This window comes from Pseudoalteromonas sp. OOF1S-7, from assembly GCF_022347765.1.
GTDB lineage: Bacteria > Pseudomonadota > Gammaproteobacteria > Enterobacterales > Alteromonadaceae > Pseudoalteromonas.
Genome location: NZ_JAKRFZ010000022.1, coordinates 1 through 57,671 on the forward strand (window position 1 = coordinate 1; position 57,671 = coordinate 57,671).

Here is a 57,671-nt window from a genome sequence, read left to right on the forward strand (position 1 = left end):
CGTTTTTAGCCAAGTCGATGGATAATGTGCTAACTTGATTCATGATGGATGCTCCTGTTAACTGTAAATATCACTCTCAGTTTGGCGCATTGACGCCGATTTAGGAGCGTCCATCTCAATCACCCATACTTCAACCTTTGCGTATGACAGCAAAGGCCGGCTGACAAAGACAACCGCAGATAACGGTGTGGTGAAAAGCTATACTCTGAACAGCTATGGCCTGATCAGCAAAGAGACGGTCAGCAAGCCGGGCTTACCCACCAAGACACTGGAAACCTACTATGACGGTACTTATCGGTTAGTCACTGGTGAGAAGAACAGTCTTGGCCATCGCAGTACCATTGCCCATGACAGCCTGGGCCGCAAGTCCTATACCCAGACTGCCAATGGTCAGCGCACTTACTATACCTATAATAAGCTAGGTCGCCTGACGGGAGAAACTTCAACTCCGGCCGACAACACAAGTAAAACTGGTACTAAGGCATTGAGCAGCAGCCAGAGTAAATACTGGTGTACCAGCGGTAATGGCTGTGTGAGCGGTGCGAGGTATTACGAGGAAAGTGTGTCTGAGAGCGAACCTACCAGCCGAAAGTACTTTGATAAGTATGGTCGTCTGCTGCGTGAGTCTGGCATGTCCCTGAGCGGCACATTTATCAACGTTGATTACTTGTATGACAGCAAAGGTCGCAAGTATAAAGAGTCTATGCCATATTTCCATGGTGGCACACCGCTTTGGAATGTGTACAAATACGATAAGCAGAATCGGGTTGTACAGGTAACTAAGGCCGATGGCTCCATTTGGAAAACCGAGTACAACGGCGAGAGCGTGACTACGGTTAACCCGTCGAATCGTAAAAATACCCAGCTGACAAATGCGATGGGTCTGCTGGTCAAAGTCACAGATGCAAACCGTAAATCGGCATACTATGAGTATGATGAAAACGGCAAGTCACGCCTGCTGACAGACCCTAAGGGCAATAAGATCCAGGTCAGTTTTGATAAGTACGGTAATAAAACCCGGGTTGTCGACCCTGACAAGGGCACCATCAATTATACTTACAATGCCTATCATCAGGTAACCCGCGAGTCAGACAGCAATGGCAATGTGATCACCTATCAGTACGATGTGCTGGGACGGACAACAGAAGTACAGCGCAAGCGCGGTGGTACGAAGCTTGAGCATCATGTGGTGAATACCTATGACAGTGGTTCGTATGCCAAGGGGATGATTGCGGTGACGACCGACAGGGTCACAGGATTTACCGAGCGCTTCTACTACGACAGTTTTGGTCGCACCCGAGAAAAGCATACGGTGATTGACGGCACGACCTATAAAGAAAGTGCGCGTTATAACAATGCCGGTCAGCTGGATAAAGAGACGGATGCCTCGGGCAAGTCAGTGACCTACCACTACAATGCTCATAAGCACCTAAGTTCTCTTAAAGACTTACAGACTAACAGCACTGTCTGGCAGGCCACGGCGACCGATGCCTTTGGTAATATCACCACGGAGAAACTGGGCAGCCGTATTACCCGCACTAAAGTGTTCGATGATAAAACCGGGTTACTGACCAGTCTGAGGTCAACGGGTAACGGCACGTTACAGAACTGGACTTACAACTGGAGCAACCTGGGCAACCTGAATTATCGTCAGGACCATACAATTGGTAAGAAAGAAACCTTTGGGTATGACAGCCTGAACCGGGTTACCAGCAGCGCGATATCAGGGGGGCCGAGCACCACAATCAGCTATAATGAGCTGGGTAACATCACCTATAAAACAGGTGTGGGCCATTATCATTACCAGTCGAGCCGCCCTCATGCGGTGACCAAAGTCACGGGTGACAGAGCCAATACCTACCAGTACGATGCAGCAGGTAACATGGTGAAGGACAACGCTCGTGAGCTGGTATACAACACCTTCCACAAGCCGGTTTATATCAAAAAAGACAGCTACTGGGTGGAGTTTGCCTACTCGGGCTCAGGTAAGCGTTATAAGCGTACAGAATTTGGTGGTGAAAAAGGCTTGCTGCTGCCTATTCTCAATGGCCGAATCAAAACCTTTATTCCAATCGCACAGGAAACCCGTTATGTGGGCAATGTGGAGTTCATCCGCTATGGTGGTCAAAGCACCTGGGTGAGCAAACGTTACATTGCAGGTAAAGTGCTTATCACCACAGTGAATAACCGGGCGACCACACGCTTTATGCTGGACGACCATCTGGGTTCAACGCATGTGATTGCAGATGCCAGTGGTAAGAAAGAGCAGGTGATGAGCTTTGATGTGTTTGGAGCACGGCGAAACGCGACCAACTGGGTTAGGGACTTCAGTGACCAAAGTAAGTTCACCAGCAAGCTGACGTTACGTGGTTACACGGGTCACGAGCAAATGGATGAAGTGGGCCTGGTGCATATGGGCGGGCGTATTTATGACCCTATCCTGGGGCGATTCTTACAGGCAGATCCTATGGTGCAGGCGCCGGAGAATATTCAGAACCTGAACCGCTACTCGTATGTTGTGAATAACCCGCTGAATAAGACGGACCCCAGTGGTTATATCTTCATGACTATTGCTGTTTGGGCGTTCAATACCTTTGCTACCAAGGCATTTTTAGCAACAACAATTGGAGCAATCATGTCTGCTGCATTTACCGCATACGAGTATTATGGCTATGCCAAGCTTGCTGTCGGTATTATTCAGGCTGCTAATAATGGAGGGACTGCGCTTGCAAACTTTGCGGGTGGATTTGCGAAAAGCTTTGCAAAGGGTCAAGCGGTTACCTGCATGCTAAATATGGCCGCGGGTGGTGGCTGTGTTGGTGGCTTGGAGACTAAAGAACAGGGCAATAGTGAGACAGATGGAAACTCTGGAGAAAAAGTGAATAAGAGTGGCAAGGGTGAAGTAGACAGCCACGGAACAAGGTCACCAACTGATGCGCAAAAAAAGCAAATCATTGGGCGAGCGACTACAGAACAGAAGAATATTCGAGAGTTCATTAGTTCAATGGAGGCTAGATCAGGGGAGTACTATGAATTAGCCAAGCATAACTTTGGGTTTGAGAAAGGGGATATGTTTGGCTCAATAGATGGATTAAAAGGATCTGTTGGAGACTTACTTATTGCTAGAGCACAGGAGCTCGACGATAAATTGTCTGAAATAATAAGTAATCCATCTAAAATAAGGGTGTTTGATGGCTCTTCGGATTTGAATGCAATAGAGTACAACGGCCAGATAGCTGTTAACGCGGATGTATATCTAAAGGCCTTCGTTCCTGACGCCCAAGCGGCAATCACACATGAGTTGATGCATGTCGGAGGTATACACCACAGAGGATGGGGGATGGATGCCGCTTTTTCATCACTTTCTAAAACCAGTGGAGTTGCAAATTTTGGCACAGTTCCTTGGGACAAAAGCGGACTCGCGCTAATTCAGTCAAGTAGGGTTAATTTGTTTAATAATAGCTATACTTTAGACTTTACTCTTAGAAAAATTAAGTTAGGGGAATAACTTGAAATTAATTTGGTTCGTTCTATACCTGTTCTCCGTTGCTTCATTTGCTGTGGAAGAGGGAGGGCATAGGAAATATTTACATGTATATACTTCCTGTGGAGAGACTGACTTTAGTGTTAGATTTGATATTGTGAACGTTAGTGGGCATGAATTTAATATATCTAGTGAGCAATTAGGGGTAGTGGGTAACAGTGGTATTGCGTTTAACCTGAATACCTATAATGAAGAAGGCGTAGCAATCGCAGATATTGATTTGACCGAGCGCAGTGGTTATGTAGCTAATGCTGCGTCTAAAGAGATTAACATATCGCCATATGGAGGGTTTCAATTTGAAGTGGACTTCATAAAGCGCTTTAACATTAGTGAGAAGAAGTCTTACAGGTTACATTATGCCCCTCTTATTCTCCATAAAAACCCCGACCTAGAGTTCTTTATGAGTGCTAACTATATCAATATAGGAAAAGGTGGGTGTAGTAGCATGTAGCCTTATGCTCATTCTCTGCAATCCAACAAGGAAAGTTACAGAGTTACATGGACAGCCACCTAAAGTTGGCGTTCAGGCTGTACGCCGTCTACCTTTAGGTAATGCTCAATGGATTGAGAATGACAAACTATGCCAACTGCAAGGAAGAAGCAGGTCAGATTATCAGCCACTAAGTACTATCACTGTTTATCCCGGTGTGTTTGCCGGGCATTTCTGTGCGGCAAAGACCGCGTTACGGGCAAGTCTTATGAGCATCGGCGAGACTGGGTTGAGGAAAAATTGCTGACCCTTGCGAAGGTGTTTTGCATTGATGTGTGTGGCTATGCAGTTGCTACTGGGTGGAGTTTGCCTATTCGGGTTCGGGTAAGCGTTATAAGCGAACTGAGTTTGGCGGTGAAAAAGGCTTGCTGCTGCCTCTCCTCAATGGAGATATCAGCACCTTTATTCCAATCGCGCAGGAAACCCGTTATGTGGGAAATGTGGAGATGACGGTCAGAGCTCCTGGGTGAGCAAGCGCTATATTGCAGGCAAGGTGTTGATCACCACTGTGAACAACCAGGCGACCACTCGCTTTATGTTGGATGACCATCTGGGTTCAACACATGTGATTGCGGATGCCAGCGGTAAGAAAGAGCAGGTGATGAGCTTTGATGTGTTTGGTGCGCGTCGCAATGCGACCACCTGGGCGAGGGACTTCAGTGACCAAAGTAAGTTCACCAGCAAGCTGACGTTACGTGGTTACACGGGTCACGAGCAAATGGATGAAGTGGGCCTGGTGCATATGGGCGGGCGTATTTATGACCCTATCCTGGGGCGAATCTTACAGGCAGATCCTATGGTGCAGGCGCCGGAGAATATTCAGAATCTGAACCGTTATTCGTATGTGGTAAATAACCCGCTGAATAAGACTGACCCCAGTGGTTATATTTTTGCGACGATAGCGATATGGGCACTGAATGCGGCAATTTAAGGCATACAGGAAAGCAGGTTTTGAGTAATATGTATCTTTTATTATTTTTGGCTGCATCTTTGAATGTACAGGCCACTGACTATCAGCTTGATATAAAGAGAAAAAGTGCTCTCTTTACATCTCAGCAAGGAGAAGAAGTGGTTGAAGTGACTGCCCCAACGATTAAAAAGTGGGGGTTTTGTATAACAAACAAGGTGATTGTTATACATACAAAAAAAGCCCTCATTCACCAAAGAAGTGAGTTGGTTTCTAGAGCAAATGGTAACTGTACAGACAAAGGTGTTATATTGAATTTACGGGAACAGCAGGTCAGTGAAAGCCTCTTGTCTCGTATATTTGAAGTGCACAACTCAATTGCTATCGACAAAAATATAGAGTTAATGCAAGTCACAGAATCGACTACAAGTGGCGATTTCTTATTTATATACAGGACTGTACAATCGCACGTGTATTATGAGGTTGATTTGGAGAAGGCGACTTATTCTACAATTGATTTGCAACACTAGTTTAGATTTGTAGTAGATTTGTAGTAGATTTGTAGTAGATTTGGGGAAACACCTACCTATAGATAAGACTGAATGGATTGAGGATGATTGTTCTGGCTATGTACTCATGCACTTTGCGATGAATGAGTCATACATCATTTTTCTATTAAACAGAGCAGTTCACCTACCCGCTCGAGAACTTTGACGGCCCTTTAATAACCCAGGCAGTAAATAAACCTGCACTGACAAACATAAACAAGCTGTATATGCTCGGTGCAATAGACATCACTTCATTGCCCAACAGGCCTGTTGTTACTAAAAGGGCGAGTGTACCATTTTGCAGGCCAACCTCGAGGGTAATAGTGCGAGTCCGTGTAGCGCAGTGTAAAGTAGTGTGCGCCACCAGAAATCCAGCAATCATTGAAACAAGGTTTAAGATGATGACAGAGGGACCTGCCAAGACCAGGTAGTCAATCAGCTTATCGCCCAGTTTATAACAGATGCTGACAATCACCAGCAGCAAAACAGCGATTGAGAACCCGCTGATATAGGGGCTGGCTGCTTTAGCACATTCAGGCCACCTGGCATTGATAGCCATGCCGACCAGAACTGGTAGAACACCGACCACAATAAGTTGAATCCAGGCTTTTAAAATAGGGAACTCGATTAATGAGCCGTTTTGCCCATAATATCCGATTGCCCATGCGGCTAAGAATGGCAAACTAAATGGGGTGATAAACCCTACCACTGCCGTTAAAGACACTGACAGGCCTACATCTCCTTTGGCGAGATATGTATAGAGGTTGGAAGTTGTGCCTCCCGGGCACAAAGCCAGAATAAATAAGCCAATTGCCAGCTCCCCTGTTAGTCCTGTAACCACAATAACAGCCATTGCGAGCAAGGGGAGCAGAACCAACTGACACACAGCTCCGATGAAAAAGCTTTTTGGTTGTAAGTACACACGCTGAAAGTCTGCGGGTTTTAAGCTTAAGCCAACACCGGTCATGATCAATATCAGTGCAATGGGTAAACCTATTTCGATTGAAGTGGTTGGCATAGGGTTGTCCTTGGTGAGCCAGGTTCAATTTAATCTTAACAGCTGAATCGCCGGTTAGTCACATCCGAATTTTACAGCTAGAGTATGATAGAAGTATGGCTTAAGGAGTGGGGGCTTGGCTAAATTAATTTACAACCCTAGTCAGGTGAATTGTCCCGAAGTGGTGGCAGATCATTGAGTTGCAATCAGGCCTGCCGGTTTTTGATGAATGTAAAGTTTCAAAAAGTTCAGAGCTGTAACTAAACAATATCTCCCCAGCGAGTGAACAATGCGGTTGAACGCACAACGCTTACCTGTGGTCGCACAATTAATGAACGGAGCTGATTGCGCGGCTATCTTATTCTAGTCGTTTTGAAATTGCAAAATAAGGAAAGTAACAATCATGTTTAAGAATTTTATGCATGCCCGCTACGTTAAGGGCTTACTGCACTGTGTCGCTGCCTATTTGGCAATAATATCTGTGCACGTCTGGGCGGGGGAAACGGAAGCGTTTGTTGACAAGCTAAAAACTCATTATGAGAAAACCAGGTCTATTACGGCTTTTTCGCTCAATTATCATTTCTTCAATAAGCAATTCAGATCTCATGACTACTGGGATTATCAGGTGCCAAACAGAGTGATGTCGGTGCGTATGGTTGAAGTCGATCTAGATAAAAAACATTTTTATGACAATGACATACTGTACGGCCCGGGGGGAGAGGTACTCGACCGGGTTCAGTTTCAGAATGATACACACAGTTATTTCTATGAAAAGAATGGTAACTATTTAGGCAAGCGCTACTTTAATGAAGGTTTAGGTAATTTTGACCGATTTATGCATTATCATGCCTTTAACATCGACTTTATCGTGGTAAGGCCCTTACTTGACGAGAGCAATGTTGCAGATAATATTACCCTGCATCAGGACAAGGCTGCGGGAACAACCATTCTGACTCATAAAAATGCGCTAGATCACATTGTCGATTATGAATTTAGCAATAACTCGCTGCAATTGGTAACGGTCAACAATAAAACAAGGCAGGCATTCTATGTTTATGATGATTATCAAACAACGAGAGGCATCACGTTTGCCCGTCAGGTAAAAAAATACTATAACGGAGAAAAAGTACCTGCTTACATTAGTTTCAATGACAAGCTTGAAATTATTGAGGAGGTCGATGCCTCCAAGCTTCAGCTACCACCAGGGTATGGCCCCGAAGTTCAGGCGGGCGATGGTATTCTCGTAGCAAAAGAAATAGCAACCGGACTGTATCTTGTAGCAGACTCGGCGGCCTGGCGGAACAGTGTATTCAAAGTCAATGGTGATGAAATTACTGTGTTTGGTGCAGCAGGATACCCTGAGTTAGCGACTAAAACGATTAACTTGATCCGTGAGCAATTCCCAGAGAAAAAAATCAGCGCAATTCATGTTACACATGCTCAGGAAGCTGATATTGCCGGACTTGGCGTTTTTGCTAAGCAAGGCATAGAAATACTTGCCGATGAATATAGTATCGCGGCCATCAAAGCCTACCCGGATTTTGCAAATGACATTGAAGGCTTCAAGTTTCGAGCGATAAAAGATGAGCAGCTTATTGATGGCGCACGCTTTTATATATTGGAAAGTTTGCATTCTAAGCGGCAGAGCTTTGTTCATTTCGAGTATGAAGGGATCATCTTCCAGGCCGATTTTCTTCACATTGCTTACGATAATACGATTCCTAAAGTGATCCCCAATTACACCCGTGCTTTTATCGATTTTGTTCGCAGTAAGCAACTTAAAGTGAACAGGATTGTCGGGAACTACCAAAACAATAATATTTCGGTTGAGGTGATGAATAAAGCCTATAATTCACTGATGTGACACTCTCAGTCTTCGTTTGATGAATATCGAACGCTGACGAATACGAACTAATGCGAATGGCCGTTTGGCTATTGTCATCCGGCCATGTATTCAGTTACTCAATGAAGCTACTACTTTAGTTACTATGGGACATCCACCAGAAAATACAGGCGCTGGTTTGTCGGGTTCTGGTTTTAGGTGCAAATGGTATCCCAGCTCAGGTAGCGATGATCCATGCAGTATTAAAAGTAGTACTCCAATGAAAACTGAACGAAGTCATCTTTGCGGGCGAAATAGGTAATTTCGCTTGCCGAGTCCGTTTGAAACATCCATCCTTCCAAGCGCCATCGCCAGCTGTTATTAAACCGACTAGACATCTCAAGTCGTCCGCTAACCGTGCTGGTGTCGTCCAGGTCCTGGGCTACACCAAATAGTGCGGTAGTGCCGTCCATATCGTTGAGTGTAACTCGCGCGCCTATGAACACATCATTTTGCCCTTGCGCTAAGCTCGCATCCTGACGTGAGTCATATTGATATTCCACAATTGCATTGACGTCCCACTGCGAATCAAAGATGCCGACAAATGAGTACTCAAATCCACTCGTTAACGCGGTATAATTGTGTGATGCGTGGCGGTGATAACCTTCCAGCTTGAATAGCCAGCTCCCCTGAACGAGTTGCGACTCCAGCCCAATCTGTTCAATGGTTGGGTGAAAGGGAGCCAGTGCAGAATGAGAAGGGGAATATTGTAACTCTGGGTTGCGTTGGATCCCGTTAAAATAGTGCAGACTATAGTCTATTTCGGCGAGCTGACTACTATAGCGAATTGCCAGGTCTTTGCGATTTTTGCCACTGCTTGACTGGTACTCAGTGAGAGCAGGGTCGACCGGCACCTGGGCTCTTAAGCGACCGTCATCCGATGCATACAAGGGCGCCTGAAAATGAGTTAGCAAAAAAACCTGCAATGCCCCTTCATTTGCATAGTAGGTATACTGAAGCATGGGCTGGCCAATTTTCTGTTCAAAGTCCACACTGGCCAACGTATCGGTTTGGTTGATGATATCGATGATATGCTGGGACTCAGTGACCCCCCAAAATACTTGGTTGATACCCACCTTAAACTCGTGGATATCAGCGGTGTAAGTCAGGTTTAACTCCTTAAAGTAAAACTCTGATTTACTGTTATCCAAGGAGTTGACCCTTGCATATGGTTTGATGTTTAACTCAAGATCACCCTGGCTATAATATAACTCTGGCTGAAATGATAGCGTCGCCTCATACTGTTCAGGTTGCTGCTCTCCCTCGCTGACATAATGTCGCTGCTCTAAGTTCAGATTACCCTGTAATTCATAGGCATGTACATCTCCTGTCAGCGCTATCATGGCCAGCAGTCGTTTACTTAAAATAACTTTGCGCTGCATTAGCGAACCTTATGTAACCTTCTGTTAGCAAAGTCTTGAACACGTAAGTCGATGTTGAATTCAAACTTTTCTGTGATCAGCGTGGTTGATTTGCCTGTCTGGTGGTTATCCATCAGCATATGGTGAGACCTCCAGTACTTATCAAGGTAGAGCTGATAGTCGGTCATTGTCAGCGTTTTTAAGGCGCTGCCTTTTCGGTCAAAGAACTCAATTTTAAGAGGGATATAACGTTGTGAATCTATCCATGCAATCCGTTTTTTATAGCCGGAAAACTTATCAACCGGGACTTGCTCAACTTTATACACTTTCCTATCAGCAATGGTGTCCTCTCCCAGGTATGTAAATTGATATTTTCCCACCTCGAAAGAGGCCAGATCTTCAAATGAAAACTCACTGCCGACAAATGGGCCTGACTTATTACGTGAGGCGATCGTCTTTGTACGTTTTAATGCTGGCAGGTACAGCCATTGTTCATCTGCATCATTAATGTGGGAATGGTTGAGAAATACAGTGCCTTTCACATCATTTGGACGGTCAAATACAATCAAAGACTTATCACCATCGTTATCGACCTCAAGTGTTTTAAGGCGCATTTCTCGCGTACTTTTATCACCTGTCTTACTTTGCAGCACCATTTTGAACTCTGAATAGGAGCTATTCCATCCAGAGTTCCTGGCTTTCTGCTCCAGAGCAATCTGCATACCCTTTTCGTTCTGAGCAAAACTGCTCAGGCTTAGCAACGCTAAGCCACTACATAAGAGATGTTTAAACATGTTTTTCCTTACTTTATTTTCCAATTCTTCTGTCTGGTTCAGAGATATTCAAGTTCTGTACCTCATCCGTTTCAGCGTGTTTGTCTCTGGCAAGCAACAACAACAATGAGGGGAGAAACAAAAAGTCGACCAATAGCGCGATACTGATAGTGATTGCGGTCATGAGTCCCATCTCAGCGTTAATTTGCAAGCTGGAGGTCGCCATAATAAGAAAGCCTGCTATCAGTATTACTGTGGTTGTGGTTAAAGCTGTGCCAACAACTTCGAATGAGTATTGGATAGCGTTTTGAGCTGAATAGCCCAGGTTTTTCCTGGCGTGTTGGTAGCGGGTCAAGAAGTGAACGGTATCATCGACGATTATCCCCAGTGTCACACCCAGTACGACGGAAAGTCCCAAGCCCACTTCGGCTGTGTATAATGCCCAAATACCGAACGCGACGGCTGCTGGCGTTAAATTCGGAATAAGACTGATCAGGCCTATTTTGAGTGACCGTAGTGCCAAAATGAGCAGCAATGAAATCAACACCAGGGCAGTTGTGGCGCCTTCCAACATACTTCTTATATTGGTAGCGCCAATATGCGAAAACATCAACGATGGACTCGCAATCGATAGATGGTAGGGACTGTTTAGTGCATTAAAGTGGGTTTGTATCAGCTTTTCTAATGCGATGGTTTCATTTGAGGTCAGGTCCTGAAAAGTGACGGTTACCCGAGTTGCTGATTTATCCACATTCAGCAGGTTATTCATATCTAACCCCAGAGGTAATGACATTTCCAGTAGTAAAATATACTGTGCCACCTGCTCTTTGGAATTCGGTAAAGTGTAATACTTGGGATCGTCTCCATGCATGTTCATATTTAGGCGTTTGATTGTGTGCGTTATGCTGTTGACGTGATCAGTGTCTTCAAGTGTTTTAAGCCAGTGTTGGAACTCATCAATGAATACTAAAAATGCCGGGTCGTTAATGCCTTCAGCCCTGCCGGAGTCAAAGGACAATTCCAAGGTGGTCATGCCCGCTATGTTGGCTTCCATAAAGTCTGCTGCGGTTCTAAAAGGCACAGATGTATCAAAGTAATCGACAAAGTCGTCATCCAGTTGGTTTTTGGGAAGCTGACTAATGGCCAAAGTCATGCTAACTGCACATATGCCGAATATCACTTTATGGTGACGGATCACAAACTGCGAGAAATGGCTCATTAGCGCATAGTTACTTCCGTGAACCGGAACTTTGAAAGGAAATATCGTCATCAAAGCAGGAAGTACGGTGATGGTAAACCAAAAAGCCAGCATGACACCGATGGCAACTAAGTTACCCAAGTCAACAAAAGGAGGAGAGTCCGAGAAGTTCATTGTCAGAAACCCGATTGCGGTGGTAATACTGGTGAGGAATATGGGACGAATATTTGACTTTACACTGCGCTCAATCGCTGTCTGTTTTGAGTCGCCTTGTTGGATCTGTTTGATATATGAAGTAATGACATGGACGCAATCAGAGACTGCCAGCGTTAAAATTGCAATTGGCGCGGTTGTGGTCGGACTACTGAGTTCCCCCCCCAGCCATCCCCATATCCCAATTGTGGTTACCACACTGACGATGATGATCAGCAAAGATATTAAGCTGGCAGAAACCGAGCGGGTAAAGACTGCCAGGAGCACTAACACCAGCAGTAACATTGCAGGTATCCGGGTTGCCGAATCGCTAATAGCAATGTCTTGAAAGCTATTATTCATGGTGACGATACCTGACAACATGAATTCGATATCTGGGTAACGGCTGGCAAACTCCGTCGTCAGGCGCTCTGTCGCCTCTGCAATTTTAGGCACTGCCTCGGTCATATCCTCATCCGGGATAGTAAAAGTAATGTTGACGACAGTAGCAGAGCCGTCCGGTGCCAGAATACTTTTGACCAGCAGTGGCTCATTAAGCGCAACTCGCGCTATGTGCTCAACCCGTTGCGCTGAGAGCGGCGTATCGAGCGGCACCAGATCCTCAATGATGATGGTGTCATGATCTGCATAGCTATGTTGAAAGTTGCTCACAGAATCGACACGCGTACTGTGATCCAGTTGCCATGCCTGCTCTGTCAGCTCCTGAATAACGCTCAGCGTCTGTGGCGAAAAAATAGTACCTGATTTTGGGGCTAAAACGATGGCGACGTTGTCACTCTTTGTATAAGTCTTCTGTAGGTTTAAAAAGTCATTCAGGTAGCGGTTATCCTCACGGAAAAAGACCTTATAGTCATTTTTGAAAGGAATACTCCATGTAAAACCCTGAAAAGCGCCGGCCGTAGCGATGACAATTAACATCAGGGTAAGGCATACCGTGTGCCAGGGGCGTGCTATCGAGTACATGACTAGTTTGTGCATTACTTATATTCCTGTGGAAATGCTCAGCTGAGCAAGAAAAAGGAAGGTTGTGGCGACACTCGCTCCGATGAAGGCACCGACGATTACATCAGATGGATAATGCAGGCCTAATACAACCCTGGACAGGCTTACCAAAATCGTAAAGGGAACGACTAAAAATCCCCAGTAGACGTTACTGGATACCAGCATAATACTGAAACATACGGAGTGCATAGTATGACCAGAGGGGAAGCTATACAGATCAATCGCTGACTCTGTGATTTTTATATCTGGAAATTTAATGAAGGGGCGGTCACGCTGGAACTGCTTCTTTATCCATAAATACAAAACCAGAGTTATTAACCCGGTTAACATCATGGATAATGATATTAACAACCCTGGTTTGCCGGCAATGGCGGGTTGCAATAGGATGAGTGCGTACCAGAAGCGCCCGTTTCCTAATATACTGATGATCCCAAGAAATTTACTGAGTCTAGGTATATGGTTAAGTTTGTTGAATATTTCACAAAAGCGATAATCGAGCTGTTTAAATTTCTCGTATCGACATGATGCTTCATTGGGTTGTTTTTTTTGTTCTGGCTTGTTTAACAAATCCATCTCTCATGTGCTCCACATTATCCTTGCCCGGTGAGCTACAGTGCAAATCTCACAAGTGAAATATACTTATTGGGTACCAAGGTTAATCAAAAGGTGTTTTGATGTAAATACAATTATCTGCAAGATCGCGTTTTTGTTATTTTCTTCTTTTGTAACAGGAGGTTTTGTTCTTTTAATGTGTATTTGGTAATAATTGTGTTGATCTGATTTGACAAATATATAAGTATGTACCCATTGTTTGAAAATAATTTCGTCGAAGGAAGGACTATGTATGCGCTCTTATAACTCTTATATCAATGGAGAGGAGGTTTCTTCTGGTTCATGGGTATATACGATCAAAGCTTCGTCTGTTTTAGCTGATACACTTCAAAGCCTTAAATTGAAACGCAATCTGGAAAAAGGAAGGCGTGATGACGGGGAGTCACATCCAGATGTCGCGGCAAGGTGTGATATTACTTCCGACGAACATCACCAGCTTGCACTTGAATCGGCCAGTACTGCGTTTAAGCAATGGTCTACATTTCCCATCGAAAAAAGACTGGAAGTCGCCACACGATTCCACCAGGCAGTTCAGGATCGCAAGCAAGAGTTTATAGATGTGCTGATAGAGGAAGGTCATCCCAGAAAATTAGCTGAATGGGAAGTGTCAGGGATACTGCAAAGCACGGATGAAAGTGCCGTTACTTTGTGGCGAAAACAGTTATATGAAGAATGCCAAATTGGTCCCAGAGATCTTAAATTGATCAGAAGAGCCGATGGTGTCGTAGCTCTTAGTCCACCTCAAAATGCCGCGGCTTCCAACTCAGTCGGTGGACTTGCCTGCTTAGTTGCTGGTAATGCCCTGGTCGTGAAGGCGCCAAGAAGTTGCTCTTATGGTGTCATGTATGTCTGCCGGGAAATAATCGCGCCCATTTTGGAAGAGGTGGGTGCTCCGCGCGGCACGCTGAACCTGGTTTGCGGTACATCGAGCAGGATCATGGCACGCTGGATGGATAATCCGCTGGTGGATGACATTTTCTTTTTTGGTAGCAGTGAGCGCGGTATCGAAATCGGTAAGGAGGCCGTTCAGAAGGGGAAAAAGCCGATCCTGGAGCTGGCGGGAAATGACATATGCGTCGTCTGGCATGATGCTGATTTAGACTGTGCAGCTGAAGCCCTGACGGAATGCTTTTTCGGTTCAGGGCAAATTTGCATGGTACCAAAATGCGCCCTTATCCATCCTGCCATTGCGGATCGCTTATTGGATAAGTTGTTGACGTTAGTCAGTATGATACAGCCAGGCATGCCAGAAGAAAAAGACGTGTTACTGTCTCCCGTACTCAGAACGGAAGAGTTTTTCCGTTTCCTGGATGACGCCGTGAAACAGGGGGGCGAAGTGATCACAGGGGGTGTCAGAGTCGAGCTAGATGGTGAAGCATCTCCGACAGGCCCCTTCCTTTCCCCTACGCTTGTGAAAATTCAGGGCTTAACCGGAGCTAGGGAGATTGAGTGTGTAAAAAAAGAGACTTTTTTCCCGTTATTGCCGGTTATCGTGATCGAGGCTGAAGACGAGAAAAGTAGCCTGGATCGAGTTATTGAATTTATCAATAGCAATGATTATGGCTTGCGTAATTCATTCTGGACCAGCAATAAAGAAACCATTGAGTTTGTAATCAAGCAGGTCAACAACGGCGGGCTGCTGAAAATTAATGATTCACACATTGGCTTTGCACCATGGCTGGGTACGCATGGCGGTACAGGGCTGACCGGGGGACCGTTCGGTGAGCTGAATTATCCGCTACTGAGGACGACGCACTTGCAGGGCGTAAGTGTTGGTGAAGGGATCCGACCTCGTCAGTCAGTATTTGAGTACGTAACGTCAAAAAAGGAAGTAAAATGAAACTGTTAGGGCAAGAGAGAGAATTGCTTGAGCGATATTTACCAGGTCTGAATGCGCGTCTCGATGAAACACCATTAGAAGTATTAGAGGGAAATGAAAATCCCAGTATCAACTGGTATAAAGAGGCAGGTGGTGCCGGGCTGCTTGTTTCAGAGGATTTTGGAGGAGCGGGAGTCAGTGCTGTCAATATGATTAAATTGACACGGGCTATCGCTTCCAAGGCACCGTCACTGGCTCTTTGCACGACAATGCACCAATTTTCACTTGCGAGCCTGATTGAGCTGTCGCGAAACAGCGATGGTCCAGAGTGGATGTTATTAGACGGTATCGCTCGGGACAAGCTGCTGATGTGTTCTGCTTTTGCCGAGGGAAGAGCCGGACAGAGTATTCTTGAGCCTACAATGAGCGCGGTATGGGACGGAAATAACTGGTTGGTCAGCGGGCGTAAGCAGCCCTGCAGTTTAGCCCGTTCGATGGACCTCATCACTGCCAGTGTCAAATTAGAAAAAGCGGGACAGGAAAGTGTCACCGGGGTGGCGCTGATACCTGCTAAGTCAGCGGGGATTTCGACAGAACCATTTTGGCAGAATAAGATTCTTGCAGGGACTGAGTCTGACGCACTGGTTCTGGATAACGTGGAAGTGCACCCCGAATTGGTCTTTGAACTGGGGCTGGAGTTTAAAGGCAAGCTAGACGACCTGCAAACCTATGGTTTTATTTGGTTTGAATTGTTATTGACTACCAGTTATCTCGGGGCTGCGATGTCCCTGGTCGAAAGAGTGTTCGAAAATGCTCGAGGCGATGCAGCGGCACGTGTGGCGCTGGCAACAGAACTGAAGGGTGTCTCTATGTTGCTGGACTCTGTTGCCCAAGAGCTGGACAGTGGCTCTGATCGTAACGAATGTCTGGCACATGCACTGATTGCACGTTATCAGGTTACAGATGCAATCCACAGAAGCATTGTTAAGTCGGTGGAACTACTCGGAGGGATTGCATTTATTAAATGCCCTGAAATTTCATACTTATCATCTGCTGCACAGGCCATCAGCTTCCACCCACCTTCCCGGGCAAGCGCTATTTCAGGTTTACATAGTTGGTTTGAAGGCAACGTATTAACAATGGAATGATGTCAGATGGACAATACATTAGCACCAGCGGCAAAATCATCCGCTGACTTTGAACAGATTTTGCAGTTATGTAAGCAGCATTTGTCTAAAGGCAGAGCCAAAATATCGGATGTGTTTGGCACTGATCTGGAAGTGAGCTCGAAGGGCGCATGGATCACAACCTCGAATGGGACTCAATATCTCAATGCCGGAGGCTATGGGGTATTTATTCATGGTGCGCGCCACCCACATGTCGAGCAGGCTGTCATCCAGCAGATCCAGACCAATCCTGTTTCTTCACGCATTTTACTTGAACCAACCGCAGCGCTCGCTGCCGAAGCACTGATCCGCATAGCGCCAAAAGGACTACGCCATGTGCACTTTGCAGGCTCAGGTGCAGAGGCCACCGAGGCTGCGATTAAGTTGTGCCGGACTTTAGGCAGGACACGCTTGATAACGACGAAAAATGGCTATCACGGCAAGACAATGGGGGCATTGAGCGTGACTGCAAATGATGTCTACCAAAGCCCGTTCCAACCGTTGTTGGGCGACATCGATTGTGTTGAGTTCGGCGATTTGAACGCAATGGAAGACGCTTTAAAGCAGGGCTCAAAAGCGGCTGTCATCATAGAGCCTATTCAGGGAGAAGGAGGCGTTCGCATACCGCCTTGCGGTTATCTGAAGGCAGTTAAAGCTCTGTGTGTCAAATATGATGCGTTACTAATTCTGGATGAAATTCAAACAGGTATGGGGCGTTTGGGTAGATGGTGGGGAGCTGACTTTGAACAAGTTACTCCGGATATCATGCTGTGTGGCAAAGGGCTGTCTGGTGGCATAGTGCCGGTTTCGGCTATGGTCGCAACCCCGGACGTATTTAAAGCATTTAATCGGGATCCTTTTATCCATACCTCGACCTTTTCTGGTGCGCCTATTGCCATGGCTGCTGTTAAGGCTGCAATAGAAGCAATAGAAAACGATGATTTGACAACCAAAGCAACAGCCCTGGGCAAGCAAATTAAAGAAGGCCTTGAACATACGGTTAGGCACAATTGTGCCCATTTAGTAAAAGAAGTGAGAGGGATTGGTCTGTTGATCGGTGTGGAGCTGCATTCACCGGGTCTGGCAGGCGCCTTAATAGCAGAGCTGATAGAACGACGTTTGATTGTTAATTACTCGCTTAATGCTGGGGCAGTGTTGCGCTTCACTCCTTCTGCGGTAATGAGCCAAAGTGACGTGGTGTTTTTACTAGAAGCATTTGAAAGTGCATGTATTGCATTAGCTGAGCAATACCCAAGTTTAAATTCAGTTGGAGTGATTTAATTATGAGACGTGTTGAGATCCATGCGGTTATCCCTAATACCCAGGCAGATCACGTATTTGATACCTTATCCGATTTCCGCCACTACGCAGAACTTGTCGACACGGTTGTCAGTGTTGAGATGGATAGAGAATCCGCACAAGAGGCCCAAAGTAGCTGGGTCGTCAAGTTTCGCAATGGCCTGCTTAAATGGACCGAACGGGACTGGTTCAAGCGAGAAGAACTTCGGCTGGAGTTTGAGCAAATCGATGGCGACTTTGAGGAGTTTTTGGGAGCCTGGCATATAGAACAACTGGATGGTGATGTGAGAGTTGCCCTGATCGTCGATTTTGATTTTGGGGTGCCTTCTCTGGAAAGCATAGTAAATCCAGTTGCTGCCCGGGTATTAACCGATGTAACCCAGCAAATATTGAAAGGGTTATTTAGTGAGGACGTGCGATTTAATGACGCACCTCAAGAATCAGAAGTAGAACTCAGTGCCTAAGCCTGCATGCTGTAGCAACTAAGTTGTCAAGGAATAGGTTAAATATTTTAGAATCGAAGGAGAATGACATGAGTCACCCAAAAAAGGCTGCTGATAGCTGGGAATATCCAAGAACTAAAGAACAAAGAGATAGTTTGTACGCTAAGCATGCATCAGATGAAACTGTACCTATGGGGAACTTGCTATCCGACATAGCGCCTAAAACCATCTTTAAAGCAATTCAAATCATGCTGGCAAAAGGGTCCATAGAGCAAAAGTTGCTGCCCCTGGCTTTGGACTGCAGTGCGTTTCAGAAAGAGGATTTTACCTATAGTAAGACTCAAATTGAACAAGTGGTAGACAACCTGAAGCAGATCCCTTTTCGTGAAAAGGGCATGAAGTGGATCATTGATTTTAACGGTGAATTGAGAGTGCAATTCTACGGAGAGCGAATCGTTAACATTCCATATGAAAAGATGGTTGAGCGTGTAGATATCAGTCGTGTCGGTGACTGTTTCAGAGATGTTTTGGGCATCAATACTGAAGTCTTTAAGCGTGATGATAAAGGCCGTCCCACATTGCAAATTGAACGGATCGCAGCCCTTGCACAGCCAAACTATTCCGCGTTTTTGGGCAAAGATGAACTTGATGTGTATAAGCTGGAGCTTCAGGAGTATCACGACAAAAAAGTGGTCAACTGGATGAAAACAGTATGCAGCCCGAATGCATCTACTGTGATAGATGACAGTTATTTTGCTTTATCACCCAGTGAAGATGGCAAAGGGACTAAGCTGGAATTTGCGGCTTTGCAAGAGTTTCCGTTGCCAAGGATCATGGTGTTATTTGGGTTGAGCAAGTGGAAGTGGTATCGAGAGTGGTTGACTCGCGGGGCATATCGCCGTTTTTGGAATGATACATCCGGTAACGTACTAAAAATGTATGCCGGTGAGAGTGTTGCAACAGGAAAACCGAGATCGGTAAGCAAAACGAGTCGAGATAAATGTAGCGAGGCACGGTAGTAACATGGAGTTTCCGTATTCTTTTTATATTGCTCTGGATGGAAATGGGCTGAATGGATTAGAGGGCCGCGCAGGGATGTGCGCCTTTCGCTATGATCCTGAATCAAAGAAATATGACTACCTAATTAAGTATTATGACGGCATGGCGGGCGGCCATGCCGTCAGTGTTAGTCCAAATGGGAAAGTTGGTTTTTTAGGTAGTACGGGTCAGCACTTAATGTTTTTTGATACCCAGACACTGGAGGAAATAGGCCGAGTTTCGACCTTGTGGTACGAAAGTACTAATTCATCTATCAAAGGTAGCACCCATGCTGTGTGGATGAATGATGAGGAAGTGATCGTTGCGATCGGCGAGAGCCTGTGGAGCATTAACATCAAGGATCTTGATAAAGCAGAAGTCATTGCAAAGCATGGACTGAAAGTACCGCACGCGCTGAAAAAAACAGCCTCAGGAAATTACCTGGTGTATGGTGGTATGGATCACCCCGAAGAGGGAGAAGCAAAAGAAGTCGGTATATTGGATTTGCAGACTAAAGAGGTGCGAAAAATCGAGCTGCCTGCAACATGCTGGCATGTTGCCTGCCATCCAACGGAAGATAAATTTTATGCCCTGTCTTTTCGTGTTCTTCCACAAGGTGGTGATTGGCATGAATGGGCCATTTCGCTGTTTAAAGAGTATGTTTTTGAGATTGACGCGGTATCAGGAAAAGTGCTCAGACACTGGAGCGCTGGCCAAGACCTTCATGCACATATCAATTCGGATGTTTGTCTGTCAGAGCAAGAGTTGATTTATTGCAACGGAGCAAGCGGTACAATTGTGATGATTGACAGAGACGATTTTAGCTCATTCAGGATGATTGATGAGCGACCCAAGTTTCTTGCTCGTTTGGGCGCAACGCGACAACGCATGCGGACTTTTATCGACAGTATGACCAGAGGCTCCATTTTTACCAACGGCCATTTTCATTTGCGTGCTTTACGTGCTTCAAGGTGGACAATGTTAGACTCAGTTTATGCGTGTCAGTTGTCTTCAGATCAGAAGTACTTGTTCACTGCAAACAGAGGCTTAAATACAATCACGGTTTATAACTATCCCGATAATACCGTAAACTTATCGGTAAAAATGCCTTCAATGCAACAGTATGATGACACGCTGAAATGGTGGGGAGATCCACGCTTAGGTTTCCATCACAGTACATTACGAACAACACTGACGCCTCTGCAACAGAATACAAACGAAAACAAGAATAACGCGCTTCGAGTCTAGATTGGTGCAAGGGAGGTAAACATGTTGGCGCAAGTATTAGTAAATATATCAAAAGCTCCGCAAATCTTTTTTGCGAAAAATACCGTTCGACGTAAAGCGTATTCCTTTGATGTTGACCTGTCTCAATACTCACTCAGCGACTATGAGCAGATAATCGACGTGTTGCGCCAAGTTGAAGCAGAAGTATTAAGCACACCCGGGAATAGAGACAGGATGCACTGGGTGCACTTTAAAGACACAACCTACTTTTATGGTGAACAAGAATTCAAACTTCCTTTTGATGAATTTGTTGAAAAAGTCGACATAGCGCACGCGGGGGATTTTTATCGTGATTCAGTGGGCCTGGTTACACAAATTGTAAAGCGGGATACAAAAGGACGCCCAACTTACCAGGGTGCCCGTATTGTTGCTTTACCTCAACCTAATTACGCCGCATTTATGGGCAAAGGTAACTTAGACGTATACAAGCTTGAAAAGGTCGAATATGGTCAGAATGAGCACCGTGTATGGATGAAAACGGTGCACAGCCCAAATGGCTCTGCCGCGTGTGATGACGGGTATTTGCTGTTTAAACGTACGCCTGAAAATTATGTCAAAGTGGCATTTCTGGCTTGCCAGAGTTTTCCGGTTCCCCCGCTAATGGCTGCACTGTTTTTAGATAGGTGGAAGTGGTTTAAAGACACGCTTACAGAAGCAGCATACAGGGGATTTTGCAACAGAATGATGAAGAATATCATTGCATGCTATGAAGGCAAAAGCTACAAAGTAGGAAAGTAAGGTGTACGTAAGCTTATACCTATCCACATAACTAAGTCGCCAATCTCGGTGATAACAAGGAAAAATCTGTGACCTTTTGTCTCAGGTGTAGATTCTAAATGAGAAATTTTAATATAGTTATCGCGGAGTTAAGCTCTCAGATTGGTATAAATATGCGTATATCGTCGCCTAAATATGCAATATCACAATCAGTTTGAGCACGCTCTATGTATGTGTGTAATTCACCTTGCCAGGAATTTTAAAACCATGTCGCATTGTAAAACGGCCAGTATTTGAATGCTGGCCTTTTATCTTATGAAAACGGGCGTAATACCAATTTTACTTAATACCTGTTCAATTTGAAGGAGTAAATCTGCCGCTAACTACGTTAAAAATTTATAATTTAGAACAACTAAATAGCAAGATTTTTGCCTTGTTATCGACCCTATTTTCTCGCCTCAAAATAGAACACCTAATTAAGCAAATTGGTATAAATCAGAGGTTAGCATCGGAGTTTCACAACTCTAATGTGGTTTGAGTCCGACAAAAGCGTTACAATTCAACCTTAGTTAGTGCAGGCAGAGAATTCCGCGTGACCGTTGACCGTCAACTTATCAGTACCTTACACACCGCATTTAATGGCATCTTTCAACAATCACTGTATGCCGATAAAGTAATCCAATACCATTTACATGATAATCCACAGTGGCGCCGTGAAGATAAAGCCTACTTTGTCACAACACTGTATGATTTGGTGCGTTTTGCGCGCAAGTTGACGTATCTTAGTCAAGCCAGTGACCAGGATTTCTGGCCTGTCTGGCAGGCTTACCACATGCTCAAAGACGACCCAATTCCTGATTGGCCAGAAATGTGTGACTTATCAACGGCAGAGCTACAAACCCGGCTGGCGGCCGCCCCCCTGGCAATTCAGCTCAGCTATCCTGATTGGCTGGATGCATTGGGTGCTTCTCAGCTTGGAGAGCAGTGGCCCGTGGTCGCTGAAGCGTTAAATCGTGCGCCGGGCTATTATCTCAGAGCCAATACCTTGAAAAGCTCAGCGCAGTCACTTGCCAGTAAGTTAGCGAAGGAGCAGATAGCCTGTGAACTCGTCTCCTCATCGTTGCCGGATACCCTTGCGATAGAGGCGGTTGATAAACTGTTTAAATCCAGCGCGTTTCAGGCAGGTGAGTGCGAAATGCAAGACGCTGGCTCTCAGCAAATAGCGCCGTTACTTGACCTGGCACCAGGCATGAAAGTGGTCGACGCCTGCGCCGGTGCTGGCGGCAAAAGTTTGCATATTGCAGCTTTGATGAACAACAAAGGTCGTCTGTTGTCGATGGACATTCATCAGCATAAACTGGACAACCTGAAAAAGCGTGCAAAGCGTGCCGGTTGTCACATGATTGAAACCAGGGTTATTAAAAATAATAAGACTATCAAGCGCCTGAAAGACAAGTTTGACCGAGTCTTGCTCGACGTGCCGTGCTCCGGAACTGGGGTGTTACGGCGTAATCCGGACAGTAAGTGGCATCTGAACGAGCAAAGCATTGATGAGCTCATTGCGCTTCAGACAGACTTATTACAGCGTTACAGCCAAATGTGTCGTCCGGGTGGTAAGCTGGTCTATGCAACCTGCTCAGTGCTGCCGGTTGAAAATCAACAGCAGGTTGCACAGTTTCTGGATGCAAATCCCGACTGGACATTGCAGCAAGAGCTAAGTCTGTTGCCGGGTATCAGTTCAGAATTTGACGGATTTTATGGCGCCGTATTGTGCCGTAACGATTCACCACTAGATTAAAATAGGATAAAACACATGAACCCCATTATTGCCCTGCTTAAAGAGCACAATATTAGTGATGAAAAAATCAATGAGGTTTTTCAGGCACTGACCGAAAATCCCCTGATGGCTATGGCGGTTGTTCAGCAACTTAATATCCCTGCTGACAAACTACAACAGCTGATGGCACTTGTGATGCAGAACCCGGCTCTGATCAAGGAAGCCGTACAGGAACTCGGCCTCGATTACGATAAAGTGGAGCAAGCAAAAGCGCAGCTTAAACAATAAGTAATCTTAACTACACGTGAGCGAGCCGAATACCCAGATCGGCCAGCTCATCGCACGTTTCTTTTCTTATATCTCATCAGACAAATTCACTTCCTTTGACTAAACTAAATGCTATTCGCTTGGTAGCACCCATTTATGATAAGGACACTGAATGCTTTCCAGCAAAACACTCGAACATGATTCACCCATGGTCTTTGTGCTCTTTGCGGCCTTGGCCTGTTTGCTCTATTTTTTCCGACCTGGCTTTATGCCCGCAGTGCAACAAGCTGAAAAGCCGCTACAAGCCCTATTTCCGAAGAACTTGCATCAGTATCTCAGCAACCCCAATGCAACGCCGGTACTGGGGGTCGATGTATCTCATTATCAGGGTGCTGTAGACTGGCAGCAAGTTGCGAATACCGGAGTGCAGTTTGTTTACATCAAGGCTACGGATGGCATTACTTATCGCGATCCTGCATTTTACTCTCACCTGAAGGGCGCGCAGGCGGCCGGTTTGCAAGTGGGAGCTTATCATTTCTTTGAGCCAGATGACGATCCCACTAAGCAGGTCGAAAACTTTGTGACGACCGTACAGGGAGTCGGGCTGACGCTAATGCCTATGCTGGATGTGGAGATCACCAGTAACCGCTCCCCCGAGCAGATCAGCAACGGGGTTGCAAAATTCATCGCAACTTTGCAACAGCGCACTGGATGCCAGACGATTCTTTACAGCTATGGCGACTTTTGGCAAAAAAACTTATCGTCCCAATTTGCCAATCAACCTTTTTGGCTGGCTGATTACGCTGACAGCCCCAGTGTGCCAGAGCAGGCGAAGGCCTGGTGGTTGTGGCAATACTCAGATTCCGCACAACTTGCAGGGGTGAATACCCAAGTTGATGTTGATGTGGTGATAGCCGGTGAATCGGGGCTTAATGCTATGAAGTGCACAGCAGAGGGAGCAAAATCATGAACTTTGCAAAAAAGCTCTGGCAGCATGAACACACGGTCATGCGGGCATTGTTGTTGCTTATTGTGGTGACGTTTTTAACTTTGGTGGTGATCCACTACCACGACTGGCAGCATCGCCCGGATGCGTTGTATCTGAGTAATCAGGCGTATCTGCATCACGTTGAGGTTCAGGCGCTGGACGATTTATTCTATCTGGCCGAGATCAATGGCCTGCTTAAAGTGGTTGAAAGCAGTCAGGTGGGCGTGTCTTTCATTGCTGAATTTAAAGTCGATGTTGGCAATATGATCGCGACGGTCACGCATTATTTGCAGCAAGGGATTAATCTTAACCTTGCGTCACTGGTTGCCGTGGAGATCCTGTCCTTACTCAGTGAAGCCGCTCACGTCATCGTTATGCCGTTATTGGTGGTCACTTTGAGCGGTGCGACAATCTGGCTGTGTGCTGAGCTGTTTGGCTTGCCTGTGGTGTTGTGTGCGGTCTTAAAGCGGGTGTGTGAAGGTCTGTTACTCACTTTTGTGTTGCTGCACTTGATGTTGCCTTATGCCATTCATATTAGCGGCGCTATCAGTCATTCTGTCAGCGGCAGCTATAAAACCACGGGTCGCACCGCATTATTGCAATATCACCAGGACGTCACGCACGGACAAAATAAAGCGTCGCTAAAAGATAAAGCTGAGTCGAGCATTCATGAATTGGAAAAAGTATCGCCTAAGCATGTCAGATATCAGCAAAATGCGTTGTCACACTACCTGGTGAGTACACTGGCGGTGAACCTGTTTGACCTGATCCTAATGCCATTGCTGCTTATCTGGGGGTTTTATCGTATTGTGAAAGGGCTGTACCTGCATGCACAGGAAACCTATCGGATGGTAAAAAGTGGTGAGGCAGAAACGATAAAAGGGCCATAAAGGCCCTTTGGTGAAGTATCGTTCAAGTTAGTTTGGTTACTCTAACCCCTTAAAGCAACCAACCAATTGTTTTGCAACTGAGGCATATCTCATTAAGTTTCTAAGCTAGCGAGAGGAAAAACCCTGCAATTGCTGCGCTCATTAGGTTAGCCATAGACCCTGCTAAAACCGCCCTGAGCCCTAAGCGTGCGATATCCTTTCGTCGACTTGGCGCCATACCGCCCAGTCCGCCTAGTAAGATGGCTATCGATGACAAGTTAGCAAATCCACATAACGCGAATGTGACAATCGCTTGTGTGTGCTCACTTAACGTGTCGCGATAATTCATAAAATCCAGGTAAGCAACAAACTCGTTTACAACCAATTTCTGGCCGATAAAGCTGCCTGCCTGAGTGGCTTCTGCCCAAGGTACACCTAACATCCAGGCAACCGGAGCAAATACATAGCCCAAAATCTCTTGTAGTGTCAGTGTCGGATAGTCAAATAACCCACCGATACCGCCAAGTAACCCGTTTAATAGTGCAATCAGTGCCACAAAAGCCAGTAACATAGCACCGACATTCAGTGCCAGATGCATACCGCTTGACGCGCCAGCTGCCGCCGCGTCGATCACATTTACCGGCTTGTCGTCGCCACTGTCTACCTCAGCGAGGTTCTCTTTTGGCTTCTCGGTTTCCGGCACTATCATTTTGGCCATCAGGAAACCACCCGGTGCTGCCATAAAGCTGGCTGCGATCAGATATTTTAATTCAACACCAATGGCGACATAGCCAGCCATGACTGAACCTGCCACCGTTGCCAGACCACCGACCATCACAGCAAAGAGTTCTGACTGGGTCATCTTAGGGATAAAAGGTTTTACAATTAAAGGTGCTTCAGTTTGTCCCACAAAAATGTTTGCCGTTGCCGACAAAGACTCAGGTCTGGACGTTTTCAGCAGTTTTTGTAGACCACCCCCTAAGATTTTGATGATCCACTCCATGATACCAATGTGATATAACACACCGACCAGAGCTGAGAAAAACACGATTACAGGTAATACCTGGATCGCAAAAATAAACCCTATGTTGTCTGCACCCGCTAATGGGCCAAACAGGAAACTGATCCCGTCATTGGCATATCCAATGACAGATGAAACCGCTTTCGACATGGCCGCCAGCGCGTTTTTACCGGCTTCTACAAAAAGTACAAAGCCACCTATGAGTATTTGCATGATAAATGCGATACCCACGGTTCGATAATTAATGGCACTACGCTTGGTGGAAGCCGCGTAGGCGATGGCCAGTAGCATTAACATGCCGACTAAGCTCATTATTGTTGTCATGCCAGATTGTTCCCGTATTATTCTTGCAGTAAATATTTTATTTTACTTTTAATAATATCAATCGCAACGCGATTCATACCGCCACGGGTAACGACCAAGTCGGCATTGTGCTTTGAAGGCTCAATAAACTGGTAAAACATAGGTCTTACCGTTGCCTGATATTGCTCAACCACCGAAGAGATACTTCTACCGCGAGTTTCTATGTCTCGTTGCATTCTTCGCAGCAGACAGATATCAAGCGGTGTATCAATAAATACCTTGATATCAAATTCTTCGATTAATGCTGGATCGCTTAACAGTAAGATCCCTTCAACAACTAAAATCTTTGCCGGGTTTACCGTGCGTGTCTCACTACTGCGTGTATGTTGAGCATAGTCGTAAGTCGGTACTTGTACAGACTTACCTTGACGCAGTTGCGTCAGGTGCTCTTTCATTAGCGCATGTTCAAACGCATCCGGATGGTCATAGTTCGTTTGAGTTCTGTGTTCAAACGGCAAATGCGATTGATCTTTGTAATAAGCGTCTTCTTCTATAACGGCAATGGCACCCGATTCAAGCTCGTTTACTAATTCGTTATAAATAGTTTGACTAAAAAGAGACTTACCGGACGCAGATGCGCCGGCGATGGCTATAATTGTTCGTGTCACTAAAGTTCACACCCAGCAGCTGTTAATGTTGGAAGATCACAATAGCAAAAAAGACACGATTAATCTCTTTTGCCTCGCTTAAGGAGCAAATTTAATTGTTTTGGTTATAACAAAACAGGACTTATGTCCGCTGGTCCAATTAGCGGCAGGATTTAATTAATATAGGTACAAATTGTTTTTTGTTATGCTTTTATGACAGCGGACTTATGTCCTGTACGTTAATTTTGGCTACAAATAAAGTAACACCCTCTGACGAGTTACCACGACAAAAAAACAAAATCGTTGTGCGTCAGAATAAACAAATGAGAGGTAAATTATGGCAAGAGCAATCATATTAATGGCAGACAGCTTGGGCATTGGTGCAGCGCCCGATGCCGAAAAGTTTGGAGATGCTGGTGCTAATACCTTCGCTCATTTGTTAGCAGCTTATAAGCAAGAAAAAGGCGAAGCCTTATCTTTACCTAATTTAAGTAAGTTAGGTTTAGTTGCCGCATGTGAAGCCGCAGGCAAAGAAACGTGTGAAGTTGCCGAGCGCAGCGAACCACAAGCAGCCTGGGGCTATGCAAAAGAGTTATCCAGTGGTAAAGATACACCGTCTGGACACTGGGAAATGGCAGGCGTACCTGTGTTATTTGATTGGGGTTATTTCCCCAACACACAGCCGTGTTTCCCACAAGAATTTATTGATGAGTTGTGCAAGCGTGCAGAGCTCCCCGGTATTTTAGGTAACTGCTATGCGTCGGGTACAACCATCTTAGAGCAACTGGGTGAAGAGCACGTCAAAACTGGCATGCCTATTTGCTACACCTCAGTTGACAGTGTGTTTCAAATAGCCGCACATGAGCAGTCATTCGGCCTTGACAAGCTTTATCAAGTATGTGAAATCGCACGGGCACTGCTTGATGAAATGAATATAGGACGAGTGATTGCGCGGCCATTTATAGGCACTTCGAGTGCCGACTTTATTCGTACTGGTAATCGTCGCGATTACTCAGTGTTGCCACCGTCGCCAACGGTATTAGACAAGCTGGTAAACGATGGTGGTGAGGTGATCAGTATCGGTAAGATCGCAGATATTTATGCGCATCAAGGTATTACGCAAAAGCACAAAGCGCCTGGACTGATGAATCTGCTGGAAAAAACCAGCGAAGTCATTGACAGTGCGCCTGACCATAGCTTGATCTTCACTAACCTGGTGGATTTTGACGAAAAATTTGGTCACCGCCGCAATGCGGTTGGATATGCAGAAGCGTTGGCGCAATTTGATGCCTATTTGCCGACGATACTCGATCAGTTAAAAGACGATGATCTGCTGCTTATTACGGCCGATCACGGTTGTGATCCGACCGCACCGGGCACAGACCACACCCGCGAATACGTGCCAGTATTGGCGTATCGTAACGGAATGAACAATACTCCGTTAGGTGAAAGAAACAGCTTCGCAGATATGGGTCAGACACTGGCTCAATGGTTTAACTTATCTGCTTGTGATTATGGTGATGGCTTTGCAGCCCAACTCGCTAAGGCTTGATTTAAAGGAAACATGTTATGAGTACTCCGCATATTAATGCTAACCCAGGTGATTTTGCAGAAACGGTGCTAATGCCAGGGGACCCACTGCGTGCCAAGTACATTGCTGAAAACTTTTTGCAAGACGCACGTCAGGTAACGGACGTACGCAACATGTTTGGTTTTACCGGCACTTATAACGGTAAGCCAGTTAGTATTATGGGCTCAGGCATGGGTATTCCATCTATGTCTATTTATGCTCGCGAGCTGATTGTCAGCTTTGGTGTTAAGAATTTAATTCGAATCGGTACTTGTGGTGGTATCAATCAGGATACCAAAATTCGTGATGTGATCTTCGCGCAAGGTGCCAGTACAGATTCAAACGTCAACCGCGCTCGTGTGCGTGGCTATGATTTTGCCGCGCTGGCCGACTTTGGTCTGCTTGAAAACGGTGTTAACGCAGCTCGTCGTCTGGGTATTGAAGCAAAAGTAGGCAACGTGTACACCACAGATACCTTCTATCAGGCCGACAGCAGCTTTTACCCTGAACTGGACAAGCTGGGTGTACTGGCTGTTGATATGGAAACGGCTGGTCTGTATGGCGTTGCCGCTGAATACGGCGCAAAGGCGATGGCTCTGTTCACTGTGAGTGACCACGTGATCACCGGTGAAGCAACGCCCCCGGAAGAGCGTCAAAGCACGTTCAATGAAATGGTTAAGATCGCACTAGAATCAATTTAACGAATTCGGTCCTTTAACAGGGCCTCCCTGTTCCTTGGTAACGTAATCGCAGAGTTTTGGAGACACGCCTAAAACAACGCGAATCACACCCAAAAAGCCGCACTTAGTGCGGCTTTTTTTTAACCTGCGATTTGTTGGCTTGCTGAGCATAGCCACACATTTCAGGAGTTGCTCTTCAAGTGCTTCCGAACGTTTATTGACTATTTTATACCAATTTCACTAAATACCTGTTCAATCTGAAGGAGCAAATATGACGCTAACGGCGTTAAAAATTTCTCATTTATAACCTTTACCTAAGGTATGAGTTCGCAAATTTTTGCCTGGTTAGCGAGCATATTTTCTTGCCTCAAAATAGAACACTTAATTAAGCAAATTGGTATTAGTTGTTCCGATATAAGTGCTCTGATCTTTAAGCTTCGTTGGTTTTATATCGCCAACTCGCGATATACTCAGGGTGATTGTTTTTATATTAGGTTCAGAGATGATGGCTTTTTCGATGATGTTACTGACCTGGGCGTTGGCTGTTTCAACACAGAATACATGTACTTTGCCTGTTGAGTTATTCAAAACACAGGCAACCAACCAGCCGCATCAAGCCATACAAACCTATTTAAACCATAAACAAAGTCTCCGACGAACGCTCTGCGCAGACACCACTCTGGTATATCGCTACTTACTGATGGCTGCAACCCGAGAACAAAACTGGCCGCTGGTTGAGGAGGCAGCCATGGCGCTCCAATCGACTCATCTGGCTTCTGATGTGGAAGGAAAAGAGCTCAATATTATCAATAATATCGGAGTGGCCTATCGCAAGGCCGGCCAACCTCAGGATGCCCTGGCACATTATCGCTGCGCCTTAACCTATGCGAGAACACACGATACCAGAGCGCTCATTAAGATTAATATTGCGATAGTACACCGTAATATCGAACAGCCTGCAATTGGTTTTCGTTTACTTGAAGGCATAGACGAGGGGTATTTACCGAGTGTTATACTGGCAGGCTTGCATGTAGCCAAAGGTAACACGGCTTTGCAGCTCAAACGCTATGATGAAGCACTGCGCGCTTATCAGCAGGCTCGCAATCATTATCTGAAAATAGAAGACAGGCGTAATGCCCAGGCTGTGGTTGCTAATATGCTGGTTGTGGCGTTGGCGACGAATGACTTGGGGAATTATGATCGGCTACGCCCTCAGAGCACACTTGATCTCGGTTTGCTCACTGACCACGGACAGCGTTTTGTAAATTGGCTGGACACCTTCCGGTCATATAATGCTGCTAATAATCTGAGTCAGACACAGCAGCAACAACTCCAGGACATACAGGAAATAGCAGCAGATTATCGTGAGTTTGTTGTGTTGTTGTCGGCGCGTTTTGGTCTGAATCAGGATGTGGCGCTACGAACTCGAAATAAAAGCCACCATTCACCTCTGTCGGGTGCGTTGGCTAAACACTGGTGCCCGTCGTTATAACAACAGTGGTTTTTGATGGTTTAGCATAAAAATTTGTTTTTACCTCACTTTATGCCAGATTTAAGGGGCGGGCATAGTAAAATGATCGGGAGCAATTATGGCAAACTGGGTGAATGGTAAAGTGGTCGAAAAGCTGTGGTGGACACCCAGCTTATTTAGTATCAAAGTGGCGGCAGACATCGACCCTTTTTGTGCCGGTCAGTTTACCAAGCTGGCTTTGCCTGTTGAAGATAAGAAAGTGTCTCGCGCATACTCTTTCGTTAATGCGCCTCAGGACCCACTACTCGAATTCTTTCTGATCGAAGTACCGGATGGTCAGTTGTCTTCTCCACTGGCCTCGTTAGACATTGGCGATGATATTCTGGTGGCAGGTAAACCCAGCGGATTCTTTACACTCGATGAAGTACCGGACGCCAGCGTACTGTGGATGCTCAGCACCGGAACCGCGATAGGTCCTTTTTTATCAATGCTAAGTGATGGCAAGCTATGGAAGCGGTTTGATAAAGTGGTTCTGGTGAATGGTGTGCGTCATGCGCAGGACTTATGTTATCAAGACATGCTACTGGATACCGAAAAAATATTTAAGCAGTTTAATTATGTCCCTTTGGTCAGCCGCGAGCGGGCCGAACATACGCTGTCCGGGCGAGTCACAAGTTTGCTGGAAAGCGGTGAACTGAGCCGCCATTGTGGTTTTGACCAATTACCCGCAGACAGTCAGTTTATGTTGTGTGGTAACCCGCAAATGGTGAAAGATACCAGCGCGTTATTGCAGACCATGGGTTTTTCACGGAATCGGCGTGCAAAACCAGGCCACATTACGGTAGAGCAGTATTGGTGAGTTAATGGTAATGTATTGAGAGATTGACACCGTAACAGCGTGAATCTTGCCTGAACCTGTATTCTGATCCGCGAATTTGTTATCTTGCAGGCCAAATTGTCCCATCAAAAGGTAATTTATGAAGTACCTACTTGTTCTGATTGTGCTAATCTACTCTGTTTCCGGGCTGGCAAACCCGGCGCTTGATGAAGAGGCCAGTGAATATCAGCTAGCAAAGACAGAGCAGGAGTTAGCGGCCGAAGCTGTGGTAGACAAGCTTATCATGGCATACAACGCACAGAATATTCGCCAGTTCATAGAGTTATATGCAGAAGACGTTGAGTTTTATATGTATCCACAAACGCTGATGTTTAAGGGCAAAGAAAAACTTATTGAGCGTTATGGACTGATGTTCAAAAAAATGCACTGTCTTAAAGCAACGTCAATAAAGCGAGTGACGCATGGCTCAATCGTTATTGATCATGAAACCTCAGAGATCTGCAGTACAGAGCCGGGTGTCGTTGATAAACGCTCAGAGTTTGTCACTAGCTATCAAATTGAAGAGGGTAAAATTAAAAAAGTGGTGTTTTTCCGCTAATCACAAAAGCGCACTGACTGAGTCGTTCTAGTCAGATGCGCCATTTTGGGACTTGTTATGGCTGGTGTTACTACCAGTGCTCTACCAGCTCTTTAAAGCTTGGGTTAGTTTCCAGCACCTGAAATGACGGTTCGTGTGTTAGTTCGTTTTTCAGGTTGGGTGAGTAAGCCAGGGCCATTTTAATGTCGGCTATGGCATCTGCTTGTTGTTCCAGCATGGCATAAGCACAAGCGCGTTGCCAGTAGGCGTAGCCGTAGTCGCTGTCGATTTCTAGTGCCTGGTTACACAGGTTAATGGCCGGACCGGTTTGCTCCAGTTCCAGCAGTGCATCTGCCTTATACACCAGTGCTTCGACGTCATCAGGCTGGCGCTTAAGGATTTCGTCATACATCTCGATTTTACCTTGCATATCACTTTCCAGATTGGCCCGCATCCACAATGAATGGACCTCATTGGTGATGGTGATTTTGCGGTGGTTATTGAGGATTTCTTCTGAGCGCTCTTTGAGCTTTTCCTCCAAGGTGCCGAGTCTTTGTTCATACTCTGCCGTAATATCGCCCACCCGATCATTAACGGTTTCTTCTACCTTATTTTTGATATCGCGTAGTGAGTTCCAACCGGCCAAAACCAGCAGTGAGGCGGTCGCGGTAATAATAAATAACACGTTGTTGATGGTGTCTGTGGTGTAAGTCAGTGCCCGGTCGGCAGCATCCAGTTGTTTGTGAGTGAGCTGTAAGGTGACATCTTCACGTAATTTTTGCTGATCCTGCCGTAAAGACTTTAATTCATCCAGCACATAGCGTTCCATTAGCGGGCGATACATGGGCTCTTTCAGCTGTTGTAATGCTTGTTGCTGCTGCTGTTCAGTCAGGGTTGTTGTAGGTTGTGAAGCGTGTGCGGTAAGGGTACAGCACATCAGTAAAGAGACGAAAAGGAGGATATTTTTTAACATAGCAGTGATCTGTTTGAGAGTTTGGTCTAGCATGTTGCATGAGAGGCTCAGAAATTGCAAAGTCTGCGGATGTAGTTGCGCAGGTTCTGGTCGAGATAGCAGGTATTGAGGTTAAAAATATTGCATGAGGTATTGCACGGTATTTAGGGGAGGTTTTTTAACTTTGCTGGCATCGCTGGTCATGTCTCTCGATTTAGTCGCCGCAAATCTGGAACCGCGTCCCGTGATTGTGCCCTCACCTGAGCCGGACATCCAACTCCAGGTGGTAACTGAAGAATGGGTGCCTTACAACTTCATCAATCAACAGGGGCAGGTCGATGGGCGTGCAACCCAAAAAGTGCGCGAAGTGCTGGACGCTGCTGGTGTCAGCTACGAAATTCTGGTTTTCCCCTGGACCAGGGCGATGAAAATTGCGCAGACTCAGCCCAACACCATGATTTATTCGATTTTTCGAACACCCGAGCGCGAAGCCCATTTTGAATGGGCGTGTCCTTTGTTAAGACCGGTCAAAGAGCATCTCTTTCGGTTAGCCTCCCGAAACGATATAAAGCTTAATTCACTTGACGATGCTAAGCGCTACATTACTGCTTTGGTCAGAGGCAGTGTGACCCATGAATATCTGCTCTCCAAAGGGTTTAAGGGCGGTGTCAACCTGGACTTGTCTGCTGAGCCCAGCTCGTTGGCCAGAAAGCTACTGGCAGGGCGGGTAGATTTTCTGATTACCACAGAGTTTACCATCTATGAGGCGCTGCGTCTGATCGGTAAGCCCTACGAGACAGTTACTTCCGCGCTGGAAGTACGTGACCGTTCGGGACAGAGGGCGTGTATGGCATTTCATCCTGGCACAGAAAGTGAATTCATTGATAAGATTCGTCGGGCTCTGGCGGAGCACAACCGAAGTTATATTGGTCCTTAATTGGTTCTCCATTTACCCATCTTTTTCAACTTTATTGACGACTTCTTGAACAAATTTGACGTCTCTGTCACAGTGACAATGCAACACATTCTGTTTGCTATCAAATAAAAATATAATCAAGGAGTTAGAGTATGAGTATAGCTAGAATTTTAATCCCGCTGTTAGGCTCTCTGATATTGGCCATGGCGTTCAATACCAAGGCAATGACTTTGTCAGAGTTACACCAGATTAAAAAGGGCAAGTTTTTTCTCGCTGGTAACACACCGGATGAACCGGTTGTGAGTTTAGCGCTTAAAAAGCGTGGTGCAGGTGAATACAAAAGTACAAGTTCAAGCGCGCTGCAGTGGCGTAAAACGGCAGATGGACTCCAGGCCACCCTCCAGTCACCCGAGCTAATATGGGAATTTACTGAGCAGGGGACGCCTTTTCGTTCAGAGATCTATCAATGGAGTGTATACCCTAAAGGCAGCGGCGATGAAGTGACCTATGTTCAGCATATTCGTATAGTGCGGCTGGATACTATGGAAGTGGTGGAGACCAGCCAGCAGAGTTTTTCCGGCTTGTTATTATCGGCAAAAGCGATGGATGAATGGCCTACTGATCTGGCTGAAGGGGTCTGGTCGCTGCCGGCTGTTGATCATATATACCAAGGTGCAGACTCAGTATCTGTATTTGGTGATGTTGATGCGCGCTTTTTTGCTAATGGGCGTGGCGAGATAACACATTATGACAACAGCACCAGTCGTTTCAAGTGGCGTTTAAGAGGGAATCGTTTGTCTTTAAAGTATTGGCGCAATGGTGTGAAAAAGAAATTTACATTCAGAATTGTAGAGCCGGTCAACGGAATTGGTCTGCGTGTGATTGCCACTTTGCATGATACCGATAATACTGCGCCATTGGTCCGTACGGGCTTCATGATTAAGCAACAGGATCTGCACTTCAATTACGACAATACGGTAGGTGCTTGGCGCAGCGGCGATATTCGTTACGATTACTATGAAGACCATATCCATATCCCAAACCTGGCCTTCCCTGCGTCCCTTTGGGCTTTTAATCAGAATGGGGAAATAGAGCGACAGAAGATAGTGCACCCAGAGCTGGGCACCGTGACGGTGTGCCCCGATGATACTTGCTATGTTTCTTGTGTTTTCAAGATGAAGTTACTGGCGCGAGATAATGATATCTTGTACATCTCATTTACATCGGATTCTGAGCTGGTACCGGGCGGTCCTCATGTCTTTATGGGTAAAGCCGTCAAACCTTTTCAGCTGAAAAAGCAACATAGTGTATCTGGTTTTAACTATAGCTGGCTGAGCCAAACTAGGTTTACGGTGAAATCAGGGGACGAGTCTGAACTTTACTTCTTTTCATTAATGCCGACAGCTAATGGCGAGTGGGAGTATCTTTATTCAAAAGGCACCCCCAGAAATGTTCAGGGACAATTCTCCGTGGTGGACGGTAAGCTTCATCTTTCTGCCACTGACGGAGCGGTCCAGGTCGTTGAAATAGTGGATGCTAATCGCAAAGCGATATCGGTTTGTCGTTACCCTCTTGGTACCCAGTGTGGTGCTGGTGACGAAGCAACTATGGTATTTCACAACGGGTTAGAGCAAATTAAGTAAATAATGGAACCAGGCTGCCTTGCGCAGGAGCCTGGTTCCATTATTCTGGCCAGTTGTCAGTGGCTCTAAACGGCTGTACTAGGTAGAAGCTGATATAAAGCGATGACAACAACAAGCGAAATACCAATGAGCAGGTAAGGTGAGCTTGTTGAGCGCTCGTTGGACTGAGCAACCAGATGTTTTTCATACAACTTGCGGCCATAGCCTGCATTGCCATCCAAGCGTGTTTGCGAGTAGCGGGGAAAAGCCAGAATACCCATAGTGGCAAACAGGGCGGCATTTACCCAATGTCCTTTCAGTAGTGTCAGTAATGCCAGCGTCAGCAAGGCAATGCCCGAGATCCATCTGATTAAATAAGCCATAGTGCGTCCGATGCAATAATAAAACAGGCTGTACTCTAGAGTTTGAGTTCTAATCTTGCAAGTGAATCGCCCTCAATATAGGTAAATTACAGGTTTAACCTATTTCTCTCACTCATTGAGTGGGTTATATCTCACATTTAGTGAACGTCTGGTATTAGCTGTTTTGCTGCACCAGGCCCAGTTCTACCGCTTTGAGTGTAGCCTGAGTGCGATCTCTAACCTGCAGCTTGCTGAGCAAATTAGAAACATGATTGCGAATAGTGCCTTCGGCCTTAAAGAGCTGGGCCGCAATTTCTTTGTTAGATAGCCCTTGTGCGATGAGCACAAGTATCTGCTTTTCGCGGTCAGTCAGCTCGGCCAGCACCGACTCTGCGTGTTTAAACACAGTGCTCAATGCACTCTGGATCACCAGCTTTCCGCAGTGCACAGCTTCAATAGCAGCTTCCAGCTCCTCCAGTTCAACGTCTTTTAGCAGGCAGCCGTTGGCTCCCAGTTGCAGGGCTTGCTGAAGCTTTGTGGTATCGTCAAATGTGGTAAGGATCAGTACTTTGGGTGCTGTTTGTAACCCGCTGAGTTGCTCCAGCACGCCAATCCCATCGAGCTCGGGCATACGCATATCCAGTAACACAACATCTGTATCAATCAGGCCTGCTGTGTAGTCGTTGATAAAGGCCAGGCCATTTTCAGAGCTGCTGCTACATTCGATATTTCCGCACAATCCCAGCAGTGCCTGCATGCCCTGCCGGACGAGCGCCTGATCATCAACTAAGTGAACTTTTATTTTATGCATTAACTGGTGTTTCCTTAAAACTAACTTGTACAACAAAGCCTTCGGATGAACTTTGCCAGGCAAAGTCACCTTTGAGTTCTCTCACCCGTTCTTGCAGGCCGAGTAAACCATTACCGGGCTCATTTTGCTTAGCAGGCGAGCCATTATCGATAATTTTCATCTTAAAATCCGCCTCGTCATTGGGGCAAAATTCAATGCTAAGGCGAGTGGCGTTACTATGTTTGAGGGTATTGGTGATGCTTTCCTGACAAACCCGCAAGATACAATGCGTATGGCTCAGGCTTTGCAAAACAGGATGCGGATAGAATGCCAGCGAGATTTCGATTCGGGGCACGTGATGGATAAGCTCCGCCAGAACCGCTTCCAGATCAAGAGGCTGCTCAGCACGTTTATCGCTGACCAGTGTGCGGATTTTCTCCAGCGTTTCGCGCGCCAGCGTATAGCTTTGTTGCAGCTGAGACTTGAGCGGCTCCTGCGCAGTTCTTCTGGCAACGTCGAGATTAACAATCAGGCTGGTCAGCTGATGGCCCACATCATCATGTAGTTCTCTGGCTAAGTGAAGTCGCTCTTGTCGTGAAACCGATTGCCCCAGTAAAGACTGGGTAGCCAGCAACTGGCTGTTGGCCAGCTGAGCCTGCTCTTTAGCGGCACGTTCCTGGCGCATCCTATGGCTTACTACGTAAGAAAATAAGTGAAACGAGGCAAACAACCCGGTTTCTACCCAGGGCCATGGCTGGGCCCAGTAGAGAATTTGAGTCAGTGGATAGGCAAGACTTGCAAAGATTATGTAGCAATAGGATTGCACCGGTGACAAATAGAAGGTCAATATGGCAATGAGCATTACACTGTAAATAAGGTAAACCGATGAGGGCAACATAAAGCCTGCGCTCAGGATCAGAACGGCCATAATCGCAAGTAGCCAGTACCTGACGGCATAGCCGTAGCTTTGCTGAGATTCATTGGTTACCAGCAAAATAAGCGGCAGCAGCAGCAAGTGAGGTAACCAGGTCCAGGCCGGAGCCTGAGAGAGCGCAAGGAGGCTTGGAATGGCAACCGCACACCAGGTGACAAGTGCTGTTACAAGCATAGATGGTTGATATTGAAAGTAAGACTGCACAGTAAAGTCATCGTTTGTATTGATATTCTGTACTTATATCAGATCCGAGCAAGAAAGGCAGTATGACGAATGTCATTGTGTTTTAGTGACAATAGTGACATGAAGGGCGAATGGCTTTTCCCTATTCTGAACCAACATCAATTCAGGAGTAAAACGTCATGCAACACATTCATCAATTTTCACTGTTCATCCATATCATAGTGGGTAGTTGTACGCTGCTCTTATTTTGGGCACCTGTTTTGGCTAAAAAAGGGGGAAAGGTGCACAACCTGTCGGGCAAAGCCTACGTTTATTGTATGCAGCTTGTCGCCTTAACAGGCATTTTGTGCTGTGCACTGGTTTTGTTTGATCCCGTTTCCATTTATCAGGAGGCTTTTGAGCAGGCACAAAACCAGGCTGAGTTCATCCAAAACGCGCATGGACGGGCCAGCTTCCTGCTTATGTTGTCTTTCCTGGTCTTGACATCCGTTGTGCATGGTGTTCGAGCGCTCAAAGACAAGGCACCTCGTCAGTCATTAAGGCGGGCTGATATGATGTTCAACTACCTTGCCCTATTGTGTAGTGCACTTTATGTGGCTTATCTGGGCAGTCAAAGTGGCCAGGTGTTATATCTGGTGTTCAGCGTTATCGGTATGCTTGTGGCGATTAAGATGATGCGCTACACGTTTGCACAGGCAGTGCAGCCCAGGCAGTGGGTGATTGAACACCTGAGCGCGATGATCGGCTCAGGCATAGGGGTGTATACTGCATTTAGCGCTGTAGGAGGCCGGTATTTACTCGTTGAGATATTGGGAGAGCAGGCTATTTTAATGGCATGGCTGGCACCTTCAGTGGTGGGCACTCTAGCTCTGGTCGTCGCGAAACGTAAATATCAACAGCGTTACCGGGTGGCAGGCAAAGGCAAGTTAGCAGGCCAGGCTGAGCCGATCTAGATACCTACATTTGCGATTATTCTCTGTAAAAACAACCTGTTAAACTGCTCAGATAAGTGTGCCTGAACGTGCTGGAATAAGTAAACTGTTTAGGTACATTTATTAATCCTGAGATAAAGCGCCTCCAAATGAGTGCGAACCGTCTATGCTTGTATTTACATGGTCAAATTATGACCCAAATGACAACAGTTCGACGGGGCTAACTATGAATAAACTCTCACTGATATGCCTGATGCTGCTTTTCAGCTGTCATAGCGCGTTTGCAATACAGTTAATTGACCAGACCCACTGGACTGCGCTTGAGCGAGATAGCCAGCTTAAGCGCATGCACACCGAGCAATACCTGGAACTCGACTTAGCATCCGTCAGAGCAAAGTTTGTGGCTGCAAACACGCTGGACATGGCGTTGCCACTACCTAATGGTGAGTTTGTCACCTTTCGTCTGGAGCCCAGTCAGGTGATGGCGCCAGAACTGGCAAGAAAATACCCGGACATCATGACCTTTAAGGGAGTGGGGCTGGGAGAGCCCGGGAATTTTGGTACTTTTGATCTGTCACCCAAAGGATTTCACGGGATGTTTGAGCATCAGGGAAAAACAGTTTATATCGACCCGCAATCTGCATCTCATCGCTATCGCAGCTACTATTTTAACTCAACCAAGCAGCATTCACTTTCAGCTGATATCAAACGTCATCCGCCGCTCCGGTTTCCCGGTATTTCAGATGTCATGGTAAATAAACCAGGTGACCTGATGCAAACCAGTCAGATTAGTGAACGGATAGTCTATCGTCTTGCGGTAGCGGCTACCGGAGAGTATACCGCTTATCATGGTGGTACACGGGCTCTGGGTTTGGCAGCCATAGTGACGATGGTTAACCGGGTTAATCAGGTGTATGCCCGGGATCTTGGGGTGACCTTTCAACTTGTTGCTAATAATGATTTGATTGTTTTTCTGGACGCTGACACTGACCCATTTACCAACACTGATCAGGACATAGACGGGGATATTATAACTCAGGCAATAGAAAGCGTAATGAGTGACGCGGACTATGATATTGGCCACCTGGTTGTGACGACCGGAGGCGGGGTCGCCGGGCTTGGGGTAGTATGCACAACCCAGAAAGCAGCAGGTTTGACAGGCAGTCCGGAGCCTGAGACTGATGCGTTTTATATTGACTATGTTGCCCATGAAATTGGTCACCAGCTGGGTGCCGAGCACACCTTCAATGGTTTGGTCGGAGCCTGTCAGGGAAACCGCGCTGGGCTATCTGCCTACGAACCTGCCAGTGGGTCGACCATCATGGGATATACCGGTATTTGTGGTGAACAGGATTTACAGCAAAACTCAGATCCGTTTTTTCATTTACATTCCATAGAGCAAATGGTGGAAGTAACTCGTCAGGGAGTTGGTAACACGTGTGGTACTCGCACTGAATTGAGTAATCAAAGTCCGGTTGTTGAAGCAGGCGATAATTTTACGATCCCTGCACGTACGCCTTTCACTTTAACAGGCAGTGCGACAGATTCTGACTCAGACACACTAAGCTACAGCTGGCAACAGTTCGACCTGGGCACAGCGACCAACAGTGCTAGTCAGGATGCGATTGATGCTGGCACCGGCCCCTTGTTCAGAGTGTTCAACCCAACCATGGGCCCGAGCAGAACCTTTCCCAAATTAGTCGATATTCTGACCAACAGTGTAGCGTATGGGGAGGCCTATCCAACGACGAACAGAACCCTGAACTTTCGGCTGGCAGTACGAGATGGTCAGGGGCATGTCGCCAGTGATACGATGCAAGTGACTGTGATCGACTCAGCGACCGGGTTCACCGTGACACAGCCCGACAGCAGCAGCCAGTGGCTTTCTCAAACCCACACAGTGACCTGGGATACCGCGAACACTCAGAATGCGCCGGTATCTTGCAGCAGAGTGAGTATCAGCCTGTCAACGGATGGTGGAATGAACTTTGGCACGTCGCTGGCGAACGGGGTTGATAATGATGGAGAGCAGGATGTGGTCATCACGTCGGCAATAAGCACTGACTCTGCTCGCATCAGAGTTAACTGTACTGATAATGTCTTTTTTGCAATCAGCTCGGGCAACTTTACGATTAACTTTGATGGCCCGCCAGCCCCCATAAAACCCGTATTTGTTTCTCAACAAGCGCTGTCTGTTGCTGAAGACCAGCGGATACAGATAAAAAAAGAAGACCTTAATTTTGAGCTGGGTCTGGCAGTGGATTCAATTACTTTGTTTCCCGGCGCTAATTATACTCATACAGATCTAACAGTGTCCCCGAGCGAAAATTACAATGGAGAGCTGCAGATATCTGCAATTGCAACTAAAAATAGTCAAAACAGCGATATGTTCACCATCAAGGTGACAGTAACGGCGGTCAATGATGCGCCTGTGGCGCAAAATGACACCTTCGACGTCGACTTTCAGGCTCAGCAAGTGTTGCTAACTGTACTGAGTAACGACACTGATGTAGATAACGATCCACTGAGTATCTCGTCGGTGGACTATCAGGGTAGTGGTACGGTTACCATTGTTCAAAATGGTTTGGTTTATACTCCTGGCAGCGAATTTTCTGGCACAGATACCATCAATTACACCGTGACAGATGGGAACGGCGGCAGTGCAACGGGCCAGGTTACAGTAACGGTAGCGGCTGCACCCGCAGAACCGGAGCCAGAACCCGATCCGCAGCCAGACCCTCAACCTGATCCACAGCCGGATCCACAGACTCCTACACAGTCTTTGGATGACGGCGGTTCAGGCGGTGGCTTATTTGTGATGCTCTGGTTATTGATTACACACCTGTGCATCCGGGCAGGAGTAAAAAAGTATGAAGGGTAAACTCACCGCAGTGGGCACCCTGCTTAGTGTAGGCCTGACTATGGGGTGCCAGGGGATGCATAAGCAACAAGAAGCCAGTGTTGATGACAAGCTTCAGCAAGCACTCGCAGAAGCCTTGGACAAGCAAGACTTTCGTTTGTTCTACACGACGGGCCGACGGCCCGTCGTGCCGGGCTTTGAACAGTTTGCATTCAAGGATCTGGAAGCGCGTTGTGGTGTGAAAGTCATGCCCGGAACGGGGGACACCTTGCGCAGTGAGGCAGATAAAGCCGCACGTAGTGAAGCGTACCAGTACGCCAAAAGTTATAATCTTAAGATATATGATGCGTGCTTAAACAAACTGTGATCGGTAGCAAAACGACAGCGGCTGTTGAAGGACAATGACTAAATGATGGGCCAGTCTGTGTATTAATATCAGACTGCCAATGTGCGCATGCAGGCAACCAGGCTATTCCAGTCTATTGAGTATCTGTTTTATTTCAGTGCGCACATTGTCTATGTCTTTAACGACTAAATCAACGGCCTGGGTGCTGGCATCAATACTTTGCCAGTTTTCTGACCAGGTTGCTTTGAGCGTAGTGGCACTTTTTTGTAGTTCGCCATTGGTCAGATAACTGAAGTCATTGATTAAGCCTACACTTATCCAGCCTTTGCGTGGGCTGCCTTCTACCTTGTTTTGATCATAATGGGCGATGTAAATCAGCTGCTCAAGTTGTGCCAGCTCTTTGAGCATTTCAAAGCAGGCGGTTCGAATATTGTTGTTCTGTTCCGAGACCTCAAGTCGCCAGGCATTGTAAGCAAAGCCGACAAAAGCAAACAGCATACTGGCAATCAGGCTAAGCTGGTACAGACGAATTTTTTCACTGAGCTTCATGATTTTCCTTATCGGGTTGATCTGGTGTGTTCACAGGCAGCGTGTACTGGCTAAGCCAACCTGCATTCAGCGCTTTTTGTAGTAATTGCATCACGGCATGTGTGCCTGTTTCAGTATCCTGATGCAGCCTGGCTGCGGCCTCGCAAACGAAGCTAAAGGGCAGACCGTCACTTATTGCTTTCAGGCACACATAGTCACTATGAGAGAGCGGATGAAACGCGGTGCGCAGATCCATTTCGCGAACAATTAACCAATAACGCGACGCTGGGAGCTCGGGTTGCGGTGGGGTATCTGCCTGCTTGAGTGCCTGCCAACTTTCAACCGCGGCAAACTGACAGCAGAGCAATCGTACACTTGGATGAAGCGTAAACATTACATTGGGCCATAAATTAGCCGGAACCTGTTGCAATGCCTGAATTGTCAGGCGCGTGTCATCCGGCGCATCAAAAGCTTGTAGTAACAGGCGTTCAAATAAAGCCATTTCACTCAGGATCCCATGTGCAGAGAAGGGGGGCTGATGCGCCAGAAATGTGGGCAGGCGGTCGCCAAAGTGTCGTAAGGAAGGATCACAAGAAGGGTACTGAGCAAGATATCCCTCGACCAGCTGATCAAATAAATCATCGCCCAGATAGCGCCCTAACATCTCATGGTCTTGCTCCAGCACTTTGGTCAGGCGAATACGATAGGCATTGTGGTAAATAGCGGCCCTGTCTTTGGCATCCAGACCTGGTTGCGGCGCAATGTGGTTTGTCAGATCTGAAGCTGCGCCATTAAGCATATCGATAAACGCTTGCTGTAGTTTGGCTAAGTCAGCCATTCGACCTCCAGCTCTTTGGTGCAATCGCTCTGGCTTGATGCAGCTCTGCCATCAGGGTTTTAAAAGGAGGAAAGTTATCATCTCTTTCGATCATAGTATTAACGGGCGGTCTGGATTGGGTGTAACGCTGGAACAATTGCCAAACGGCATCACATACAGGTTGATCATGTGTATCGACAATGTGACTGCCGAAGTCGCTGTGTCCGGCCAGGTGGATCTGTGCAACGGCCTGTTGTTCAATTGCGTTGAGGTAATCCATCGCGTCGAACCCGTGGTTTCTGGCACTAACATAAACGTTATTGATATCCAGCAAGAACTGACAGCCCGACTGACGATGCAGTGCACAGAGAAAGTCCCACTCTGTCATCTGTGACTGATGGTAGGTCAGGTAACTGGACACATTTTCGAGGATAACGGGGCGTTCCAGAAAATCCTGAACAATGCGTAATCGCTCACTCAGGTGCGCCAGCGCTTCTTCAGTGTATGGCATCGGCAGCAAATCATGACTGTTAAAGGCTCCCAGTGAAGAGAAACATAAGTGATCAGAAATCCATACTGGGTTCACACGGTGTATGGTGCGTTTGAGTTGCTTAAGATAATCGAAGTTTACCTTGCAAGTGCTGCCAATGGACATAGACACACCATGCATGGCAATGGGGTAGCGCTCTTTGATCTGCTCAAGATAATGCCAAGGCTTGCCACCGTCAACAAAGTAGTTCTCAGAGATAATCTCAAACCAGTCCACGTCTGGCTGAGTTTGGATAATGTCTTCAAAATAACAGGTTCTGAGCCCCAGGCCAAACCCCAAATAAGGAGGTGATGTGTTCAATGTAACTCCGTTTCAAGCTCAAGGTGAGGGCCAGCAAGTCAGGCTCGCCGGGAGCGGTACTTGCTGACTCAGGTGGTGGTTGGTTAGCTGTCGGCTTTACCGCCGATATCCTGACAGGCTTTGGCTGGCATTTTTACAAATCCGGTGCCCTTACAGGAAGCATGACCACCACAGGCGTTATTAGCGGTTTTACAATCATTATGACCACCACAAATATTCACATCGTGGCACTTAACCAGGTCGGATTTAGCAACGGAGCCGACCCACTCATCTTTTACATTACCGCCAACATCTGCGCAGGCTTTGGCTGGCATTGCCACAAACCCGGTACCTTTACAGCTGGCTTGTCCGGCGCACGCGTTGCTTGACGTTTTACAGTCATTGTGGCCACCACAAACATTAACATCATAGCAATGCACCAGATCTGTGCTAGCGGCGTTTGCGCCTGTGCTAGCCGTATTGGATGACGAATTATCGGTTGCATTGCACCCTACCAGACCTGCAACCATGACCGCCATCGCGGCCCCTGTTAGTGCTTTCATATTATCTTCCTCATTGAGTGTGTGCCAGACAGAGTGTGGCGGTTTTCGATCCACAATGACTGCTATGTCACTATGTATAGGTGGTTCAGCAGCATGTTCATGCCCGTACTTATCGGTAGCTATTTGCTACCTGAACATGCTGCTGTAACGACAAGACCTGTATCCAGTGGATTTCATTTCAGTGTAGTCGAAAATTTTTTGTCCGGGCGCTGAGTTAAGCACTCAGGCTACCAACAATTGAGAGGAGTGATTCTTGGCGGGTTATATTTGGCGGAGCAGCCGCCTGAACAAAACCAGCTTACGCAATATTGAAAACTTATGCTTACTACTGATCAGTAACATACCGCTTAGTGCGAGCAGCGTTATACCTTGTGGTGTGCAGGTCAAGTGCTTAACTTGGCGGCAAAAGCGACGTTTGCTGAACTGCGCATGATACAGTTGCTTCAACAGGCTCAGTTGTTGCTGCTGCACCTCCTGGTGTGCAGTACGGTAAATAAAACGTGCCAGCCAGGTCATTGTGTTTCCTTCGATGTTCGTTATTCAAAACATGCCAAGCAGATCGCTGGTGGTTTTATCAAACAGCTGTATTGCAGTCGCTATCAAATAGTAGATCAGTGCCAGATTAAGCGCCATCAATAGCCCCGCAGAGACAAACCAACTCAGGCCAGCCTGCACCATGGCGTAGGCCATCAAACCCTGAAGAGACAACCAGGTTGCTGAGATAAGCAGTGCGGATATCATCAGCAGGATGATGCAGGACAGGATCGTTTTGAAATGGGCACGCAGTTTAGCCTTAAACAATGCTGCACATGCGCGGGCAACGTCTACATAGCTTGCAGTAACTGCTTCGCCTCGCTGCATCAGGGCTGTAAGCTGTGCGCCCATCGTGGCTGTCTGGTGTGTTTCTGTCGAATGGTTTGATGGCGCGCTCATATTACTTACTCCGCAATAGCATAGTCAGAAGAACACCGGCGCCAAATGCAATGCCTGCAGTTTTGACCGGGTTATCTGTGGCGTATTTTTTAACACCTGAAGCATTCCACTTTTTCTCCAGCAGGCGCTTTTGAGCCTGTAAAGCCTCGCTAGACGCTTCGCCTTTGCTTCTTAATTGCTCTTCGGTTTTCGCCGCCGTGTCGTGCAGCGCATCGACAGTGTGATGAAGGGAATCCGCGAGCTGATCTGAAACTGGGTGTGCATGTTCACTGTTTGCCTGACTATTGGCTGCCGATTTGCTGGTACTCATAATAACTCCTTGATTGCGAGAATTAGTACTCCTGTGGTGCAAATGCTTTGCCAAAAACAATGTTTATATAAATCATGGTGTTAACTTTATTTCTGTGATTGGGCAGGGTGTTTTTACCGGCGTGTGAAATTTTTACCCGGTATTATTTACGGGTATGTATTAGCGAGTCTGAGTACGTGCCTGCACGTGTAAGGAGATATCTGAACAGCCATTCGGCAGGGCCCTGAGCATACTTGCGGCGCCACAGTATGGCAAAACACCAGGCTGACAGACAAAACAGCAGGCTGCTCAACAATGCCATCTCTATTGACTGATTGCCCAGCATATTCAGTGCCTCCAGCGTACCCATGCCAATAATGACGTGAGCAATATAAAAAGTGAGCGATAACTTACCTGTATCTTCCAATGAACCTAGTACCGCTGAGTGCGCAAAGTGCTGCGCAAGTTTGATGCAACCCAGTAAGACGAGCACTGAACTGGCGGTGGCACAAACCAGATACTGAGGCAGTGGGGGAATGGGTCCGGTGCTGAGCAAAAACTGAATGTCCTGATCTTGCATTCCAACGCTCACGGCCAGGGTGCGCAGCAGATAGAAGGCACCCTCGACAGATACTAAAGTGATCACTGAAATCTTAAATAGTCTCTTTTGTAATGCACTTTGGTGCAACGGCTGGCGGCCAAGCCACATACCGAACAGTAAAAAAGCAAACCAGGGAAATACAGGGTGAAAGCCGTTATAGAAGATCCGTCTTATCAGGCCATCGAGCGTCCATAAATCCAGATAGGAGAGGGTTTCCCAGTGCCAGCCATTGGAATAATCAATGAGCAACAACAGGGCAGGAAAAGTAGATACAACCAGTGCACAGAGCGTTAGCAGGGTACGATGAGAAGCAAATAGTAACCACGAAGCCAGGATAAAGTAACAGCCATAAAAGTGTAAAATATCCGCTGGCCAGACGGGTAAATAGAGTAATCCCAGGCAAAGCAACAAAATGCCACGCATTGCGACCTTGTTTTGCATCTGTTTTCGGTGTAGCAAATCATGTTTCTGGGCTTTACGAGCAGATAAAGTGAGCCCGACTCCAGCGAGGATCACAAACAGAGCTGCGGCGCGTCCTTCCAGTAGCGCGCTTAGTGATAACAGCAAGGGGCTGCCTGTGTTGGCACCCATCACGAGCTTAAAGTTAACGACCACCATACCAAAAATTGCCAGCGCTCTGGCAAGGTCAATACCATGGATCCGCGCGCTCATCGTTGTTCCTTCTTGTATATTCTGTGAGTCTAAGTTAAGCGGCGCAGTCAGAATATTCCGTTAAGAAATGTATAAAGTTGTAATTGCTGTGGGTACAACTTAGGATGATTGATCCATTTGAGATATGGCTTTGGATCACATTAGCTCTCTTGCTGCCAGCCATCACCAGATAGCGAACCTGTCACCCATATATTTGCAGTAGCTAATAAAGTATCCGTTGACGAGTAAGATCAACCCCCCAACCAGTGCGGCCTCACTGAGTAATCCCAGGAAACAAAATACCAGACCAAAACCATGTAAAACCCGCTCAAGCCTGCTAAGTAATGGTCTGTCTGGTTGACTCTGAAAAGTGCCAAGAAAAAACCAAATCTGCAGCCACAGTGGCAGCGGGCGCGATTGAGTATGTTTGTCGGTCATAAATGACGCCTCCTGTAATGTGTGAATGTCGGTATCCAGTGCAGCAGCAAGGCATTTTAAAGACTCCAGGCTGGGCGTATGGCCCTGCTCGATCCGCTGAATAGTGCGGATATTGAGCCCGGACATCATGGCCAGCTGGGCCTGGGTCAGGTGCTTGCTTAATCTGAGTTGTTTTAGGATCATAGAGTAGCTCGCTGCGTTGTGATGCGCAAAAGTGTTAACCATAAGCCTTTGCACGGACAAGTAAATTGTGCCGACTTTTTTGTGACAAAGTATAATTTTCAACTAGTTAGCCATGCAGGCTCGTTACGTATTGAGTGCATAGTAAGGCGTATATTGTGCTGCAGAAGGCGTGAAGCGCGTGTCAGAGCTAGGCCACAATGGAGGCTAACGCCGGGTCTTTTGGAGGGTTTTTGACCGGTTCCGGCTTCTCATATACTCACAAACTTGACTGCATACGTATTCAATAGACGTTTAATCGGATCTCTCTATATTGTTACCGTGATGTAAACATTACCGTTATGACAACAACAGAGAACACACAATGATTAAACAATCACTCAAAGCGCTGAATACAGCGCTGATCACCGCAGGGTTGGGCGTGTCTGCTCAGACACTGGCGACTCCCACAACCTTTGTTCATTTATTCGAATGGTCCTGGCAGGATATTGCGACCGAGTGTGAAACCTTCCTGGGTCCAAAGGGTTACGCTGCTGTGCAGGTTTCACCACCGAGCGAGCATATCACAGGTGCACCCTGGTGGACCCGCTACCAGCCAGTCAGTTATCAACTGGAAAGTCGTAGCGGAAACCGCGCTCAGTTTATCGATATGGTCTCGCGCTGCAAGGCTACGGGTGTCGATATTTATGTTGATGCGGTGATCAACCACATGGCACACGGCAGCGGTACAGGCGTGGCGGGTAGTACGTTTGGCGACAAGCATTACCCCATCTACAGCCCGCAAGATTTTCACGAAACCTGCGCGATTAACGATGCCGACTATGGTAACAACGCCTGGCGGGTACAAAACTGTGAGCTGGTTGGTCTGGCCGATCTGAATACATCCGCCGCTTATGTGCAGGATACACTGGCTGCTTATCTGAATGATTTGGTTGGCATTGGCGTGGCCGGATTCAGACTGGATGCCAGTAAGCATATGGCGTCGTCTGATATTGCTGCCATCATGAACAAGGTGAATGGTGACCCTCTGGTATTTCAGGAGGTAATTGATCAGGGTGGCCAGGCTGTGCGCGCTGATGAGTACTTTGGCAACGGTCTGGTGACCGAGTTTAAGTACAGCACCAAACTGGGAGACACCTTTAAATCCGGCAAGCTGGCCTGGCTAAACAGTTTTGGCGAAGCCTGGGGCATGATGCCGAGCCACCTGGCTGTGGTATTCGTCGATAACCACGATAATCAGCGCGGTCATGGCGGGGCTGGTAACGTTGTGACCTATAAAGACGGTGCCCTGTATGATCTGGCTAATGTCTTTATGCTGGCTTACCCCTACGGCTATCCAAAGGTGATGTCGAGTTATGACTTTAACCATGACGGCGATGCCGGACCGCCGGGCAGCACAGTGCATCAGGGCAACACATTGAACTGCTTTGCTAATGAGTGGCAGTGTGAGCATCGTCGCAATATGATTGCAGGCGCCATGGAATTTAGAAACAACACCACAGGCCATTGGACCGTGAACAATTGGTGGGACAATGGCAATAACCAGATTGCGTTTTCCCGTGGTGACGAAGGGTTTGTGGCTATTAACCGTGAAGGTTTTAGCCTGAACCAGACGCTGCAAACGGGCCTGACTGCAGGCGTTTACTGTGATGTACTCAGCGGCGGCAAGAATACCGCGGGCGATGCATGTCTTGGTAATCAAATCACGGTTGCTCAAAGTGGATTGGCAAGTATCAACGTCGATGCGATGAGTGCTGTAGCAATTCATCATAACAGCAAACTGGGTGACGCGCCGGATGTGCCTGCGGGTGACTGGCAGAGAACCGTGGTCTTTATCAAAGCTGAAACAGCAGCAGGCCAGGATCTGTTCGTGCGCGGTGGCTTAGATCATACTTTTGCAGCCACCTTAGGCCGTGATTGCGCTCAGGAGCCGCTGCAATGTGCCATGCCTGTTCGTCACAACAACCTAAAAAACCCAACTACACAAGGCTGGAAACAGGGCGACAACTACCTCGACTGGCAGGGGGCTGAATCAGGCCAAAGTGCCGATGCCCAGGGCAGCGCACTGGACTGGACAACCAACCTGTGGCCTGCCCAGTGGGGTACCAAAGCCACGGTAGAAAGCCAGGGTTATGGTGAAACACCGCTGAACCAGTGGGGTACCCATTACTGGATGCTGGATGTAGACATGGATTGTAGCCAGACCCACAACGGCTGGTTCGAGATAAAAGCCTTTGTGAAAAACGGCCAGGGCTGGGAAGGCGATATCAGCCAGATCAACTCCCCCTACAGCAGCAATAACCACTTTGCCCGCTGCGGCCAGATCTCGGTGTTTGAATTTAACCAATCGACAGCAATTTACACCGCGTTCTAACCTTTAAAACCGGGTATTCTGCAGCGGCCATACTCCCTGGTGGCCGTTGCAGTGATACCTTAGCCAGCCTCTGGCTAATCATGTTTTTACTTTGGATGTTGTCTATTCAGATACAGATGAATATCGCTATTCATCATGTCAAACTTCTTGTTTTCTTCGAACTTTTGAGTCTCGCTTATGCCGCTAATCTTTTTAAATTTTTTAAATTTAAAAAGTTAGTCGTTCTACATAACGAGGCCTCAAATCTCGCTATGGACAAGGCTCGCTTTCAACAGAGCCATTTTGGTTGAGCAATGAGAGCAATGGTAGTAATTTTTTTACTTAGTATGCATAAATTTCTTAGTGGTGAATTGGCGAGCAATTGGGGGCAGGGTTTGAGCGGTATTCACGCTAATAAGCTGTTAGGTTTTAAGGAGCGTTCAGTGGAAATTGAATTAAATTGGAGAGCAAATCACGCTATATCGAAATCATGGCACCTTGCTAAATAGGAAAAAAATGGGTCTAATGATACTTATAAATAACGTTGTTCAGGCAGGGAATGAGTCACGTTGTAACGGGTTAAGTCACAAACGGTTCAAAACAAAAGTTACTCATCAAGACCAATTCCCACAGCATCAACCTCGCCAGGCGGATACGGTGTGCAGGTAGCGGCCTGGTTCAACAAGCGATTATGCGTACTGTGTACGCATAAATACTAAAGCGTTAGTTTTCTGCGCACATATCGACGAGAGTAAAAAATGAAAATTAAAATTGTATTGGTACTTATCATTGGAATTATTTTTACAACAGGTTGTATGTCTTCCACTTATGGAAATTCATTTGTTCCGGTACAAACAAACCAAGCTGAAAATCAATATACGTTAAAAATATATACAGGAGGATTCGCTGGTCCTGAATACGCCAAAAAAGATCTAGATATAGAAGCCAAGAAATTCATGTCTATTCATAAGGAGTATGTTGATTACAAAATTATCTCTCAAAAGTTTGAGTTAATACCTTCAGGTGTCACTTTTGTAGTCGAGTTTATAAAAAACTAACAAGCCAAGTCAGTCGGATTTGTAACATTGTCGCGCTTTTTCTGACTTCTTACGGGGTAAAAGGCTGGCCAATGTTACTTAGCGCTGCTGGGTCGTTATACCTCTTAAGTGAAATCACGTTTATGCAAAAAATACTATTTATTTCTTTCGCTTTGATGTTGGTATTTTCACTGCCAGCAAAAGCAGAAGATAAACAATTCATAAAAGGAAACAGTATGAAAGCCGAAGGTTCATTTGAAGTAAAGTTAGATCCAGCAAAAGACGAAGTTGCCCCAGCAGGGCGAATGCTTATCAACAAAACGTATGATGGTGATGTTATCGGTACGGGGGTGGGGCAAATGCTAAGTAAACGAACCGAGAGTGGTGTAGCTGTTTATTCAGCAATAGAAGAGTTTGTTGGTAGCATTGAGGGTAAATCGGGAAGTTTTACGTTAAGTCACTATGGCTTTATGTCAAAAGAAACCCAAGAACTAAAAATTGAAATTGTTCCTGGGTCCGGTGCTGGCGAATTAGCATCAATTTCAGGTTCTCTCCAAATCATCCAAAGTGAAGGTAAGCATTCTTATATCCTCACGTACAGTCTGTAATCCGTATAACAATAAGTTCTATGGGGTATTATAAGGTCTGTTTAATCTTTGTGGATGTCGTTTTACCGGAAAATTAAACTCCACGTATAATGCCACTAAACTTGGCTTCAGCTACCTATTGAAATTTGGAGTATTCGTTGAATAAAAATTATTTGCTAGCAATCAAACAAGCGATGCTTATCCCAGGGTTAGCTTTATATAATATATTTGTTGGATTATTCGCATCTGGATATAGTGTTATATCTCAACATATTAGTGAGCTAGCTTTGGCAGCACCTTTCTTTTCATACACACATCGACTTGCTGATGTATTAATTGGTCTTTCCATGTGTATATTTTCATTAGTTTGTCTGTTGGTTGCTAAAGCTAAATTTACATTTTTGACAATGTTTGCATTTGGCACAACATGGGTTTTTGCAGGTGTGTTTATTTTGACCAGTCCATTGCATGATGTTTATGGATTGACAACAGTGCTAATAGTTGTTCCTGTTATATTTGCATTGGAAATGCAAGAATATTATTCATCAAAGTACTTCAAGAATTTCTGTGTTTTAGTAACATTGATTCATGTTGTTTTCTTTTGGTTCTTTAATTATGGATTTATGCCTATCGAATATAAAGGAGTTACACAGCGAGTTTGGGTCGCGATTACACTGGCATGGTACGGTATAGCAGCATATCAAGTTGTAACGGTAGCTAACAAAGAAATGAACAAGGACTAAAAGCAGGGGGCTGTTTGCTTTGCTCTATTTTAGCCTGTTATTTAGGTGCAGGGTGAGCCTCTCAAGTTGATGCATCAAGCGCACTTATTCACGCATAGCCTAGCGAAATTGCTTCCCTGTTATAACATAATCACGTCGTCTAACCTGTTTACCAGGTCTGACTGTCAGCAGCTCGGCACAGCACGATCTCGGATGGTATTTTCCTGGAGCTTTCGTTGCCAATTTGAGTGCTGAGCATACATCTTTCTACAGATATACTAAGTTTTGGTGTTTAAATGGTTACAACGGTGGTAACACTCCAATTCACTCTGAGGGGGGGGAATAAAGTGAAGACTGTGGTGGTGAATAGTTGTATAATCAACGTATAAACGCGCTGGGTTAATAAAGCTTCTCCTGGTCCTTGCCTTACCAATTTTAGCCAAGCTGTTAGTGTCGCAATACTGAATCTGGCTGCTCAATGTATATGGATAATCATGGAAGACTCAAATACTTTAGATACACTTCTTGAACGAGCAGGAAAATACTATCCTATACATAGTGGAGGTCTGGCTACTCACGTTCCCATGGTTTTGACTGCTTTAAAAGCGCTAGGGGCACCGAAAAGTAAATTGGTGAAAACATTCAATCAAAGTATAGATAACCTTGAAAAGATAGATAACCTGGATAATGTAACAGCTATTGATGTTATGGAGTCAGAACTTGGCAATAGTAAAAGCTACCTAAGATATTTAAAGTACTTTCAAAGCCAATTAGAAAATTGTTCATTACAAGAAGTACTTAATAAAGCTCTACCGAAATTATTGCCCGGTATAGCTGCTTCCGCTTTTCATGGTCTCATTAGATTGGCGTTTGCTATAGAAGCAAACTGCAAAAGTGAAATTGCAGTTGCACTCGCGTATTGGAGTGCAGAGTTTCAATCTTTTGGGTTAGGTGAAGAAACAACTGATGAGAGCTTAGAAGATATATTAATTAGACTATCTCCACTAGGTGAAAATTTTGATTTTTCACCCGGTATTATCGTTGACCGTATGTCTGAAATAGGGGGGCTTTTAAGGTCTAGAAATGAAATTGTTCAACCCAAAATAATCGACTTAGAAACCCTTAGGGCGTTTGTTTTGAAAATCTTTTACTTACAAAATGACTTCACTTTATTGCATACAGTAACAGGGTGTCATGCCTTATCGGTCATTCTACCTTATATAGAAAGTGAAGAGTTAGCGTTAAAAGAGTTATGGAAAGCTATATTGGTGGGTTATTTAAGCACCGGGCTTAAATTTGAGAATGTTGAGATTGAAGCTGGAAGTTGCGACTGTGATTTTTCCCCAATTATTGCCAAAGCCTTGAATGCTGATGATGCTCACATAATTAAGCTAATTTACAGTAGCTATCGAGAATATCAAAAAACGTATAATCCTTTGTATTTTTTCATTGCAAAAAGGGTTTTCCTTTAATGTTAATTTACTGTAATTAAAGGAAGTTTTACTTATCCATCCAGAAAAAAGACAGAAATATTCACCTCTATGAAAATGAAAATAATAAACGGTATCAGGCTAGAAAATCATCTTAAGCGGTAGCGTTCAATTTTCTGTGTCATTTCGATAAGTTAAGATACAAAAAAAGAAATGACTCATGACTACACAACAATTTGATTCTGTACTGAAAGCGCTCCAAGATGGTAAAACTCACTGGTGAAGATGGAGCGCTCACCCCATTGATCAAGCAGCTCACTGAAGCCGCTATGAAGGCGGAGTTAGAAAACCACTTAGCTGAGAGCTCCGCGCCCAATCGTAAGAACGGTAAATCCACTAAAACGGTCAAAGGGCCCACCGGTGCATTCGAACTTGAGACGCATCGTGACCGAGCTGGCGCCTTCGAGCGCAAGATTTTTGCGCTGTTTGCCCTGGGCAACAGTGACCCGGATATCCGCGCTCACATCGCCGATATGTAAGGTATCTCCATTTCCAACGGTACTATCAATGCCGTAACAGACAAGTTACTGCCTGAGCTCCAAGCTTGGCGAGAGCATGACTTGGAAGCCATATACCCCATTGTTTAGCTCAGATAATAGATAGCTTTACTTGTACTAGCTCAGATTTGACCTGACAGTTATCCGTTTTTCAGAAACGTGCCACTTGTACAGATAATTACCTTCAATATCCTGCTCAATTAAGTCGTCAATGAATTGATACTCAGGCTTTGAAAAACCTGACGCTTCATATAGCTCGGATTGCCGTTGTAACTTAGAGGCAAGTTTTGATGCTAATTCAACAATACCCTCTTGAAGTGCTTTTAATTCTTTAAAGTCTTCTCTGGCGTTTACTACATCTTCTTTACAAAAGTCAAAGCTGCACCAAATGTGTTCCAATGCTAGCCAAATATAAGCGTTGTTTGGCGGGTATCTTTCAAACCTATCGGAATAGCCAAAAGCATCTACTAATTCTTGAAAGGGAAGTTTTAGTTAAACTTCTCTTTCAATCATTCGTCCCATAACTGGCCAATATGTCATCCAAATTGGGTTGTCACTTCTATAACTGCCAAGCTCTCTTTGGGTAAAAGCTTTGCAAAATTGTATTGAGTTATCTTTTGGGAGTGCCATATTAATTTTCCTTCAATACTATTTCGTCCAGCATATCCACATTGAAAAAGTTCGTCCGTATCTAAGGGAAATCTATTTAGCATGTTTGAGAACGGTATAAAAAAGCCTCGAAACTTTCGAGGCTTTTGCTTGATTACTTCTTATTTTTCAAATTGTTCCAAATAGTTATTGAGACTTTTTATTTGCTCTGAATCACAAAATATTTTTGCTCTTTCCCCATTGTGTAATTCAATGATGAGGCACTTCCATAAAAAGTGATTTTTTATATTTACGGTTCTTATATCTGATAGCTTTTTATGATATGAGAGCTTCGTAATGCCAATGAAAATTTCTTTATTCTTAAAGCCTACTTTGGACAATGAGCCTGAGAAGTAATTAATTTTTCCTTGCTTGTTATAAGTAAAACAACCAGCACATCTGAACAACTGTTCAAAATTGTTATTAATTCGGTGCTTGGTTACTAGGAGAGCCAAGACACCGAAAAATAAATAATCCGCAACAAACAAAGTGATTATTAAAAAAATTACCATCAAAACCTCTAATCAATCCAAGATTTAACTTCATTCACCACATCAGTAATGATAGTTGTTTTATAAACTTGAGAGTTTGTTCTAGTAACGCCACCTTCTGCGCCCACTCCGATAGCAACTCCTGCTTCCATAATTGCCCCATGCCCCGGAGATTCAGCACCATTAAGAGCTACATTTTTAGATACTTCAACACCATGATGTGAATCTGGTAAAGAAACTGAGCCATTAACTACAGAAGCAGAGCCACTGACAGACGTCCCTGTTCCAGCAAAGTCGTCTATTGTTATATCGTCTGTCGTCCACACTGCATTGAAAAATAGACCTGCTCCTTTGCCGCCTCCTGCGCCGATTTCCTGATTTGTTACAAATGCTAACTCTAAAGTGTCAGGGTCAAATAGTACCATACTACTTAAACTACCTTTCCCGAGAAAGGTCGCACTACCACCTGTATTAATACCTATTGGAGCTTCTCCATTAGGATCAATATATTTATACGGGTTGTTATTTGCGTATACATATCTATTGAATCCGTGCACTGCATTTCCTTCTGCTTTGTGTCCAGAGAAATCAACCGGATCGTTCGAATAGAAGCGACCTACCACTGGATCATAGTATCGTGCCTGCATATAGACCAAAGATAACGCTTCGTCTTCAATGTGGCCAGTATATCCGATGCCAGATTTATTTCCCTGCATGCGTTTACCAAAAGGCTCGTATGTACTCCGATTGACAACGCGCCCGGCAGCATCCGACTCCATTACAGGGGTGCCTAAAATATCTGAATGCATATAGGTTATTCTATTCGCCACGGACACCGTGCCAGCAGATACTGCGATGCCACATTGGTGCGCACCATTACATGCTTTTATTTCAATTTTATTGTCACCCAGGGCTAAACCCGCCAGCGTGTAATTTGCTGAGCTGACTTCAACTATGGTTATCTCGCCGATGTCATTTATAATCTTTATTTGATAGTACTGTACACCTGACACGGAAGACCACGACAAAGGGTATTGACCTTTAATGCCAACCGTATTTAATTGCACCTGATCAGGTGTAGGTAATATTGGAATTACTGTGGTAATACCACCAACGGCAATTGGAATAAAAACCGTTTCTCCCTGACTACCTAAACTGAATGTCGAGTACAGAGAAAAACATAGAATGACTAACTTATATTGAAATACTTTTAATAGTTTCATGTCTTGCCCTTATCGACTTTCTACTTCTGCAACTAACTGATCACCCAAGTAGATACTCTCGGTCCTATCCCCGTTTTCGGACAAACGATAGAGCAGCATCCCCCCTTTGCTATACACGCTATAGCTTGCTGTACCCTGTGTTTCTTTTCTCACACGGCGTCCGTTACCGTCGTATAGAAAACGGGCGCCATTTGCGGATGTTAGTTGGTTAGCTCGATTGAATAACAAGGAATATTGACCATTGTTAACAACATTGCCTCTACTGTCGTATTGAAATCCATAGTTATTGGCACCACTCACGGAGGACAGTCTGTTTGTGCTGTCATAGCGATATGACAGAGTGTTGGTGCCCGCCGAGTTACGTGTTATGTTGCCCAGACCATCGTATTGATAAGCACTATTGCCCCAGGGGCCTTGTCCTGAAAGCAAACGGTCAGCTCCGTCGTAACGTAAAGCAGTGATATCGTTATCTGGGTTGACTCCATCTAAGAGCTGGCTCAGGTTATCATTGCGGTCATAAGCCGGATTCAGACTCAACAGTGTGACCGACGCACGGTCAGTAAGTGAATCTGTGCGACCTATTGAGTCTTGCG

At 45.9% G+C, this 57,671-nt stretch carries 54 protein-coding genes and 2 pseudogenes (1 of these 56 running past the window's edge); 33 read left to right on the top strand and 23 right to left on the bottom strand.

The window, feature by feature from the left end; genetic code table 11:
• Positions 1-190 precede the first annotated feature (190 nt).
• From MHN33_RS21365 to MHN33_RS21385, 5 genes and pseudogenes are all read left to right on the top strand, one after another.
• Positions 191-3,508: an RHS repeat-associated core domain-containing protein gene (locus tag MHN33_RS21365; protein ID WP_239401197.1), complete on the top strand. Its 3,318-nt coding sequence runs from the start codon at positions 191-193 to the stop codon at positions 3,506-3,508.
• Between the two features lies 1 nt (position 3,509).
• Positions 3,510-3,995, top strand: coding sequence for a hypothetical protein (locus tag MHN33_RS21370; RefSeq protein ID WP_239401199.1), 486 nt, complete (start codon positions 3,510-3,512; stop codon positions 3,993-3,995).
• A 129-nt stretch (positions 3,996-4,124) separates the two neighbouring features.
• Positions 4,125-4,325, top strand: a pseudogene (locus MHN33_RS21375) (transposase); the annotation flags it as partial.
• 175 nt (positions 4,326-4,500) lie between these two features.
• The gene (locus MHN33_RS21380; RefSeq protein WP_239401201.1) at positions 4,501-4,965 is read left to right on the top strand and encodes an RHS repeat-associated core domain-containing protein; all 465 of its coding nucleotides are present in this window, start codon (positions 4,501-4,503) and stop codon (positions 4,963-4,965) included.
• A gap of 20 nt (positions 4,966-4,985) precedes the next feature.
• Positions 4,986-5,471, top strand: coding sequence for a hypothetical protein (locus MHN33_RS21385; RefSeq protein WP_239401203.1), 486 nt, complete (start codon positions 4,986-4,988; stop codon positions 5,469-5,471).
• A gap of 163 nt (positions 5,472-5,634) precedes the next feature.
• On the opposite strand, the gene MHN33_RS21390 is transcribed toward MHN33_RS21385, so the two are convergent.
• The gene (locus tag MHN33_RS21390) at positions 5,635-6,507 is read right to left on the bottom strand and encodes a bile acid:sodium symporter family protein (protein ID WP_275442972.1); all 873 of its coding nucleotides are present in this window, start codon (positions 6,505-6,507) and stop codon (positions 5,635-5,637) included.
• Positions 6,508-6,889: 382 nt separating this feature from the next.
• Between MHN33_RS21390 and MHN33_RS21395 the strand changes: the two genes are divergently transcribed.
• Complete coding sequence (locus MHN33_RS21395) at positions 6,890-8,350, top strand: hypothetical protein (protein WP_239401207.1); 1,461 nt, start codon at positions 6,890-6,892, stop codon at positions 8,348-8,350.
• Positions 8,351-8,571: 221 nt separating this feature from the next.
• On the opposite strand, the gene MHN33_RS21400 is transcribed toward MHN33_RS21395, so the two are convergent.
• From MHN33_RS21400 to MHN33_RS21415, 4 genes are read right to left on the bottom strand one after another with little or no spacing between them, the layout of a single operon-like run.
• Complete coding sequence (locus tag MHN33_RS21400) at positions 8,572-9,750, bottom strand: hypothetical protein (protein ID WP_239401209.1); 1,179 nt, start codon at positions 9,748-9,750, stop codon at positions 8,572-8,574.
• Complete coding sequence (locus MHN33_RS21405) at positions 9,750-10,523, bottom strand: outer membrane lipoprotein-sorting protein (RefSeq protein ID WP_239401211.1); 774 nt, start codon at positions 10,521-10,523, stop codon at positions 9,750-9,752. Before MHN33_RS21405 ends, MHN33_RS21400 begins: the two co-directional genes overlap by 1 nt.
• 13 nt (positions 10,524-10,536) lie before the next feature.
• A complete protein-coding gene (locus MHN33_RS21410; protein WP_239401213.1) occupies positions 10,537-12,891 on the bottom strand; it encodes an MMPL family transporter in 2,355 nt (784 codons plus the stop codon).
• A gap of 3 nt (positions 12,892-12,894) precedes the next feature.
• Positions 12,895-13,488 carry a phosphatase PAP2 family protein gene (locus MHN33_RS21415; protein ID WP_239401215.1) on the bottom strand — a complete coding sequence of 198 codons (594 nt, stop codon included), beginning with the start codon at positions 13,486-13,488 and terminating at the stop codon, positions 12,895-12,897.
• Positions 13,489-13,759: 271 nt separating this feature from the next.
• Here MHN33_RS21415 and MHN33_RS21420 point away from each other — a divergent pair, with 271 nt between their 5' ends.
• The 11 genes from MHN33_RS21420 to MHN33_RS21470 all read left to right on the top strand — a co-directional run bounded on the left by MHN33_RS21420 (position 13,760) and on the right by MHN33_RS21470 (position 25,218).
• Positions 13,760-15,367: an aldehyde dehydrogenase gene (locus MHN33_RS21420; protein WP_239401217.1), complete on the top strand. Its 1,608-nt coding sequence runs from the start codon at positions 13,760-13,762 to the stop codon at positions 15,365-15,367.
• A complete protein-coding gene (locus tag MHN33_RS21425) occupies positions 15,364-16,494 on the top strand; it encodes an acyl-CoA dehydrogenase family protein (protein WP_239401219.1) in 1,131 nt (376 codons plus the stop codon). Before MHN33_RS21420 ends, MHN33_RS21425 begins: the two co-directional genes overlap by 4 nt.
• Positions 16,495-16,500: 6 nt before the next feature.
• Positions 16,501-17,793 carry an aspartate aminotransferase family protein gene (locus MHN33_RS21430; protein WP_239401221.1) on the top strand — a complete coding sequence of 431 codons (1,293 nt, stop codon included), beginning with the start codon at positions 16,501-16,503 and terminating at the stop codon, positions 17,791-17,793.
• Positions 17,794-17,795: 2 nt separating this feature from the next.
• Positions 17,796-18,275, top strand: coding sequence for an SRPBCC family protein (locus MHN33_RS21435; protein ID WP_239401223.1), 480 nt, complete (start codon positions 17,796-17,798; stop codon positions 18,273-18,275).
• Positions 18,276-18,343: 68 nt separating this feature from the next.
• Positions 18,344-19,273: a hypothetical protein gene (locus MHN33_RS21440; protein WP_239401225.1), complete on the top strand. Its 930-nt coding sequence runs from the start codon at positions 18,344-18,346 to the stop codon at positions 19,271-19,273.
• 4 nt (positions 19,274-19,277) lie between these two features.
• The gene (locus MHN33_RS21445) at positions 19,278-20,540 is read left to right on the top strand and encodes a hypothetical protein (RefSeq protein ID WP_239401227.1); all 1,263 of its coding nucleotides are present in this window, start codon (positions 19,278-19,280) and stop codon (positions 20,538-20,540) included.
• 21 nt (positions 20,541-20,561) lie between these two features.
• Positions 20,562-21,317, top strand: coding sequence for a hypothetical protein (locus tag MHN33_RS21450; protein WP_239401229.1), 756 nt, complete (start codon positions 20,562-20,564; stop codon positions 21,315-21,317).
• A 571-nt stretch (positions 21,318-21,888) separates the two neighbouring features.
• The gene (locus tag MHN33_RS21455; RefSeq protein ID WP_239401230.1) at positions 21,889-23,094 is read left to right on the top strand and encodes an RsmB/NOP family class I SAM-dependent RNA methyltransferase; all 1,206 of its coding nucleotides are present in this window, start codon (positions 21,889-21,891) and stop codon (positions 23,092-23,094) included.
• A 15-nt stretch (positions 23,095-23,109) separates the two neighbouring features.
• Positions 23,110-23,361, top strand: coding sequence for a DUF2999 family protein (locus MHN33_RS21460; RefSeq protein ID WP_046004601.1), 252 nt, complete (start codon positions 23,110-23,112; stop codon positions 23,359-23,361).
• Between the two features lie 151 nt (positions 23,362-23,512).
• Complete coding sequence (locus MHN33_RS21465; protein WP_239401231.1) at positions 23,513-24,310, top strand: GH25 family lysozyme; 798 nt, start codon at positions 23,513-23,515, stop codon at positions 24,308-24,310.
• The gene (locus MHN33_RS21470) at positions 24,307-25,218 is read left to right on the top strand and encodes a hypothetical protein (protein ID WP_239401232.1); all 912 of its coding nucleotides are present in this window, start codon (positions 24,307-24,309) and stop codon (positions 25,216-25,218) included. The genes MHN33_RS21465 and MHN33_RS21470 overlap by 4 nt, the downstream gene beginning before the upstream one ends.
• A gap of 100 nt (positions 25,219-25,318) precedes the next feature.
• Here the strand turns inward: MHN33_RS21470 and MHN33_RS21475 are convergent, their stop codons facing one another.
• Together MHN33_RS21475 and udk are read right to left on the bottom strand one after the other, a co-directional pair.
• Positions 25,319-26,542 (bottom strand): NupC/NupG family nucleoside CNT transporter, encoded by a 1,224-nt coding sequence (locus tag MHN33_RS21475; protein ID WP_239401233.1) that lies wholly within the window; start codon positions 26,540-26,542, stop codon positions 25,319-25,321.
• Positions 26,543-26,559: 17 nt separating this feature from the next.
• Entirely contained in the window at positions 26,560-27,189 is a 630-nt protein-coding gene (udk, locus tag MHN33_RS21480) for a uridine kinase (protein ID WP_049865267.1), read from the bottom strand.
• 316 nt (positions 27,190-27,505) lie between these two features.
• Here udk and MHN33_RS21485 point away from each other — a divergent pair, with 316 nt between their 5' ends.
• From MHN33_RS21485 to MHN33_RS21505, 5 genes are all read left to right on the top strand, one after another.
• Entirely contained in the window at positions 27,506-28,720 is a 1,215-nt protein-coding gene (locus MHN33_RS21485) for a phosphopentomutase (RefSeq protein WP_239401234.1), read from the top strand.
• 17 nt (positions 28,721-28,737) lie between these two features.
• Positions 28,738-29,439, top strand: a complete 702-nt coding sequence (deoD, locus tag MHN33_RS21490) for a purine-nucleoside phosphorylase (protein WP_054013530.1) — start codon at positions 28,738-28,740, stop codon at positions 29,437-29,439.
• Between the two features lie 481 nt (positions 29,440-29,920).
• The gene (locus tag MHN33_RS21495; RefSeq protein ID WP_239401236.1) at positions 29,921-30,910 is read left to right on the top strand and encodes a tetratricopeptide repeat protein; all 990 of its coding nucleotides are present in this window, start codon (positions 29,921-29,923) and stop codon (positions 30,908-30,910) included.
• Between the two features lie 97 nt (positions 30,911-31,007).
• Complete coding sequence (locus MHN33_RS21500) at positions 31,008-31,748, top strand: ferredoxin--NADP reductase (RefSeq protein ID WP_239401238.1); 741 nt, start codon at positions 31,008-31,010, stop codon at positions 31,746-31,748.
• Between the two features lie 118 nt (positions 31,749-31,866).
• Positions 31,867-32,325, top strand: a complete 459-nt coding sequence (locus MHN33_RS21505; RefSeq protein ID WP_239401240.1) for a nuclear transport factor 2 family protein — start codon at positions 31,867-31,869, stop codon at positions 32,323-32,325.
• Between the two features lie 70 nt (positions 32,326-32,395).
• Here MHN33_RS21505 and MHN33_RS21510 read toward each other — a convergent pair whose 3' ends face one another.
• Positions 32,396-33,241, bottom strand: coding sequence for a tetratricopeptide repeat protein (locus MHN33_RS21510; RefSeq protein WP_239401306.1), 846 nt, complete (start codon positions 33,239-33,241; stop codon positions 32,396-32,398).
• Positions 33,242-33,458: 217 nt separating this feature from the next.
• On the opposite strand from MHN33_RS21510, the gene MHN33_RS21515 reads away from it, so the two are divergent.
• Together MHN33_RS21515 and MHN33_RS21520 are read left to right on the top strand one after the other, a co-directional pair.
• Complete coding sequence (locus tag MHN33_RS21515) at positions 33,459-34,193, top strand: transporter substrate-binding domain-containing protein (RefSeq protein ID WP_239401242.1); 735 nt, start codon at positions 33,459-33,461, stop codon at positions 34,191-34,193.
• Positions 34,194-34,324: 131 nt separating this feature from the next.
• Positions 34,325-35,815, top strand: a complete 1,491-nt coding sequence (locus MHN33_RS21520; RefSeq protein WP_239401244.1) for a hypothetical protein — start codon at positions 34,325-34,327, stop codon at positions 35,813-35,815.
• 65 nt (positions 35,816-35,880) lie between these two features.
• Here MHN33_RS21520 and MHN33_RS21525 read toward each other — a convergent pair whose 3' ends face one another.
• From MHN33_RS21525 to MHN33_RS21535, 3 genes are all read right to left on the bottom strand, one after another.
• On the bottom strand, positions 35,881-36,177 hold the full coding sequence (locus tag MHN33_RS21525) for a hypothetical protein (RefSeq protein WP_239401246.1): 297 nt from the start codon (positions 36,175-36,177) through the stop codon (positions 35,881-35,883).
• 154 nt (positions 36,178-36,331) lie between these two features.
• Positions 36,332-36,967, bottom strand: coding sequence for a response regulator transcription factor (locus tag MHN33_RS21530; protein ID WP_239401248.1), 636 nt, complete (start codon positions 36,965-36,967; stop codon positions 36,332-36,334).
• The gene (locus tag MHN33_RS21535; protein WP_239401250.1) at positions 36,960-38,054 is read right to left on the bottom strand and encodes a histidine kinase; all 1,095 of its coding nucleotides are present in this window, start codon (positions 38,052-38,054) and stop codon (positions 36,960-36,962) included. Before MHN33_RS21535 ends, MHN33_RS21530 begins: the two co-directional genes overlap by 8 nt.
• A 188-nt stretch (positions 38,055-38,242) precedes the next feature.
• On the opposite strand from MHN33_RS21535, the gene MHN33_RS21540 reads away from it, so the two are divergent.
• The 3 genes from MHN33_RS21540 to MHN33_RS21550 all read left to right on the top strand — a co-directional run bounded on the left by MHN33_RS21540 (position 38,243) and on the right by MHN33_RS21550 (position 42,222).
• Positions 38,243-39,016, top strand: a complete 774-nt coding sequence (locus tag MHN33_RS21540; protein ID WP_239401252.1) for a hypothetical protein — start codon at positions 38,243-38,245, stop codon at positions 39,014-39,016.
• A 205-nt stretch (positions 39,017-39,221) separates the two neighbouring features.
• Positions 39,222-41,876 (top strand): reprolysin-like metallopeptidase, encoded by a 2,655-nt coding sequence (locus tag MHN33_RS21545; RefSeq protein WP_239401254.1) that lies wholly within the window; start codon positions 39,222-39,224, stop codon positions 41,874-41,876.
• Complete coding sequence (locus tag MHN33_RS21550; protein ID WP_239401256.1) at positions 41,866-42,222, top strand: hypothetical protein; 357 nt, start codon at positions 41,866-41,868, stop codon at positions 42,220-42,222. The genes MHN33_RS21545 and MHN33_RS21550 overlap by 11 nt, the downstream gene beginning before the upstream one ends.
• A 102-nt stretch (positions 42,223-42,324) precedes the next feature.
• Here MHN33_RS21550 and MHN33_RS21555 read toward each other — a convergent pair whose 3' ends face one another.
• The 9 genes from MHN33_RS21555 to MHN33_RS21595 form a co-directional block, all read right to left on the bottom strand.
• The gene (locus MHN33_RS21555) at positions 42,325-42,750 is read right to left on the bottom strand and encodes a hypothetical protein (RefSeq protein ID WP_239401258.1); all 426 of its coding nucleotides are present in this window, start codon (positions 42,748-42,750) and stop codon (positions 42,325-42,327) included.
• Positions 42,737-43,567, bottom strand: a complete 831-nt coding sequence (locus MHN33_RS21560) for a DNA-binding domain-containing protein (protein ID WP_239401260.1) — start codon at positions 43,565-43,567, stop codon at positions 42,737-42,739. The genes MHN33_RS21555 and MHN33_RS21560 overlap by 14 nt, the downstream gene beginning before the upstream one ends.
• Positions 43,560-44,396: a DUF692 domain-containing protein gene (locus tag MHN33_RS21565; protein WP_239401262.1), complete on the bottom strand. Its 837-nt coding sequence runs from the start codon at positions 44,394-44,396 to the stop codon at positions 43,560-43,562. Before MHN33_RS21565 ends, MHN33_RS21560 begins: the two co-directional genes overlap by 8 nt.
• An 83-nt stretch (positions 44,397-44,479) precedes the next feature.
• Positions 44,480-44,938 carry a hypothetical protein gene (locus MHN33_RS21570; protein ID WP_239401264.1) on the bottom strand — a complete coding sequence of 153 codons (459 nt, stop codon included), beginning with the start codon at positions 44,936-44,938 and terminating at the stop codon, positions 44,480-44,482.
• Positions 44,939-45,199: 261 nt separating this feature from the next.
• On the bottom strand, positions 45,200-45,454 hold the full coding sequence (locus tag MHN33_RS21575; protein ID WP_239401266.1) for a hypothetical protein: 255 nt from the start codon (positions 45,452-45,454) through the stop codon (positions 45,200-45,202).
• A 24-nt stretch (positions 45,455-45,478) separates the two neighbouring features.
• Positions 45,479-45,871: a hypothetical protein gene (locus tag MHN33_RS21580; protein WP_239401268.1), complete on the bottom strand. Its 393-nt coding sequence runs from the start codon at positions 45,869-45,871 to the stop codon at positions 45,479-45,481.
• Position 45,872: 1 nt separating this feature from the next.
• Entirely contained in the window at positions 45,873-46,181 is a 309-nt protein-coding gene (locus MHN33_RS21585; RefSeq protein ID WP_239401270.1) for a hypothetical protein, read from the bottom strand.
• 142 nt (positions 46,182-46,323) lie between these two features.
• Positions 46,324-47,433, bottom strand: a complete 1,110-nt coding sequence (locus tag MHN33_RS21590; RefSeq protein WP_239401272.1) for a heparan-alpha-glucosaminide N-acetyltransferase domain-containing protein — start codon at positions 47,431-47,433, stop codon at positions 46,324-46,326.
• A 162-nt stretch (positions 47,434-47,595) separates the two neighbouring features.
• Positions 47,596-48,033 (bottom strand): helix-turn-helix transcriptional regulator, encoded by a 438-nt coding sequence (locus tag MHN33_RS21595; RefSeq protein ID WP_239401274.1) that lies wholly within the window; start codon positions 48,031-48,033, stop codon positions 47,596-47,598.
• Positions 48,034-48,394: 361 nt separating this feature from the next.
• Here MHN33_RS21595 and MHN33_RS21600 point away from each other — a divergent pair, with 361 nt between their 5' ends.
• From MHN33_RS21600 to MHN33_RS21625, 6 genes and pseudogenes are all read left to right on the top strand, one after another.
• Positions 48,395-50,404 carry an alpha-amylase family protein gene (locus MHN33_RS21600; RefSeq protein WP_239401276.1) on the top strand — a complete coding sequence of 670 codons (2,010 nt, stop codon included), beginning with the start codon at positions 48,395-48,397 and terminating at the stop codon, positions 50,402-50,404.
• 737 nt (positions 50,405-51,141) lie between these two features.
• Positions 51,142-51,441, top strand: coding sequence for a hypothetical protein (locus tag MHN33_RS21605; RefSeq protein WP_239401278.1), 300 nt, complete (start codon positions 51,142-51,144; stop codon positions 51,439-51,441).
• Positions 51,442-51,563: 122 nt separating this feature from the next.
• On the top strand, positions 51,564-52,028 hold the full coding sequence (locus tag MHN33_RS21610) for a DUF3224 domain-containing protein (RefSeq protein WP_239401280.1): 465 nt from the start codon (positions 51,564-51,566) through the stop codon (positions 52,026-52,028).
• 137 nt (positions 52,029-52,165) lie between these two features.
• Positions 52,166-52,750: a DUF998 domain-containing protein gene (locus tag MHN33_RS21615; protein WP_239401282.1), complete on the top strand. Its 585-nt coding sequence runs from the start codon at positions 52,166-52,168 to the stop codon at positions 52,748-52,750.
• 473 nt (positions 52,751-53,223) lie between these two features.
• Positions 53,224-54,201, top strand: a complete 978-nt coding sequence (locus tag MHN33_RS21620; protein ID WP_239401284.1) for a questin oxidase family protein — start codon at positions 53,224-53,226, stop codon at positions 54,199-54,201.
• Between the two features lie 178 nt (positions 54,202-54,379).
• Positions 54,380-54,803 (top strand): annotated as a pseudogene (locus MHN33_RS21625) (transposase); the annotation flags it as partial.
• A gap of 30 nt (positions 54,804-54,833) precedes the next feature.
• Here the strand turns inward: MHN33_RS21625 and MHN33_RS21630 are convergent.
• From MHN33_RS21630 to MHN33_RS21640, 3 genes are all read right to left on the bottom strand, one after another.
• The gene (locus tag MHN33_RS21630; RefSeq protein WP_239401286.1) at positions 54,834-55,115 is read right to left on the bottom strand and encodes a hypothetical protein; all 282 of its coding nucleotides are present in this window, start codon (positions 55,113-55,115) and stop codon (positions 54,834-54,836) included.
• A 769-nt stretch (positions 55,116-55,884) separates the two neighbouring features.
• Complete coding sequence (locus tag MHN33_RS21635) at positions 55,885-57,078, bottom strand: RHS repeat-associated core domain-containing protein (RefSeq protein ID WP_239401288.1); 1,194 nt, start codon at positions 57,076-57,078, stop codon at positions 55,885-55,887.
• A 9-nt stretch (positions 57,079-57,087) separates the two neighbouring features.
• A protein-coding gene (locus tag MHN33_RS21640; protein ID WP_239401290.1) for a hypothetical protein crosses the window boundary here: on the bottom strand, positions 57,088-57,671 show its 3' end. Its footprint extends 3,379 nt past the window's final position; only the last 584 of its 3,963 coding nucleotides appear in the window; the start codon falls outside the window, past its right edge; the stop codon is at positions 57,088-57,090.

What these genes read in the sequence shown, in the direction of transcription:
- MHN33_RS21390 (WP_275442972.1), bottom strand. Translation starts at nt 6,507, where the DNA reads ATGCCAACCACTTCAATCGAAATAGGTTTACCCATTGCACTGATATTG.
- MHN33_RS21395 (WP_239401207.1), top strand. Translation starts at nt 6,890, where the DNA reads ATGTTTAAGAATTTTATGCATGCCCGCTACGTTAAGGGCTTACTGCAC.
- MHN33_RS21400 (WP_239401209.1), bottom strand. Translation starts at nt 9,750, where the DNA reads ATGCAGCGCAAAGTTATTTTAAGTAAACGACTGCTGGCCATGATAGCG.
- MHN33_RS21405 (WP_239401211.1), bottom strand. Translation starts at nt 10,523, where the DNA reads ATGTTTAAACATCTCTTATGTAGTGGCTTAGCGTTGCTAAGCCTGAGC.
- MHN33_RS21410 (WP_239401213.1), bottom strand. Translation starts at nt 12,891, where the DNA reads ATGCACAAACTAGTCATGTACTCGATAGCACGCCCCTGGCACACGGTA.
- MHN33_RS21415 (WP_239401215.1), bottom strand. Translation starts at nt 13,488, where the DNA reads ATGGATTTGTTAAACAAGCCAGAACAAAAAAAACAACCCAATGAAGCA.
- MHN33_RS21420 (WP_239401217.1), top strand. Translation starts at nt 13,760, where the DNA reads ATGCGCTCTTATAACTCTTATATCAATGGAGAGGAGGTTTCTTCTGGT.
- MHN33_RS21425 (WP_239401219.1), top strand. Translation starts at nt 15,364, where the DNA reads ATGAAACTGTTAGGGCAAGAGAGAGAATTGCTTGAGCGATATTTACCA.
- MHN33_RS21430 (WP_239401221.1), top strand. Translation starts at nt 16,501, where the DNA reads ATGGACAATACATTAGCACCAGCGGCAAAATCATCCGCTGACTTTGAA.
- MHN33_RS21435 (WP_239401223.1), top strand. Translation starts at nt 17,796, where the DNA reads ATGAGACGTGTTGAGATCCATGCGGTTATCCCTAATACCCAGGCAGAT.
- MHN33_RS21440 (WP_239401225.1), top strand. Translation starts at nt 18,344, where the DNA reads ATGAGTCACCCAAAAAAGGCTGCTGATAGCTGGGAATATCCAAGAACT.
- MHN33_RS21445 (WP_239401227.1), top strand. Translation starts at nt 19,278, where the DNA reads ATGGAGTTTCCGTATTCTTTTTATATTGCTCTGGATGGAAATGGGCTG.
- MHN33_RS21450 (WP_239401229.1), top strand. Translation starts at nt 20,562, where the DNA reads ATGTTGGCGCAAGTATTAGTAAATATATCAAAAGCTCCGCAAATCTTT.
- MHN33_RS21460 (WP_046004601.1), top strand. Translation starts at nt 23,110, where the DNA reads ATGAACCCCATTATTGCCCTGCTTAAAGAGCACAATATTAGTGATGAA.
- MHN33_RS21465 (WP_239401231.1), top strand. Translation starts at nt 23,513, where the DNA reads ATGCTTTCCAGCAAAACACTCGAACATGATTCACCCATGGTCTTTGTG.
- MHN33_RS21470 (WP_239401232.1), top strand. Translation starts at nt 24,307, where the DNA reads ATGAACTTTGCAAAAAAGCTCTGGCAGCATGAACACACGGTCATGCGG.
- MHN33_RS21475 (WP_239401233.1), bottom strand. Translation starts at nt 26,542, where the DNA reads ATGACAACAATAATGAGCTTAGTCGGCATGTTAATGCTACTGGCCATC.
- MHN33_RS21485 (WP_239401234.1), top strand. Translation starts at nt 27,506, where the DNA reads ATGGCAAGAGCAATCATATTAATGGCAGACAGCTTGGGCATTGGTGCA.
- deoD (WP_054013530.1), top strand. Translation starts at nt 28,738, where the DNA reads ATGAGTACTCCGCATATTAATGCTAACCCAGGTGATTTTGCAGAAACG.
- MHN33_RS21495 (WP_239401236.1), top strand. Translation starts at nt 29,921, where the DNA reads ATGATGGCTTTTTCGATGATGTTACTGACCTGGGCGTTGGCTGTTTCA.
- MHN33_RS21500 (WP_239401238.1), top strand. Translation starts at nt 31,008, where the DNA reads ATGGCAAACTGGGTGAATGGTAAAGTGGTCGAAAAGCTGTGGTGGACA.
- MHN33_RS21505 (WP_239401240.1), top strand. Translation starts at nt 31,867, where the DNA reads ATGAAGTACCTACTTGTTCTGATTGTGCTAATCTACTCTGTTTCCGGG.
- MHN33_RS21510 (WP_239401306.1), bottom strand. Translation starts at nt 33,241, where the DNA reads ATGTGCTGTACCCTTACCGCACACGCTTCACAACCTACAACAACCCTG.
- MHN33_RS21515 (WP_239401242.1), top strand. Translation starts at nt 33,459, where the DNA reads ATGTCTCTCGATTTAGTCGCCGCAAATCTGGAACCGCGTCCCGTGATT.
- MHN33_RS21520 (WP_239401244.1), top strand. Translation starts at nt 34,325, where the DNA reads ATGAGTATAGCTAGAATTTTAATCCCGCTGTTAGGCTCTCTGATATTG.
- MHN33_RS21525 (WP_239401246.1), bottom strand. Translation starts at nt 36,177, where the DNA reads ATGGCTTATTTAATCAGATGGATCTCGGGCATTGCCTTGCTGACGCTG.
- MHN33_RS21530 (WP_239401248.1), bottom strand. Translation starts at nt 36,967, where the DNA reads ATGCATAAAATAAAAGTTCACTTAGTTGATGATCAGGCGCTCGTCCGG.
- MHN33_RS21535 (WP_239401250.1), bottom strand. Translation starts at nt 38,054, where the DNA reads ATGCTTGTAACAGCACTTGTCACCTGGTGTGCGGTTGCCATTCCAAGC.
- MHN33_RS21540 (WP_239401252.1), top strand. Translation starts at nt 38,243, where the DNA reads ATGCAACACATTCATCAATTTTCACTGTTCATCCATATCATAGTGGGT.
- MHN33_RS21545 (WP_239401254.1), top strand. Translation starts at nt 39,222, where the DNA reads ATGAATAAACTCTCACTGATATGCCTGATGCTGCTTTTCAGCTGTCAT.
- MHN33_RS21550 (WP_239401256.1), top strand. Translation starts at nt 41,866, where the DNA reads ATGAAGGGTAAACTCACCGCAGTGGGCACCCTGCTTAGTGTAGGCCTG.
- MHN33_RS21555 (WP_239401258.1), bottom strand. Translation starts at nt 42,750, where the DNA reads ATGAAGCTCAGTGAAAAAATTCGTCTGTACCAGCTTAGCCTGATTGCC.
- MHN33_RS21560 (WP_239401260.1), bottom strand. Translation starts at nt 43,567, where the DNA reads ATGGCTGACTTAGCCAAACTACAGCAAGCGTTTATCGATATGCTTAAT.
- MHN33_RS21570 (WP_239401264.1), bottom strand. Translation starts at nt 44,938, where the DNA reads ATGAAAGCACTAACAGGGGCCGCGATGGCGGTCATGGTTGCAGGTCTG.
- MHN33_RS21575 (WP_239401266.1), bottom strand. Translation starts at nt 45,454, where the DNA reads ATGACCTGGCTGGCACGTTTTATTTACCGTACTGCACACCAGGAGGTG.
- MHN33_RS21580 (WP_239401268.1), bottom strand. Translation starts at nt 45,871, where the DNA reads ATGAGCGCGCCATCAAACCATTCGACAGAAACACACCAGACAGCCACG.
- MHN33_RS21585 (WP_239401270.1), bottom strand. Translation starts at nt 46,181, where the DNA reads ATGAGTACCAGCAAATCGGCAGCCAATAGTCAGGCAAACAGTGAACAT.
- MHN33_RS21590 (WP_239401272.1), bottom strand. Translation starts at nt 47,433, where the DNA reads ATGAGCGCGCGGATCCATGGTATTGACCTTGCCAGAGCGCTGGCAATT.
- MHN33_RS21595 (WP_239401274.1), bottom strand. Translation starts at nt 48,033, where the DNA reads ATGATCCTAAAACAACTCAGATTAAGCAAGCACCTGACCCAGGCCCAG.
- MHN33_RS21600 (WP_239401276.1), top strand. Translation starts at nt 48,395, where the DNA reads ATGATTAAACAATCACTCAAAGCGCTGAATACAGCGCTGATCACCGCA.
- MHN33_RS21605 (WP_239401278.1), top strand. Translation starts at nt 51,142, where the DNA reads ATGAAAATTAAAATTGTATTGGTACTTATCATTGGAATTATTTTTACA.
- MHN33_RS21610 (WP_239401280.1), top strand. Translation starts at nt 51,564, where the DNA reads ATGCAAAAAATACTATTTATTTCTTTCGCTTTGATGTTGGTATTTTCA.
- MHN33_RS21620 (WP_239401284.1), top strand. Translation starts at nt 53,224, where the DNA reads ATGGAAGACTCAAATACTTTAGATACACTTCTTGAACGAGCAGGAAAA.
- MHN33_RS21635 (WP_239401288.1), bottom strand. Translation starts at nt 57,078, where the DNA reads ATGAAACTATTAAAAGTATTTCAATATAAGTTAGTCATTCTATGTTTT.